This is a genomic window from Saccharothrix sp. NPDC042600 (assembly GCF_040647305.1).
Lineage (GTDB): Bacteria > Actinomycetota > Actinomycetes > Mycobacteriales > Pseudonocardiaceae > Actinosynnema > Actinosynnema mutabilis.
This window is the reverse complement of sequence record NZ_JBEZBW010000010.1, coordinates 1-57671: the sequence shown is the minus strand read 5'-3', so window position 1 is coordinate 57671 and position 57671 is coordinate 1. Positions and strand designations below refer to the sequence as shown.

The window sequence follows — 57671 nt, the reverse complement described above, 5'->3', positions numbered from 1 at the left end:
GAACACGCCGGCGTCGGTGAGCGCCTCGATCACCTCGTCGTGCAGCCTGCGGTTCTTCTCCGCCCACGGGGCGTGCTTGCGCAGCAGCGGGATCAGGTCCGTCGCCTTGCGCACGAGTTCGTCGCGCGTTGGGACCGTGGTGGCCAAGATGTCCTCCAAGCGAAGAAGCGGGCGCACCGGGCCCGCGAACGGCTCGTGCTCAGGCTCGACTCTCCACCGCGGCGGGGTCGGGCCGCATCTCCACTCGTGCCGTTCCCGCCGGACCGCCGCCGGGAGCGGGTTCGAGGGTGATCACCTTGCCGGGGTTGAGGATCCCCGCCGGGTCGAGCGCGGCCTTGACCGCGCGGTGCACGCGCAGGCCCACCGGGCCCAGCTCGCGGGCCAGCCAGTCGCGCTTGAGCACCCCCACGCCGTGCTCGCCGGTGCAGGTGCCGCCCAACGCCAGCCCCAGGGCCATGATCGCGTCGAACACGGCCCGGCCGCGCGCCATGTCGGCCGGGTCGGCCTGGTCCACGACGATCACCGGGTGCAGGTTCCCGTCCCCGGCGTGCCCGACCACGCCCACCAGCACGTCGTGGCGCGCCGCGATGTCCTCGACGCCGACGACCAGGTCCACGATGCGCGACCGCGGCACGGCCACGTCGTCCACCACCAGACCACCGCGCCCGTTCGGGTACCGCGTGACGGCCAGGTGCTCCATCGCGGGATGGGCCAGTCGGCGGGCGGCGGTCAGCGCTTCGGCCTCGGCCGCGTCGGTGGCCACGTACAGCTCGCTCGCGCCCGGCCGGCAGCACTCGGCGATGGCGGCCAGCTCCTCCGCGGCGTGGTCGCCGGTGTCGGTCGCGACGAGCAGCATGGCCGCCGCCCCGGTGTCCAGGCCCATCGGCCGGTACGCCTCGATGGCCCGCAGGTGGGTGCGGTCGAGCAGTTCGAGCATGCTCGGCACGTGCCCCGCCGCGGTCACCGCCGCCACCGCCGCGCCGGCCGCGGCCACCGTCGGGTAGACCGCCACCAGGGTCCGGGCCTCCCGCGCCTCGGGCCGCAGCCGCACGGTGATCTCGGTGATGATCCCCAACGTGCCCTCGGACCCGACGAACAGGCTGGTCAGGTCGTACCCGGCGACGCCCTTGACGGTGCGCCGGCCGCACCGCAGCACCTCGCCGTCGGCCAGCACCACCTCCAGCCCCAGCACGTACTCGCCGGTGACCCCGTACTTGACGCAGCACATCCCGCCGGCGTCGGTGGCGACGTTGCCGCCGATCGTGGCCGACTCCCAGGACCCCGGGTCCGGCGGGTAGGACAGGCCCTCCTTGGCCGCCGCCCGGCGCAGGTCCGCGTTGACCACCCCGGGCTGCACCACGGCGGTCCGCTCGGCCGGGTCGATCGCCACGATCCGGTCGAGCCCGGCCATCGACACGACCACCGCGCCGTCCACGGCGTTCGCCGCGCCCGCCAACCCCGTCCGCGCGCCCTGCGGCACCACCGGGACCCCGTGCGCCGCGGCGACTTTCACCGCGGCGGACACCTCGGCGGTGCTGCGCGGGCGCACCACCACCAACGGCACCCCCGCGTCGCACAGGTCGGCCTTGTCGCGCCGGTGGTACTCCAGCAGGGCCGGGTCGGTCAGCACCCGGTCCGACGGCAGCACCGCGCGCAGGTCCTCGACTACGGAACCCATCCGCTCAGGCCGTTTCGGTGATCAGCCGGGAAAGCCGGCGCACGCCCTCGCGGATCCGGTCCGGTCCGAGGTAGCTGCACGACAGCCGCAACGCGTGGTGGCCGCCGTCCTGGTAGAAGAAGCTCATCGGGGTCCACAACACCCCGTGGCGTTCCGCGGAGACCTGGAGCAGCTTCTCGTCCGCCGGGAACGGCACCTCCACCACCACGAAGAACCCGCCGCTGGGCACGTTCCAGCGCACGCCGTGCCGCTCGCGTTCGGCCGGCGGGAAGTGCTCCTCCAGCGCGGTGAGCAGGGTGCGCAGGTTGTGGCGGTAGAACTCGATCTTGTCCCGGTTCGCCGCCCGCAGGCTGCACCCCGACTCGACCAGCACGCCGCCGATGACGGCCTGCGCGATCGGCGAGGTGTTCACCGTCAGCATGCTCTTGATCGCCGACATCTCCTCGGCGAGCAGCGTCCGCCGGCCGGCGTCGTCCACGACGACCTGGTCGGCCACCAGGAAGCCGACCCGGGCGCCCGGGAAGCACGACTTGGCGAACGAGCCGAGGTAGACCACGGACCCGTTGGCGTCCAGGGACTTCAGCGTCGGGCGCGGGTCGTCGTCCAGGCCGAACAACCCGTACGGGTCGTCCTCGAACACCAGCAGGTCCTGCTCGGCGGCGACCTCCAGCAACCGGCGGCGCGTGGGCACCGGCATCGACACGCCCGACGGGTTGGCGAAGTTCGGCACGACGTAGAGCGCTCGCGGGCGCTTCCCGGCGGCACGCACCCGCCGCGCCACCGCGGCCACGGTCGCCGGGTCGAGCCCGTCCGCGCCCTCGGGCACCGGGACGACCTCGACGCCGAGGATGCGGGCCGCGCCGGTCATGCCGACGTAGCACGGCTCGACCGCCAGCAGGACGTCGTCGGGTCCGGCGCACAGCGCGCGCAGCGCGATGACCATCGCCTCCTGGCACCCGGCGGTGACCATCACCGACTCGGCGGGCACCTGGACGTCGTGGTCCACGTCGAGCATGCGGGCGATCAGCGTGCCGAGCTGGCCGTTGGTGCGCCCGTACTGCAACAGCATCCCGCGCACCTGCTCCTCGGTGCGGCCTTCCGCGCGCAGGTGGTCGAGGTAGATCCGCAGGTACCGCTCGACGTCGTCCACCGAGTAGAACCCGTCGTGGGGTCGGCCCGCGGCCAGGGAGATCGCATCCGGGTACCGGCCCGCGACCTCGTTGAGGAAGTTCATCGACGTGGCGACCGGGTCCCACACGGAGACGTGCAGGTCGGCGCGGGACAGCTCAACCACGGCCCACCGGTCCCGCGGTCGTGGCCAGCGCCTGCTCGGTCAGCTCGACCAGCCGGGTGCCGACGTCGATGACGGGAAGCGCGGACACGGCGGTCACGAACGGCAGGACGGCGGTGAAGTGGGTGCAGGCCAACGCGACGGCCTCCAGGCCGAGCCGGTCGGCCAGGCGCAGCGTGGTCGGCAGGTGGGAGGCATGGAACGCCGCTTCCGGGTCGCCCGCCTCGATCCCCCGCACCAGCGCCGGGTCCGACACGCCGAGCAGGCGGTGGTCCGGGTTGGCCGCCCGGACGGTGCGCTCGACACCGACGAGCGCGTGCGCGTTCCCGGTGACCGCCAACGTGGAGCGCAGCGGGGCCAGTTCACTGTAGACGGTCACCGGCGAGATCACGGGCAGCGCGCCGCCGGAGCCGTCCACGACCGCCGACAGCGAGTTGCAGAACAGCATCGCCAACCGGGTCCCGGACCCGCGCAGCGCGTCGAGCTTCGCGTGGAAGGCGGCCGCGAGTCCGGCGGGGTCCTCGTACTGCAACGCGTCCTGCTCGTCCGGGGTGCTCGCCATGGCGTGCGCGGAGGCGCTGATCCCCCTGGCGCGCAACAACTCCGCGCCGAGGCCGGAATCGTAGGGAGTACCCGCTATGACGGCCACCAGCGGTGTCTCGTCGTCCGCCACCATCACGTCTCCATCCGCGGGGAAGAGGCTCGGTCACCAGCGTCCCACCACCGCCTGGAACGCCTTTTATCCCATCGTGCGGAGTTCGTTTCTCCCGGGTTGCCGAATGCGCCGGGACGTTTCCACGACGCCTTCCTCGCCGATCCCCGCCGGGCTACCTTGTGGCCGTGTCGTGAATTCCTCCGACTCTGACGGGTTTTTCCGGGAGACAGCTATGAGCGAAGGCCGTCCATTCACCTTGGACCCCACGGGTCGGGACATCCACGCCGAAGCGGACCACCTGCGGGCCCAGGGCCCCGCCACCCGGGTGGAACTGCCCGGCGGGGTCGTGGCGTGGTCCGTCACCAGCTACGAGGTCAGCAAGAAGCTGCTCGGCGACCCGAACGTCAGCAAGAGCGCCCGCCTGCACTGGCCGGCCTTCGTCAACGGCGAGGTCCCGCCCGACTGGGAGATGATCAGCTGGGTGGCGATGGACAACATCTCCACCACCTACGGCCAGGACCACCGCAGGCTGCGCCGGCTGACCACCAAGGCGTTCATGGCGCGCAAGCCCGAGGAGGTCCGCCCCAAGGCGCAGGCCATGATCGACACGCTGCTCGACCGCCTGGCCGACGCCGCCGCCGCGGGCGAGGTGGTCGACCTGAAGTCGCAGTTCGCCTACCCGCTGCCGGGCATGCTGGTGGCCGAGCTGATCGGCATGTCCGACGAGGCGCGGGTCGCGGCGGCGAAGATGATCGACCTGATGGTCGCCACGGACGTGACCCCCGAGCAGGCCCAGGACACCCTGCTGGGCTGGCGCACCGCCATCGCCGACCTCATCGCGCAGAAGCGCCGCGAGCCCGGCCCGGACATCACCAGCGACCTCATCGCCGCCCGGGACGAGGACGGCTCGCGGATGTCCGAGCAGGAGATGACCGACACGGTCTTCGCGATCCTCGGCGCGGGCTCGGAGACCACGATCAACTTCATCGACAACGCGGTCACCGCGCTGGTCACCCACCCCGAGCAGCTGGAACTGGTCAAGACCGGCCAGGTGTCGTGGGACGAGGTCATCGAGGAGGTCCTGCGGCTGCACGCGCCGCTGGCGAGCCTGCCGCTGCGCTTCGCGGTCGAGGACGTGGAGCTGGACGGCGTGACCATCCCCAAGGGCGACCCCATCCTGATCAACTACGCGGCGCTCGGGCGGGACCCGGCGCTGCACGGCGAGTCCGCCGCCACGTTCGACATCACCCGCGCGGACAAGGAGCACCTGTCCTTCGGCCACGGCCCGCACTACTGCCTGGGCGCGGGCATCGCCCGCATGCTGGCCAAGGCCGCGCTCTCCGCGCTGTTCGAGCGCTTCCCGGACCTGACGCTGGCCGTGGACGTGCAGGACCTGGTCCCGTACCCGACGTTCATCATGAACGGCCACCGCTCGCTCCCCGTGCGCCTGACCAAGGCGGCCACCGCGGCGGCGTGACGCCCCGCTCGTCCCCCTGCCGCCCCGGGCACTCACCGCCCGGGGCGGCATCCTCGTGTTCCGGGCACATGAGAATGGCCCGCGACGGTGGTCGCGGGCCAGTTCTCGTGTTGTGGCGTCAGGACTTCAGGACCTCCGCCAGGACCTCGTCGATGGCGGCGGCGTCGGTCGGCATCAGGCCGAACATCGCGAAGTGGCCCATCGGGCTGTCGATCACGCGCAGCTCGGCGCCGGGGATCAGCGCCACGTCGGCCGCCACGTCCGCGACCGGCATGAAGAAGTCGTCGCTGAACGCCACCGCGACGACCTTGCCGGTGATCCGGCCCAGCGCGGCGGCCAGGTCCCCGCCGGCGTTCCGGCCCACGTCGCCGGCGCGCCACTTCGCCAGCTGGCGCAGCAGGTTGTTCGGGTCCAGCGCCTGGTAGTAGCCGCGGGTGAAGCCGTGGCCGTAGTCCTCGGCCGAGGCGAAGCCCATGGCGCGCCACACCTCGTCGCGGAAGAACCGCGTGCTGGTGCTGGTCAGGGTGAACGCCATCGCGTGCCGCTTGAGGCCCACGTGGACGTCGGCGGCGTCGGCGTAGAACCCGTCGGCGAAGGCGGGGTCCGAGCGCAGGAGTTCGGCGGCCATGTCGATGAACAGCTTGTTGTGCGCGGGGGTCCGGGCGGTCGCGGCGAAGATCGCCGCCCGGGGCACCGCCTCCGGGTGGCGCACGGCCCACTCGTAGGCCTGCTGGCCGCCCATCGACCAGCCGACCACCGCGTGCAGGGCGGTGATGCCGAAGTGCTCGGTGACCAGCCGGTGCTGGGCGCGCACGTCGTCGGCGATCGACACCACCGGGAACTGGCCGCGGTCGAACGGCGGCGGGGTGTTGCTCGGCGACGACGACAGGCCGTTGCCGAACTGGTCGGGCAGGACGATGAAGTAGCGGGAGGGGTCCAGCGCGCGGCCCTCGCCGATCAGGGCCTCCAGCGAGGAGGAGTTGCCCGAGTACATGTGCGGGAAGAGCACGGCGTTGTCCCTGGCCGCGTTCAGCTCGCCGAACGTCCGGTACGCCAGTCGCGCGCCCGGCAGCGTGTAGCCGCTGTCGAGCGCGAAGGGGCCGAGTTCGAAGTGCTGCGGCGCGGCGGTGTCGTCGCCACTCATCGTGACCTCCAGGGGGACAATGCCGCATCGGTTTTCCGGCGGTGCGATCCGCCGATCATCGTCGTCGCGCGGCGCGCGGCGGCTCAACTCCCGCGTTGCCTTTCTCCACTCGTGCGCTGTTCCGCACCGACCGCACAAGAAAAGAAGGACGACGCTTCGGCGTGGCTAACCTCATGGGCATTGCCGCCTGTTCAAGCGGTCAACACGTACCCGACGGTGGGGAGGTTCATTCCCATGGACAGTGTGGCCGGGGAAATCGACGCAGTGGTGGTCGGAGCCGGCTTCGCCGGTCTCTACGCGCTGCACAAGCTTCGCGCGCAGGGCCTGTCGGTCAAGGTCTTCGAGGCGGCCGAGGACGTCGGCGGGACGTGGTACTGGAACAAGTACCCCGGCGCCCGGTGCGACGTGGAGAGCATGCACTACTCGTACTCGTTCGACCCCGCGCTGGAACAAGAGTGGGAGTGGACCGAGAAGTACGCCTCCCAGCCGGAGATCCTCGCCTACCTCCGGCACGTCGCCGACCGCTACGACCTGCGCCGCGACGTCGTGTTGGAGACCCGGGTGACCCGGGCGGCCTACGACGAGACCGCCGGCCGGTGGCGCGTGAGCACCGACCGCGGCCACGAGCTGTCCGCGCGGTACTGCGTGATGGCCGTCGGGTGCCTTTCGGTGCCGAAGTTCCCCGAGGTGCCGGGCCTGGACGAGTTCACCGGCCCCTGGTACCACACCGCGCGGTGGCCGGAGGGCGGCGTGGACTTCACCGGGCAGCGGGTGGGCGTGATCGGCACCGGGTCGTCGGGCATCCAGGCCATCCCGTTCCTGGCCGAGCAGGCGCGCGAGCTGACGGTGTTCCAGCGCACGCCGAACTACAGCCTCGCGGCGTTCAACCGCCCCCTCGACCCGGCGCGGGTCGCCGAGGTCAAGGCGAACTACCGGGCGGTGCGCGACGCCGACCGCAACTCCATCTTCGGCATCGCGGTCGAGTGGCCAACCCAGTCGGCGCTGGAGGTCAGCGACGACGAGCGGCGCGCCATGTACGAGGAGCGGTGGAACCGCGGGCACCTGAACGGGCTCGTGCAGTCCTACACCGACCTGATCTTCAACGAGGAAGCGAACGAGACGGCCGCCGAGTTCATCCGCGAGCAGGTGCGCAGCAAGGTCGCCGACCCGGAGACCGCGCGCAAGCTGGAGCCGCGCGGGTACCCGTTCTCGACCAAGCGGCCCTGCCTGGACACCGGGTACTACGAGACGTTCAACCGCGAGCACGTGCACCTGGTGGACCTGCGCGAGGAGGACCTGGTCGAGATCACGCCGACGGGCGTGCGGACGACGGCGGGCGAGTACGAGTTCGACAGCCTGGTCCTCGCGACCGGGTTCGACGCGATGACCGGCGCCCTGCTGGCGGTGGACATCAGGGGCCGGGACGGCGTGACGCTGCGGGACAAGTGGCGGGACGGCCCGCAGTCCTACCTCGGGATCGCGGTGTCGGGGTTCCCGAACCTGTTCACCATCACCGGCCCGGGGAGCCCGTCGGTGCTGAGCAACATGGTCGTGTCGATCGAGCAGCACGTGGACTGGATCAGCGACCTGGTCGCGCACATGGACCGCCACGGCAGCGCCGTCGTGGAGGCGACCGAGACCGCGGAGAAGGAGTGGACGGCGCACGTGCGGGAGGTCAGCGAGATGACGCTGTTCCCGAAGGCGGACTCGTACTACCTCGGCGCGAACGTGCCGGGGAAGGCGCGGGTGTTCATGCCGTACGTGGGCGGGGTCGCGCCTTACCGGCAGAAGTGCGACTCGGTGGCGGAGGCCGGGTACACCGGCTTCGACCTGCGCTGAGCCGACGCGTGCCGCGCGGGAGACGGCTCTCGCGCGGCACGCAGCAGGTGCCGGGCTCGCTGCGGATCCTGGGCGCGCGGCCGATGCTCGGCGCGGCCTCCGGCCCCCGACACCATTTTCTCACGCACCACCGACAATTCCGGCCGCAGCGCCCCGCCGGGCCCGCGCCCGACCAAGCCCCGCCACACCGCCGCCGAGCCGCCGAGCCCGCGCCGCCCTGTCCACCCCGCCGAGCCCCCTTCCCGAGCCGCCCCGCCCGCGTCGCCGAGCCCTGGCCGGCACGCGCCCGGCGTGCCCCCCACAGCGAAAGGCCCATCCGGGGGTCCGGATGGGCCTGCCTGCCCCACTGCGGATGGGGTTACTCGAACCGGTCCAGGTGGCGTTGCAGTTCCACCGCCTCGTACAGCGCCTTGATGTTGCCGCTGCCGAACGACTTCGCGCCCAGCCGCTCGATCAGCTCGAAGAAGATCGTGTTGCGCGGGTGGACGGACATCGTGAAGATCTGGTACAGCTGCCCGCCGTGGTCCTCGTCCACCAGGATGTTGCGGCGACGGAGATCGTCGATCGCGTACCTGATCGGCTCCACCCGGCCGGCCAGCATCTGGTAGTAGCTGCCGGGCGCGTCGAGGAACGCGACTCCCCGCGACGCCAGCGAGTCCAAAGTGGACACGATGCTGCCGGTCGCGAACGCCATGTGCTGGACGCCCGCACCGCCGTGGTCGCGCAGGAAGCTGTCGATGTGGCCCGGTTCGCACGTCAGGTCCGGCTCGATCAGCGTCAGGGTCACCGCCCCGGACGTGCTCTCCACCACCCGGGTCGTCATGGCCTGCCGCCCGACGGCGATCCGCTCCTCGAAGATCAGCTCGAAGTCCAGCACGTTGCGGTAGAACTCGATGTACCCGTCCAGCTCGCCGGACTCGACGCAGACGGCGAAGTGGTCCACCTCCCCCAGCTGCACCGTGGCGTCGCCGGTGGGCGTCGCGGTCGGGCGCATGCGGGGCAGGGCGCGCGGCGCGGTTCCGGTGTCGCGCTGGATGAACGTGTGCGCCACGTCGCCGAAGCCGATGATCGACGCCGTGGTCACGCCGTCCACCTTCGCCGGCTGGGACAACGGCCGGGCGCCGCGCCGGACCGCCTCGTCGAACGCCGCCGTCGCGTCGGCGACGCCCAGGCCGATGTTGCCCACGCCGTCGCCGTGCTTCTTGACGTACTCCGCGGCGGGGTGGTCGGCGTCGTCGGCCTCGGTGAGCACGAGGTCCACCTGGCTGTGGCTGAGCACCATCGACCGGGCCGGTGCCTCGTCGTCGGAGGCCGCGCTGATGGCGAACCCGTAGCTGTTGAGCCACCAGGCCGCTTTCGACGCGAGGTCGGTGACGTAGAACTCGACGTGGTCGACGGTCATGTTGCTGAATGGGCCGGTCATCGTGGTGCTCTCTCCTTCTGTTCGTGGGACCGTGCCGACGTGGGACGGCCTACCGGGAGTGGTTCACACCACGTCGCCGTTCTCGGGAGATTTCGGCATCGTCCATCCTGGGAATTTCCGGCGTGAATGGATGTCGTGCACGACCATCCCACCGGGCACCACCGCTGTCTTATCCGCCCGTGCGCACTCCGGCACGTCGCGGGCAAGGGCTGCGGGACCCCGTGTGCAGGCGGTTCGCCCTGGTCAGCCGGGGTTCGACGGGAGCCCGCGAGAACGGTCCCGCAAGCGCGGAGATGCCGCGCGCGGAGACGGCGTGTGAAGGTTCCCGTAGCTCGTGCCCGTCGTGAGCGCCCATTCGGGAATTGCCACAAAGAATACAAGGAGGTGACCGCGGTGAGCGAGGATGCCGGTACGCGCGCGGTGGTGCTGGGCGGCAGCATTGCCGGGCTCTTTGCGGCCAGGGTGCTCGCGGACGCCTACGACCAGGTGCTGATCGTGGACCGCGACAAGCTCGTCGGTGTCAAGGGGGTGCGGCGGTTCTGCCCGCAGAGCCACCAGGCCAACGGGTTGCTCGCCCGCGGGGTGCAGGTCATGGAGGAACTGTTCCCGGGCCTCACCCAGGAGATGATCGACAACGGCGTCCCCACCGGCGACCTGTCCGGCACGTGCCGCTGGTACGCGCGGGGGTTCCGGCTCAAGCAGCAGCACGCCGGGCTGACCACCCTCGGTGTCGTCCGGCCGCTGTTCGAGTACTTCATCCGCGAGCGGGTGCAGAAGATCCCGAACGTGACCTTCCTGGAGGAGCACGACATCCTCGGCCTCACCACGACCGCGGACAAGAGCCGCGTCACCGGTGTGCGGGTGCAGGCCCGCGACGGCGACGAGGACCGGGTGATCGAGGGCGACCTGGTGGTCGACGCCACCGGCCGCGGCTCGCGCACCCCGGTGTGGCTGGAGCAGCTCGGTTACGAGAAGCCCGTCGAGGAGCGCAAGAAGATCGACCTCGGTTACGTCACGCAGCACTTCCGGCTGCGCCCCGGCGCCAACGGGTTCGGCAAGGACGTGGCCATCAACCAGATCGCGCACGCCGGCGCGCCGCGCGGCAACGTCTTCTTCCTCGTCGAGGACGGCAAGGTCGAGCTGACCACCTACGGCATCCTCGGCGACCACCCGCCCACCGACCGCGCGGGCCTGATGGAGTGGCTGAAGTCGTTGCCCGCCAAGGACGTCTACGAGACGCTGCGCTACGCGGACCCGGTGGACAAGGCGATGCCGTTCAAGTTCCCCACGACGCTGCGCCGCCACTACGAGGACCTGCGCCGCTTCCCGGACGGCCTCCTGGTCACCGGTGACGCGATCACCTGCTTCAACCCCGTGTACGCGCAGGGCATGAGCGTGGCCGCGCTGTGCGCGCTGGTCATGCGCCGGCACCTGCACAGCGGTGTCGCGCCGGTGCCGCTGGACTACTTCCGCGACATCGCCGAGGACGCGGTGGACGCCGCGTGGGAGATGACCAACACCATCGACCTGAGCCTGCCGGGCGTCGAGGGCGAGCGCACGTTCAAGGTGCGCATGGCCAACTGGTACCTCAAGCGGGTGCAGATCGCCGCGACCCGCGACGGCGCGATCACCGCCGCGTACTTCCGGACCGCGGGCCTGATCGCGCCGCCGGAGTCGTTGATGCGCCCCGGTTTCGCCCTGCGCGTGCTGTGGAAGTCGATGTTCGGCCCGTCCAAGGAGAGCCGGCAGCCGTACGTGTACGAGGTGCCCTCGGGTGTCGAGCCGGCGTTCCGCGAGACCGCCGAGCTGACCGCGTCGGCATGACCCGGCCACCCGCCCCACCGGCGACCGGTCCCGGCGCGACGCCCGGGGCCGGCGCCCGTGCCGCCGACCCCACCACCGGAGGGCCGATGACCACCGCGCACCGGACGTGCCCCATCTGCGACTCCGTCTGCGGCCTGAAGATCGAGCTGACCGCCGCCGGCCGCGTCACCAGGGTGACCGGGGACGAGCGGGACCCGTTCACCGGCGGCTACATCTGCCCCAAGGGCGCGGGCCTCGGCCAGCTCGACGAGGACCCGGACCGCCTGCGCCACCCGCTGATCCGCGAGGGCGACGGGTTCCGCGAGGCCTCCTGGGAGGAGGCGTTCGAAGCGGTCGAACGCGGCCTGGGCGAGGTCGTCGAGAAGCACGGCCGCGACGCCGTCGCCGTCTTCTTCGGCAACCCGACCTACCACACGATGGCGGGCTTCCTGTACCGCGTGCCGCTGATCCAGGCGTTGGCGTCCAAGAACGTCTACTCCTCGGGCACCATCGACCACATGCCCAAGCACGTCGCGTGCGGGCACCTCTACGGCGACCCGTTCGCCATCGCCGTGCCGGACATCGACCGCACCGACTACCTGTTGGTCATCGGCGCGAACCCGATGGAGTCGCACGGTTCGCTGTTCTGCGCCCCCAACATGCCCGCCCGCCTGCGGGCGCTGCGCAAGCGCGGCGGCAAGCTGGTCGTGGTGGACCCGCGCCGCACCCGCACCGCCGACGCCGCCGACGAGCACTTCTTCGTCCGGCCCGGCACCGACCCGTTCCTGCTGCTGGGCATCGTCCACACGCTGTTCGCCGAGGGGCTGACCGCGGTCACCCACGAGGTGGCCGGGCTGGACGAGCTGCGCGAGCTGGTGGCGGAGTTCCCCCCGGCGGTCGCCGAACGGGTGTGCGGCGTGCCCGCCGACGACGTCGTGCGGCTGGCCCGCGAGCTGGCCGCCGCGCCGACCGCCGCGGTGTACTCGCGCATGGGCGGGTCGGTGGTGGAGTTCGGCACGATCACCCAGTGGCTGGTGGACGTGGTGAACGTCCTGACCGGCAACCTGGACCGGCCGGGCGGGACGATGTTCACCAAGACCGCCGCGCTGGAGGTCTTCCGCACCGGGCAGCCGTTCGAGTGGGGCCGCTGGCGCAGCCGCGTCAAGGGCCTGCCCGAGGTGCTCGGCGAGCTGCCGACCGCCACCCTGGCCGACGAGATCGAGACCCCCGGCGACGGCCAGGTCCGCGCGCTGATCAACATCGGGGCCAACCAGGTCGTCGCCGCGCCCAACGGGCCCCGGCTCGGGCGGGCGTTCGGCGGGCTGGACTTCATGGTCTGCGTCGACCCGTACCTCAACGAGACCACCAGGCACGCCAGCGTGATCCTGCCGCCGCCGCGCATCCTCCAGTCGCCGCACTACGACTTCCTGATGCAGATCGTCATGGTGCGCAACTACACCCGGTACTCTCCGCCCGCCCTGCCGCTGGACGACGACCAGCGGTCCGAGGCGGAGATCCTGGCCCGGCTGACGCTGATCGCGGCGGGCGCGGGCGCGGCGGCCGACCCGTCGGGCGTGGACGAGATGTTCATCGGCCAACTGCTCACCGGGGCCACCCAGATGCCCGGCTCGCCGGTCGAGGGCGCCGACGTCGCCGTGCTGCGCGCCGGCATCGAGGGTGACGACGGCACCGAGCGGGTCCTGGACACGCTGCTCAGGTTCGGCCCCTACGGCCTGTCGCTGGCCCGGTTGAAGCAGGAGCCGCACGGCATCGACCTCGGCCCGCTCGAACCGCGGCTCAAGGAGCTGCTGCGCACGCCGTCCGGGAAGGTGGAGCTGGCCCCCGCGCCGATCGTCGCCGACTTCGACCGGTTGCGGGCCCGGCTCGCCGCCCCGACGCCGGACGTCGTCCTGATCGGCCGGCGGCAGCTGCGGTCCAACAACAGCTGGCTGCACAACGTGGCGTCGCTGGTCGGCGGCAGCAACCGGTGCACGCTGCACGTCAACCCGGCCGACGTCGCCCGGCTCGGGTTGGGCGAGCGGGCGGTGGTGCGGTCGGCGGCGGGCGAGGTCGTCGTCCCGGTCGAGCCGAACGACGCGATCATGCCCGGCGTGGTCAGCCTCCCCCACGGCTGGGGGCACGAGGGCAGCCCGCAGCGGGTCGCGGCCCGCAACCCGGGGGTGAACGCCAACGCGCTCACCGACGACCTGGTGATCGACGTGCCGTCCGGCAACGCGGTGTTCAACGGCGTGCCGGTCACGGTCGGCCCGCACGAGGACTAGCCAACCCGCACCCCAGACCGATGGGAGCACCCACTGCCATGGCCCTTTTCGACGGACCTCCCCAGTACCTCGGGACGGGCTTCCTCCGCGAGGAAGACCCCGCCTACCCGCGCACGACCCCGACGACCAACCTCGCGCCGGGGATCGTGTGGGCCGACGTGCTCGCCGCCATCGCCGCGGACGAGGAGGCCCGCCGGGCCGGGGAGCTGACCGAGGTCGCGTGAGGCGCGACCCCGGGGCGCGTGCGGGAGAGTGGTTCGTCCCGCACGCGCTTCTTCGTTCTTGCTATTCGCAGTGACGGGCCCTACACCACGAACGCCGGTTTGTGGTGACGAATGTCGGGCACTCGCGTCGCGCCTCCGATCAGCCGCCGCGAAAAAGCCGTGGAAGTCGATCGGGAACGCGCAACCGGACCAGGGCGCCGACGCCGGGGCGGGCGGCCATCGGCTCGACGGGTCAAGCCGCCGTGGCCGATCAGCCGCGAGCCGCCGGGCATTCGCGGGATTGGGACCGACAACACCGGAACGGCTCTTGCGGAACGCGCCGGAAAAGGTCCGTCGGCACGATGTCGCCCGGCGGCCGGGACCGGCGTCGAGGGCCTCGCGGAGCAGCGGCGACCGCCCCGACGGGCCGACGGGCGGGCCTGTTCCGCCGCGCCCCCGGCCATGGTTGAACCATTCCATTCTTCCTCTCCGGCCGCGGGCCGGACCAACGCGTCGAGCGCTCGGGGTCCGGGTGGCGGCGGGCGTTCCGGTCGCTCCGGGGTTGCGCCGGGCAACGGGTGACCGCTTCTCCACTCTTGCTGTTTTTCGCCGGGCCGATGGATGCGCCAACCGGGTGGCGCACGGCATTCAAGGCGCTTGTCGGAGGAGTCGCGATCTTGATTTCGGGTCGGCGCGCGGACCGATGTGAACATCCGTGCGCGGCCACCCTTCGGACATTGTGTTGAGCCGGCGGGGTTTTGTGGGCTAGCGTCGAACCGTCCGCACCATGCGCAAGGAGGCAGCTACTGCGAGTAACGACGCGCTACCGCGGGGACTGAAGGTGCGTTCTTCTCGCGCGTCAACGATTCCTGAGCCCCTGGGGGAACCACGTGCTGCGACTCCTCGGCCCCATCACCCTGACCAGCGATGGGCGCGAACACGACCTCGGCGGGCCACGGCAGCGCGTCGTGCTGGCCATGCTCGCGCTCAACGCCAACCGGGTCGTCCCGGTCGAGCGGCTCATCGACGCCGTGTGGAACACCACGCCCCCGACGACGGCGCGAACACAGGTGCAGATCTGCGTCTCCGCCCTGCGCAAGATCTTCCTGGACGCGAAGGTGGCGCTGCGGATCAGGACCCGACGACCCGGCTACCAGCTGGAGGTCGATCCCGACGACCTCGACACCGAGCGGTTCACCTCGCTGGTCGAGACCGCGCGCCGGCACGCCCGCGCCTCCCGCACCTCCGCGGCGGTGGCGACGCTGCGCATGGCGCTCAACCTGTGGCGCGGCAACCGGGCGCTGGCCGACCTGCACAGCGAGCTGCTGCGCCGCTTCGCCGACCAGCTCGAACACACCCGGCTGACCGCGGTCGTCGAACGCGTCCAGCTCGACCTCGCGCTGGGCCGGCACGAGGAGGTGGTCGGCGAGCTGACCGTCCTGGTCGAGGAACACCCCCTGTGGGAGCGGCTCTACGAGTTCCTCATGCTCGCCCTGTACCGCTCCGGGCGGCAGGCCGAGGCGCTCAAGGTGTGCCGGCGGGCCCGCGCGATCCTGGTCGCCGAACTGGGCATCGAGCCCGGGATGCGCCTGCAGCGGCTGGAAGCGTCCATCCTCAACCGCGAGCCGGAATTGGAGCTGCCCACCGCGGGGCTGGAGCGGTTTCCGGTGAGCGCGGGCGGGCCGGCGCCGCAGGAGTGGTGGGTTCCCGGCGTCGGTGCGGCGCCGGTGGTGGACTTGTTGCCGCGCGGCGCGTAGCGAGGAGTTCGGCCGGGCCCCCGCGCGAGTCCCTTGTGGACGGTCGCGCCCCTTTTCGGAGGGCCCGGCGCACGGCAACTGTGGAGATGTTCCGGGGTCATCCGCCGGAGGAGACTGGTGAGCGGGCCGCCTGCCGTGGCGCGGGCGGCGGTGCGCGACTTGTCGCCGGCTGGATCGTCCCAAGTGGAATGAGGTTGCCGTGTCTAATCCGTTCGAGGACGCTGACGCCCTGTACCTGGTCCTGGTGAACGACGAGGGGCAGCACAGCCTGTGGCCCGCGGGCACCGCCGTCCCGGCCGGCTGGACCACGGCGCACGGCGCGGACTCCCGCTCGAACTGCCTGGACTACGTCGAAGCGCACTGGACGGACATGCGGCCCACCAGCCTTGTCCAGGCCGAACGGGCGTGACCGGCATGGAGGACCTCCAGCGGGAGCTGGTCGTCTCGGTGTGGAACGACACGGCGCGCGACGTCCCGGTGACGGTGCTGCCCGAGTTGTTCGCGGCGCAGGCGGCGCGCACGCCGGACGCGGTCGCGGTGGAATCGGGCGGCGTGTCCTGGACCTACGCGGAGCTGGACGAGCGGTCGAACCGGTTGGCGCGGCACCTGGTCGGGCTGGGCATCGGTCCGGAGCGGCTGGTGGCGGTGGCGCTGCCGCGGTCGCTGGAGATGGTGGCCGCGGTCCTCGCGGTGGCCAAGGCCGGCGCGGCGTACCTGCCGATCGACCCCGGCTACCCGGCGGACCGGATCCGGTTCATGCTCACCGACGCCACCCCCAGCCTGCTGATCACCGACCGGGCCACCGCGGCGCGGCTGCCGGAGGCCGCGGGCACGACCCTGCTCGACCTCGACGACGACGCCGTGACCGCGGCCGTGGCGGGCCGGTCCGGTGAGGCGGTCGCCGACGGGGACCGCACCCGGCCGTTGCTGGCCGCGCACCCGGCCTACGTGATCTACACGTCCGGGTCCACCGGGCGGCCCAAGGGCGTGGTGGTCAGCCACCAGGGCCTGGCGAGCCTGTCGGCGTACCTCATCGAGACCTTCGAGATCGGGCCCGCGTCCCGGGTCGCCCAGGTCGCCTCGCTGAGCTTCGACGCGGCCGTCATGGAGCTGCTGATGTCGTTGCCGGCCGGCGCGGCGCTGGTGCTGCCCGAGTCGCGGCAGCTGGCCGGCGAGGTGCTGGCCGAGGCGCTGCACGGGTTGCGCGCCAGCCACGCCCTGGTCGGGCCGGCGTCCCTGGCCGGCGCGTCCCCGGCGCAGCTGCCGCTGCTGGAGTGCCTGATGGTCGGCGGGGAGGCCTGTCCGGGGGAGGTGGCGGCCGAGTGGTCGCCGGGTCGGCGGATGTTCAACGCCTACGGCCCCACCGAGGCGACGGTGGCCGTGACGATGAGCGGGCCGCTGTCCGGAGTGGACGCTCCGCCGATCGGCAAACCCATCCACAACGCCCGGGTCTACGTGCTGAACGAGCGCTTGGAGGCCGTGCCGCCGGGTGTGCCGGGCGAGCTGTACCTGGCCGGCCCCGGGCTGGCGCGCGGGTACCTGAACCAGCCCGGGTTGACCGCGCAGCGGTTCGTGGCCTGCCCCTTCGGCTCCGGCGAGCGGATGTACCGGACCGGCGACCTGGCGCGGTGGCGCGAGGACGGCGAGCTGGAGTACCTGGGCCGGGTGGACCACCAGGTCCAGGTGCGCGGGTTCCGCATCGAGCCCGGCGAGATCGAGGCCGTGCTGGCCGCTGCGCCCGGTGTGGCGCAGGCCGTCGTGGTGGCCCGCGAGGACCGGCCGGGCGACCAGCGCCTGGCGGGCTACGTCGTGCCCGCGCCGGGCAGCCGGGTGGACCCGGCCGAGGTCCGCGCCGCCGCCGCCGAGGTGCTGCCGGTCTACATGGTGCCCGCCGCGATCGTCGTCCTGGACTCGTTGCCGCTGACGGTCAACGGGAAGCTGGACCGCGCGGCGCTGCCCGCGCCCACCTACGCCGCCGGCACCGGGCGGGGCCCGTCCACGCCGGCCGAGGAGATCCTGTGCGAGCTGTTCGCCGAGGTCCTGGGCGTGGAGCGGGTCGGCGTGGACGACGGGTTCTTCGAGCTGGGCGGCCACTCGCTGCTGGTGGCCCGGCTGATCAGCCGGGTGCGGTCGGTGCTGGGCGTGGAGCTGGAGATCCGCACGGTGTTCGACCACCCGACGGTCGAGCTGCTGGCCAAGTCGCTGGACGCGGCCGGGAAGGCGTGGCCGGCGCTGGAGCCGGCCGACCGGCCCGAGCGGCTGCCGCTGTCGTTCGCCCAGCAACGGTTGTGGTTCCTGGACCAGCTCGAAGGGCCGAGCACCACCTACAACGTGCCGTTCGCGTGGCGGCTGCGCGGTTCGGTGAACGCCGACGCGCTCGCCGCGGCGCTGCGTGACGTGGTCGGGCGGCACGAGTCGTTGCGGACGGTGTTCCCCGTCGTGGACGGCCAGCCGTACCAGCGCGTGGTGCCGGCCGACGAGGCGACGCCCGAGTTCACGGTGGTGCGCACCGACGAAGCCGGCCTGCCCGAGCTGACCGAGCGGGCGGCGCGGCACGTGTTCGACCTGGCCGGCGAGCTGCCGGTGCGGGGGTGGCTGTTCGAGCTGGGCGCCGACGAGTCCGTGCTGGTGCTGCTGATGCACCACATCGCCAGCGACGGCTGGTCGCTCGGCGTGCTGCTGCGCGACCTGGGCCAGGCCTACGAGGCGCGGCTGGCGGGCCACTCCCCCGGCTGGGCGGACCTGCCGGTGCAGTACGCGGACTACACGCTCTGGCAGCGCGGGCTGCTCGGCGGCGACCAGGACCACGACAGCGTGCTGGCCCGGCAGGTGGCGTACTGGGAGGCGGCGCTGGCCGACCTGCCCGAGCAGCTGGACCTGCCCTTCGACCGGTCCCGCCCGGCGCTGCCCACCTACCGCGGCGGGCACATCACCGTCGAGGTGGACGCCGAGCTGCACCGCGGGCTGGTGGAGCTGGCGCGCAAGCACCAGGTCACGATGTTCATGGTGCTCCAGGCCGGGCTCGCGGTCCTGCTGTCCCGGTCCGGGGCGGGCACCGACATCCCGATCGGCGTGCCGGTGGCCGGCCGCGGCGGCGACGAGGGGCTGCACCACCTGGTCGGGTTCTTCGTCAACACGCTCGTGCTGCGGGCGGACCTGTCGGGCGACCCGAGCTTCACCGAGCTGCTGCGCCGCGTCCGCGACACCGACCTGGCGGCCTACGCCCACCAGGACGTGCCGTTCGAGCGGCTGGTGGAGGTGCTCAACCCGGTCCGCTCGACCGCGCACCACCCGCTGTTCCAGGTGATGCTGGCCTCCGACGAGGACACCAGCCGCGAGTGGGCGGCCGAGGGGCTGCGGGCCGAGGGCCTGCCGCTGGCCGGGGACTCGGCGAAGTTCGACCTGTCGCTGACCTTCCGGTCGCGGCACGAGCCGGACGGCACGCCCGACGGGATCGGCATCGCCCTGGAGTACGCGGCCGACCTGTTCGACCACGACACCGTCGAGGCGCTCGTGGGGCGGTTCATCGCGCTGCTGGGCCAGTTCACCGCCGACCCCGGTCTGCGGGTCGGCGACGTCGAGCTGCTGACGGCGGCCGAGCGGGACCTGGTCGTGTCGCGGTGGAACGACACGACGCGGGACATCCCCATGACGGTGCTGCCGGACCTGGTCGCCGCGCAGGCGGCGCGCACGCCGGACGCGGTCGCGCTGGAGTCCGACGGCGTGGCGTGGACCTACGCGGAGCTGGACGAGCGGTCCAACCGGCTGGCCCGGCACCTGATCGGGCTGGGCGTCGGGCCGGAGCGGGTGGTCGCGGTGGCGCTGCCGCGCTCGCCGGACCTGATCGCCGCGATCCTCGCGGTGTCCAAGGCCGGCGCCGCCCACCTGCCGATCGACCCGGGCTACCCGGCGGACCGCATCGGGTACATGCTCACCGACGCCAACCCGGTGGCGGTGCTCACGAACCGCGCGGCCAGTGCCAACCTGCCCGAGCGGAGCCCGGTCGTGCTGCTGGACGACCCGGCGGTGACCGCCGCCGTGGCGGAGCGGCCCGGCCACCCGGTCACCGACGACGACCGGACCGCGCCGCTGCTGGCCGCGCACCGCGCGTACGTGATCTACACGTCCGGGTCCACCGGGCGGCCCAAGGGCGTGGTGGTCAGCCACCAGGGCCTGGCCAACCTGGCCGCGTTCATGGTGCACACCCTGGCCATCACGCCGGAGTCCCGGATGGCCCAGCTGTTGTCGCTCAGCTTCGACATGTCCCTGCTGGAGGTGCTGTCGGCGTTGACCTCCGGGGCCACGCTGGTGCTGCCCCCGCCGGGTCAGCTGGCCGGCGAGGAACTGGCCGACACCATGCGGGAGCTGCGGATCACCCACGCGGTGGTGGCCCCGGCCGCCCTCGCCGGCGCGGCGCCCGAACGCCTGCCCGGACTGGAGTGCCTGGTCGTGGGCGGTGAGGCCCTGCCGGCCGAGATGGTCGCCGAGTGGTCGACCGGCCGCCGGATGTTCAACGCCTACGGGCCGACCGAGACGACCGTGTGCACGACGATCAGCGGGCCGCTGACCGCGGGCGGCGCGCCGCCCATCGGGCCGCCGAACTGGAACGTGCGCAGTTACGTGCTGGACAGCCGGTTGACGCCGGTGCCGCCGGGCGTGGCGGGCGAGCTGTACCTGGCCGGGCCGGGCCTCGCCCGCGGGTACCTCAACCAGCCGGGGCTGACCGCGCTGCGGTTCGTGGCCTGCCCCTTCGAGCCGGGGCAGCGGATGTACCGGACCGGGGACCTGGTGCGCTGGCGCGACGACGGCGAGCTGGAGTACCTGGGCCGGGTGGACCAGCAGGTCAAGATCCGCGGGTTCCGCATCGAGCCCGGCGAGGTCGAGGCGGTGCTGGCCGCGCAGCCGGGCGTGGAGCACGCCGTCGTCGTGGTCCGCGAGGACCGGCCGGGCGACCGCCGCCTGGTGGGCTACGTGCAACCCGAGGCGGGGGCCGTGCCGGACCCGGCCGGGCTGCGGGCCGCCGCCGCGCGGGTCCTGCCCGCGCACATGGTGCCCAACGCGGTGATGGTGCTGGACGCGCTCCCGTTGTCCATCAACGGGAAGCTCGACCGCAAGGCCCTGCCCGCGCCGACCTTCGCGACCGGGGCCGGGCGCAAGCCCGCCACGCCCCTGGAGGAACAGCTGTGCGAGCTGTTCGCCGAGGTGCTCGGGGTCGAACGGGTCGGCGTGGACGACAGCTTCTTCGAGCTGGGCGGGCACTCGCTGCTCTCGGCCGTGCTGGTCGCCCGGCTGGAGGAGCAGTTCGGCATCGCGATCAGCCTGCGGGACTTCCTGGGCGACCCGTCCGTCAGCGGCATCACCGGCAGGGAGGCGCAACGATGATGGACCTCGCCGCGAGCGGTGTCACCGTCTACACGACCTGCCGCTCCAGCATCGGGTACAACGAGCAGTCGCACCTGCGCCGGTTGCTGGAGATCGCCCGGTGGGCCGACGAGGCCGGCTACCGCGGCGGCCTGATCTACAGCGACAACACCTCGATCGACTCGTTGATGGCCGCCCAGGCGGCCATCGCCGGGACCGAGGCCTTCGTGCCGCTGGTGGCCATCCAACCGGTCGACCGCAGCCCGTTCACGCTGGCGCGGGCGGTGTCGTCGCTGGCGCACCTGTACGGCCGGCGCGTCGACATCAACTTCGTCAGCGGCGGCTACAGCCGCGACCTGACCGTCCAGGGCGACACCGTGGCGCACGACGCCCGCTACGACCGGCTCACCGAGTACGCGACGATCGTCAAGGAGCTGCTCACCGGCGGCATGGTGAACTTCGCGGGCGAGTACTACAGGTTCCGCCGCGCGCGGCTCACCTCGCCGGTCCCGCCGGAGCTGTTCCCGCTGTCGTACGTGTCCGGCTCGTCGCCGGCGAGCCTGTCGGCGGGTGAGGCGCTGGGGTTGAGCCAGTTGTCGTTCCCGCTGGTGCCCGAGGACTTCGTCAGCCCGGACATCCGCAAGAACAAGTTCGGCTCGGGCATCAGCGTCGGGATCATCGCGCGCGAGGACTCCGCCGAGGCGTGGCGCATCGCGCACAAGCGGTTCCCGGCCACCCAGGAGGGCGCGGAGCGGATGAAGCTGCTGCTGTCCGCCGCCGTGTCGTCCTGGCAGCCCCAGCTCGCCGCCGTGCCCATCCCGGACGAGGCGCCGGGCCAGACGTACTGGCTGGTGCCGTTCCGCTACCACCACACCTTCTGCCCCTACCTGGTCGGCAACTACGACGAGGTGGCCCAGGCGGTCAAGACCTACCTCGACGGGGGCATCCGCACGTTCGTGCTCGACATCCCGGAGGAGCCGGACGACCTGTGGCACGCGCGCACGGCGGTCGAACGCGCCGTCGCGGCCATGGACCGGTAGCAGTGCCAGTTCCGCTGAGCGAAGGATGATTGATGACAGAGACCATTGAGACCGACGTCGTGGTCGTCGGCGGCGGACCGTGCGGTTCGACTGTGGCGACGCTGGTGGCCGGGCAGGGGCACCGCGTCGTCCTGCTGGAGAAGGAGCGGTTCCCCCGCTACCAGATCGGCGAGTCGCTGCTGCCGTCCACCGTGCAGGGCATCTGCCGGCTGCTCGGGGTGTCCGACGAGCTGGAGGCGGCCGGGTTCCCGCTCAAACGGGGCGGGACGTTCCGGTGGGGCGTCAACCCCGAGCCGTGGACGTTCGCCTTCGGCATCTCCCCCAAGTTCGCCGGGACCGCCTCCACCGCCTACCAGGTCGAGCGGATGAAGTTCGACCAGATCCTGCTGGACAACGCCCGGCGCAAGGGCGTGGACGTGCGCGAGGAGCACGCCGTCAACGACGTCCTGGAGGAGGACGGCCGGGTCTGCGGCGTCACGTGCACCGACGCGTCCGGCGTGCGCCGCGAGATCCGCGCCAAGTACGTGGTGGACGCCTCGGGCAACACCAGCCGCATCCACGTCAAGGTCGGCGGCAAGCGGCAGTACTCCGAGTTCTTCCGCAACATCGCCCTGTTCGGCTACTTCCTGGGCGGCAAGCGGATGCCGGAGCCGGTCTCGGGCAACATCCTGGCGGTGGCGTTCGAGCACGGCTGGTTCTGGTACATCCCGCTGTCCGACGAGCTGACCAGCGTGGGCGTGGTGCTGCACCCGGACGCGCTGGAGCGCATCCGCGGCGACCGCGAGCGCGCGCTGATGGAGCTGATCGCCGAGTGCCCGATGATCGCGGACTACCTGTCCGACGCGAAGCGGGTCACCGAGGGCCCGTACGGCGAGATCCGGGTGCGCAAGGACTACTCCTACATCCAGGAGAAGTTCTGGCGGCCGGGCCTGGTGCTCGCCGGCGACGCGGCCTGCTTCATCGACCCGGTGTTCTCCTCCGGCGTGCACCTGGCCACCTACAGCGCCCTGCTCGCCGCCCGCTCGATCAACACCGCGCTGCGCGGCGCGGGCGAGGCGGAGGAGACCGCGCTGTTCGAGGAGTTCGAGCTGCGCTACCGGCAGGAGTACGCCCGGTTCCACGACTTCCTGGTGGCGTTCTACGACAAGCACTCCGACGAGCAGTCGTACTTCTGGAAGGCCAAGAAGGTCACCGGCAGCGCGGCCTCGGAGGTCCAGTCGTTCGTGGACCTGGTCGGCGGCGGCTCGTCGGACGAACGCGCCCTGCTCGACGCCGGCTCCTACCTCGACCGGCGCGACGGCGACATCGACGACATGATCTGGCAGGTCGCCGAGGCCGGCGCCCGCATCCAGGTGCAGGCGGCGACGGGCAGCACGGAGGACGAGCAGATCCCGATCCGCGCCGGCGGCCTGGTGCCCTCGCCCGACGGGCTGCACTGGTCGGTGCCGACGCAGGTCTGAGTGGGGGGAGGGGCCGGTGCCGCCACACGGCGGCGCCGGCCCTTTTCGCACGCGCGGAAGCGCAGCCGGGTGACTGCGGTCAGGCAGCAGGGCCGGGCGGGGCTGCGGCTTGGACGGGCGGGGCGGGCTGCGGCTTGGGCGGGCGGCCGCGGCGGCGAGCACCCATCCCACCGGCGAGAAACCCGCGCACGCGACAACGCCCGTGACCGACACCGGTCACGGGCGCTTCGCCGTCCCGCGGGCTAGCCGCGGTGCCAGGTCTGGTCCGGGTTGTCGGTCATCGCCAGGACCAGGTCGAGCCACTCGGTGCCCCAGCGCTCGACCGTCTCGGCGTCCACCGCGCTGGGCTCGTACTCCACCACGCACCGGAAGTCCTCCCCCGCCAGGAGGAAGGTCCAGATGAACGCGCCCCGCCGGAACGACGCGGGCTCCTCCTCCGGCGCGGTCACCGGTTCGACGCTGGTGGTGAAGCCGGTGTCCTCGTGCTCGGCCGGCGAGCTGATGTAGTTGAACCCCACCGGCAGGGCGCGCGGGTCGCCGGACGGGTGCATCAGCGTCGGGTACATCTCCAGGATCGACTCGGTGGGCAGCTGGTGCTGCTGCGCGTCGGCGCTGGCCTTGCGCGCGCACCGCATCAGGTCCAGGTAGGTGCCGCAGCCGTCGAACTGCAGCCGCACCGGCACCAGGTTGGCGAAGAACCCGATGGTGTCGTAGAACTCCCGCGCCGGCCGGCCGCTGTTCACGGTCAGGATCGTGATGTCGGACTGCCCGGTGACCTTCTCCACCAGCACCATGTACGCGGCCAGGAACACGTGCCACACGCTGCACCGCTGCTGCGCCGCGCCCGCGGTGATCCGCGCCATGGTGTCGGGGTCGATGGTGAAGTTGCGCACCGCGCTGCGCGGCGCCTGCTGCTCCGGGTCGAACGGCCGGTCGGTCGGCATCGAGTGCATCCGCGCGCCGGCCAGCTTGTCCTTCCAGTACCGGCGGGCCGCCGCCGCGCGCTCGCTGCTCAGGAACTCCTGCTCCCAGGACGCGAACTCGCTGTACGGGGCGGGACGCGGCAGCGCGTGCGGCACGCCGGTCACGCGGGCCCGGTAGCAGGCGGCGATCTCGCGGCGCAGCACGCCGACCGACCAGCCGTCGTTGAACAGGTGGTGGCTGAGGATGGTGAGCACGGCGTCGTGGTCGTCGAGCCGGTGCAGGGTGGCCCGCAGCGACGGCGTGTCCAGGTAGGACATGGACTCCTGGTTCAACGCGGCGAGCAGGTCCAGGGCGATCTCGTCGCGCGACCGGCCGGGCGTCTCGGGGATGTCGCGCACCGCCAGCGGGACCGGCAGCGGCGGCAGCACCTCCAGGAAGCCGCGGGTGCCGTCCGCCTCGTCGTAGTTGACCCGGGTGCGCAGCGCCTCCTGCCGTTCCACCACCTCGTCGAGCGCGCCCTTGAGCGCGTCGAGGCGCAGCTCACCCTTGATGCGCAGCGCGAGCGCGACGACGTGCCTGGGCGAGCGAGCCAGGCCGAACGGGTCTTTCTGCCGAGAACTCAGCGGGTACACGTCCACAGTGCAGCTCCATGATCTATCCGGCGAGGTCGGGTGCTAGCCATCCGTCCAGGTCGTACTCGGCGAGGCAGCGGTCGACGAACTCGCGGTACCCGTCGAGCTTCCCGTCGCCCACCTGGCCGCGCAGCAGCTCGGTCCTGGTGTTCTCGTGGTTCCCGGTGTAGTTGCGCTCGTACAGCTCGTGCCGGCCGCCGAACTCGGTGCCGACCGCGTCCCAGAGCAGCTTGAGCACCTTCACCCGCTCGACGGCGTCCACGCCGTGCGAGCCGCGCAGGTAGGTGTCCAGGTACGGCCGGGTGTCGTCGTTGTGGAAGTCCCGCGCGCTGGAGGGCAGGTAGATCAGCCCGCTCGCGACGTCCTGCAGCACGATCTCGCGGACCCGCGCGTAGCCGACCTGGGAGAACCACCGGTAGGCCATCACGTAGTCCGGGTTGGGCAGCACCGCGCCGTCGCGCCAGGCCACCGGGTTGCGCGCGGCGGCGTCGGACAGCCCCCAGAACAGGTTGCGCCAGGCGAGCACCTCGCCCAGCCGGGCCTGCACCCCGCGGAACTCCGCCACGCCGGTGATGTCCAGGGCCTTGGCCAGCAGCCCGGCCAGGAACTCCAGCTTCACCGCGAGCCGGGTGCAGCCGTGGAACATGGCCCGCTCGACGAACCCGGACTGCCCGCTGAACATGCCCACCTTGGCGGCGTCGCCGTAGATGAAGACGTTCTCCCACGGGATGAGCACCTTGTCCAGCACCAGGATCGCGTCGTTCTCGTCCATCCGGGAGGACAGCGGGTAGTCGAACGGGCTGCCGGTCGCCTCCGCCGCCGCGGAGTAGGACTGGCGGCAGATCAGCTTCAGGCCGGGCGCGTTCATCGGCACGGTGGCCACGACGGCGAACCTGCGGTCCTTGATCGGCACGCCGGTGTGGGCGATGAAGTTGTAGTGCGTGAGCGCCGACCCGGTGGCGACGACCTTGGCCCCGCTGAGCACCAGGCCGCTGTCGGTCTCCCGCTCGACGTGCACGAACACGTCGCCGACCCGGTCGGGCGGCAGGTGCCGGTCCACCGGCGGGTTGACGATGGCGTGGTTCCAGTACAGGACCTTCTCCTGCGACTCCCGGTACCAGCGGCGGGCGTTGTCGGCGAACGGGTTGTAGAACTCGGCGTTCGCGCCGAGCGTGCCCAGCAACGAGGCCTTGTAGTCCGGGCTGCGGCCCATCCAGCCGTAGGTCAGCCGGGACCACGCGGCGATGGCCTGTTGGTCGGCGACCAGGTCCTCGGCGCTGCGCGGCGTGGTGAAGAAGCGGTGGGTGTAGCCGCCGGGGCCGCCGGCGTCGGTGGCGGTGGTGAGCACGTCCCGGTGCGCGGGGTCGTGCAGCGCGTCGTAGAGCCGGGCGATCATCCGGGCCGGGTTGCGGAACGCCGGGTGCTCGGTGACGTCGTCCACCCGCTTGCCGTGCAGCTGGACCTCGCGGTCGTCGCGGATGCTCGCGAGGTACTCGGCGCCGGTCAGCGGGCGGGTCGGCCCGGTCATCAGGCCGTCCGGCTCTCGTACGCGGCGCGCTTGGCCTCGATGTGGGCGGCCAGCTCGGCCACGGTCGGGGTGTCGAACAGCGTGTTGACCGAGACGCCGACGCCGATGGTGGCCCCGATCCGGCTGCACAGCCGCATGGCCTGCAACGACTGGCCGCCCAGTTCGAAGAAGCTGTCGTCGATGCCCACCTCGGGCACCTCCAGCAGGGCGCTGAAGAGCGCGCACAGCTCCTTCTGCAACGGGGTCTCCGGCGCGCGGGAGGCCAGGACCTGGTCGAAGTCCGGTTCCGGCATCGCGTCGCGGTCCAGCTTGCCGTTCGCGGTCAGCGGCAGCGCGTCGAGCCGGACGAAGACCTCCGGGGCCATGTACCCGGGCAGCTTCGCCTTGGCGTGGGCGCGCACCGCGGCCAGGCTCAGCTCCTCGGACTCCGGCACGACGTAGCCGACGAGCTGCTTGTTGCCGTCCTCCCGCTCGCGGGCCAGGACGACGACCTGGGCCAGGCCCGGGTGGTCGGCCAGCGCGGCCTCCACCTCGGCCAGGTCCACCAGGAAGCCGAGGATCTTGACCTGGCTGTCCTCGCGGCCGACGAACTCGATGGCGCCGTCGGCGGTGCGGCGGGCCATGTCGCCGGTGCGGTACATGCGCGACCCCGGCCGGCCGAACGGGTCGGCCACGAACCGCTCGGCGGTCAGGCCCGGCTGGCCGAGGTAGCCGCGCGCGACGCCCTCGCCGGCGAGGTGGATCTCGCCGACGGCGTCGACGGGCGCGGGCCGAAGTTCCTCGTCCAGGACGTGGACGGTGATCCCGGTGAACGGCTCGCCGATCGGGACGACCTTGCCCAGCTCCGAGTCGCGGGTCAGCACGTGGTGGGTGGAGAACACGGTGCCCTCGGTGGCGCCGTACAAGGCGCGGATCACCAGGTCGGGGCACGTGTCGAGCACCTTGCGCACCGCCGTGGGCGCGATGACGTCGCCGCCGGTGAGAACTTCGTCCACCCCTTGCAACGTCTCCGGCGCCTCCTCGGCGAGCACGCGGAACAGGCCCGCGGTCAGGTGCAGCCCGGTGATGCGGTGCGTCGTGATCAGCTCGCGCAGGGCCTTCGGCTCCAGCCGTCCGGGCGGCGCGACGACGACCTGGCCGCCGTGCAGCAGCGGCATCCAGATCTCGTACGCGGACACGTCGAACGCGTACGGCGCGACCAGCAGGACCCGCGCGTGCCGCTCCACGGTCCACTGTGGATCGGTGAACAACCTGACGACCTCGCCCTGCGTCACCGCGACACCCTTGGGCTGGCCGGTGGACCCGGACGTGTGGATCACGTACGCGAGCTGGTCGGGGTCGATCGGCACGCGCGGGTCGTCATCGGACTCCGCGGCGATGGCCGGGTCGGTCACGGTCACCACCGGCACGCCGGTCGGGACGCCCGCCGCGCGCATGGCGTCGTCCACCAGCAGCACGGCCGGCCGCGAACGGTCCACGATGGACTGCCGCCGGTCGGCCGGGTCGGCCTCGTGGACCGGCAGGTACGCCCCGCCCGCCTTGAGGATCGCGAGGAGCACGACCACCAGCTCGGCGGAGCGTTCCACGAGCACCGCGACCCGGTCCTCGCGGCCGATCCCGAGCCCGATCAGGTGGTGGGCCAGGCGGTTGGCGCGCCGGTCCAGCTCCCGGTAGGTCAACGACGTGCCGCTCGCGGCGTCTGACACGGCGGTCGCTTCCGGTGTCCGCGCGACTTGCTCAGCAAACCGGGCCGGAATGGAAAAGGCTGTCATGTCATTCTCCGTTTAGCTCGGCACGTGCGTGGTGACATCATGAAAAACCCGCCGGCCGCGGTCATCTCCAAGGTTGCTCGGGCGTGGTCGTCGCCGTGCGGAGGCCTCGCAACCCGGAAGACGCCTCCCGCCGCCCCCGCCGGTCATCATGGGTGGCAGCCACGTCGGCCGCGCGAGGAGGAACCGGTGCTCGTTCATCTGGTGCTGGACGATGAGATCCAGCAGTACGTGCAGGACGTGTCGCTGCGCGAGGACGAGATCGCCCGCGGCTTGCGCGAGGCGACCGCCGCGCAGGTGTTCGAGCACCGGATGGCGGTCTCGCCGGAGCAGGGGCAGCTGCTCGGCTTCCTGGTCGGGCTGATGGCGGCCAAGACCGTGGTCGAGGTCGGCGTGTTCACCGGGTACAGCACGCTGGCGATGGCGCGGGCGCTGCCGCCCGGCGGCCGGATCATCGCCTGCGACTTCAACGAGGAGTGGGCCGAGATCGGGCGGCCGTTCTGGGAGCGGGCCGGTGTCGCCGACCGCATCCAGCTCGAACTGCGCCCCGCGGTCCGCACCCTGGACCGGCTGCTGGCCGACGGCGCGGCCGGCACCGTGGACTTCGCGTTCATCGACGCCGACAAGGAGGGCTACCCCCTCTACTTCGAGCGGTGCCTCGAACTGCTCCGACCGGGCGGGCTGATGGCCATCGACAACGTCCTCCTGACCGGCAACGTCGCGCGACCGGGCGTCAGCGACCCGGAGACGGACTCGATGCGCGCGCTCAACGCCGCGCTGCGCGACGACGACCGGGTCGAGCTGAGCCTGCTCCCGGTGTTCGACGGCGTCACGCTGGCGTACAAGCGCGCCCGCGACTGACCACCCAAGCCGTTGCGCTCTCACGTCAGGAGTCACGCATGACCTACGAGGACAACCGGACGGCGCCCGGCCGACTGTCCGTGGCGGTGCTCGGCGCGGGCCTGATCGGCATCGACCTGATGACCAAGGTGCTGCGCTCGGACCGCCTGGACCTGGGCCTCGTCGCTGGCCGGGACGAGGCCACCTCGGGCCTGCGGCAGGCGGCGCAGCTCGGCGTGCCGGTCGCCACCGGCGGCATCGGGTCCATCGTGGCCGCCGAGCGCCCGTTCGACGTCGTGTTCGACGCCACCAGCGCGTCCGCCCACGCCGAGCACGTGGCGAGGCTCGCGCCGCTGGGCACCATGCTCATCGACCTCACGCCCAGCAAGCAGGGGCGGATGATCTTCCCGACCGTCAACCGCGCCGACATCGCCACGCACCGCGACCTGAGCATGGTCAGCTGCGGCGGGCAGGCGGCGGTGCCGATCCTGCGGGCGATCACGCGGGCGCATCGGATCGACTACATCGAGGTCGTGACCACCGCCGCCACCCTGAGCATCGGCCACGGCACGCGGATGAACCTCGACGAGTACGTGGAGACCACGCAGGACGCGGTCCGCACGTTCACCGGGGTGGAGGACGTCAAGGCGATCCTCAACATCAGCCCGGCCCGGCCGCCCGCGACCTTCCGGGTCGCGATGTCGTTGCTGGGCGAGGACCTCACCACCGAGTCGTTGCGCTCGGTCGTGGCGGGCGCGGCGGCCGAGGTCCGCTCGTTCGCGCGGGGTTTCGAGGTCAAGGCGTGCAGCGCCGACGACGGCAAGGGGTTCGTCGCCGTCGAGGTCACCTCCTCCGGCGACCGCATCCCGCGCTACGCCGGGAACCTCGACATCATCAATTCCGCCGCGCTCCTGGTCGCGGAGAGCTACGCGGCGGACCGGCTCTCGACCGCAGGCGTGGTGAACTCATGACCGAGGCAGCGAACCCGGGCGTCGACGCGGGCAAGCCGATCCAGATCCACGACCCGAGCCTGCGCGACGGCCACCACGCCGTCCGGCACAGCCTCGGCGCGGACCAGCTGCGCGCCTACGCGCGGGCCGCCGACGCCGCCGGCGTGCCGGTGGTCGAGGTCGGCCACGGCAACGGGCTGGGCGCGTCCTCGTTGCAGGTCGGCCGGGCCCGGCTCAGCGACGACGAGATGCTGACCATCACCCGGGAAGCGTTGAGCACCAGCAAGCTCGCCGTGTTCATGCTGCCCGGCTGGGGCACGACCAGGGACCTGGACAACGCCGTCGCGCGCGGCGCGGACCTGGTGCGCATCGGCACCCACTGCACCGAGTCCAGCCTGGCCGAGCGGCACCTGGGCTTCCTGCGCGACCGGGGCGTCGAGGCGCACGCCGTGCTGCTGATGAGCCACATGGCGACCCCCGAGCGGCTGGCCGAGCACTGCGCGCGCCTGGTCGAGTTCGGCGCGACCGGCGTCGGCATCATGGACTCGGCGGGCCACTACCTGCCGGCCGACGTCACCGAGCGCATCACGGCCATGTGCGCCGCGGTGGACGTGCCGGTGATGTTCCACGGGCACAACAACCTCGGCATGGCCGTGGCGAACTCCATCGCGGCGGCCGACGCCGGAGCGTCCATCCTGGACGCCTGCGCCCGCGGTTTCGGCGCGGGGGCGGGCAACACCCAGCTGGAAGTCCTGGTGCCGGTGCTCGAACGCGTCGGCTACCGCACCGGCATCGACCTGTACCGGCTGCTGGACGCGGCCGACATCGCCGAGCGGGAGTTGATGCCCGCGCCGCCCAAGGTGGACTCGCTGTCCATCGTCAGCGGCCTCGCCGGGGTGTTCTCCGGGTTCAAGACCCGCGTGCTGGACATCTCCGCCCGCGAGGGCGTGGACCCGCGCGACGTGTTCTTCGAGCTCGGCCGGCGGCAGGCGGTCGCGGGCCAGGAGGACCTCATCGTGGACGTCGCGCTGGCCCTGCGCGGCGGGGACCGGTCGTGACCGACCGCGCGGTCCTCTGCGGTGTCGGGCACCGGCTGCCCGAGCGCGTGGTGACCAACGCGGAGCTGTGCGCGCGGCTGGGCGTGTCCGAGGACTGGATCGTCAGCCGGACCGGGATCTCCACCCGCCGCTGGGTCGGTCCGGGCGAGGCGACCTCCGACCTCGCGGTCGGGGCCGGCCGGGCCGCGCTGGAGTCGGCGGGCGGCGGGCCGGTCGACGCCGTCGTGCTGGCCACCTCGACGCCGGACTTCCGCAGCCCGGCCACCGCGCCGGACGTGGCCGCGCGGCTGGGCCTGGGCGGTGTCGCCGCGCTGGACGTCTCGGCCGTGTGCACGGGTTTCCTCTACGGCCTGGCGACCGCGGCGGGCTTCATCGCGGCGGGCGTGGCCGAGCGGGTGCTGCTCGTCGCCGCCGAGGCGTTCTCGACCCTGCTCGACCCCGAGGACCCGACGACCCTGCCGATCTTCGGCGACGGGGCGGGCGCGGTGGTGCTGCGGCGCGGCGACGCCGACGAGCCGGGCGCCGTCGGCCCGCTGGTGCTGGGCAGCGACGGCGAACGCGCCGACCTGATCACCGTGCGGGCCGGCGGCGCGCGCATCCCGTTGCGGGACAAGGTGCCCGACGACGGGTCGCAGTACTTCCGGATGCGGGGGCGCGAGGTGTTCCGGCACTCCGTCGAGCGGATGAGCGCCGCCGCGACCGAGGCGCTGCACGGCGCGGGCTGGGAGCTGGGCGACGTGGACCGCGTGGTCACCCACCAGGCCAACGCGCGGGTCAGCGCCGCGCTGGCCACCCGGCTCGGCCTGCGCCGGGACGCGGCGACGCAGAACATCGCCGAGGTCGGCAACACCGCCGCCGCCTCGATCCCGGTCCTGCTCGCCCAGGCCGCGTCGGACGGGACCCTCAAGCCCGGCCACCGGGTGCTGCTCGCCGCGTTCGGCGGCGGCCTCACCTGGGGCGCCACCACGTTGACCTGGCCCGAACTCGAAACCCGCGGCGCCTAGGGCACGCCGGCCGACGCCACACCGGAGGACGCGATGTACGAGCTGCTGAAGTCACTGATGACCGAGGTCCTGCTGCTGGACGTCGACGGCGTGCGGCCGGACGCGAGCCGCGAGGACGCGGGCCTGGACTCCCTCGCCGTCGTGGAGCTGTCCATGGTGCTCAGCCAGCGCCACGGCATCGAGATCACCGACGACGAGCTGCTCGAACTCGACACCGTGGCCGAGATCGTCGCCCTGATGGAACAGCGGACCGCCGGCGTCTGAGCGCGGACCCCGCCGGCGGTCCGCTCGTGGGGACGGACCGCCGGCGGTCTCGTGCACTGGCCGCCGGCGGTCTTGCTCACACCGACCGCCTGCGGTCTCGTGTGCCGACCGCCTGCGGTCCCTTGTCACGACCGCAGGTACGAGGCGCCGTTCAGGTCGAGGATCGTGCCGCTGGCCCACTCGGCCTGCGCGGAGGCCAGGTAGAACACGCCCGCCGCGATCTCGTCGGGCTGGGCGACCCGGCCGAACGGGCTCTGCGCCCGGATCGCGTCGCCGCCCGGCGGCTTGAGCCAGTCCGTGGTCATGTCCGTCTCCACGAACCCCGGCGCCACGGCGGACACCGCGATGCCGTGCGGCGCGAGCGCGATGGCCAGCGACTGGGTCAGCGAGTTCAGCCCCGCCTTGCTCGCCCCGTACGCCGGCACCTCCGGCTCGCCGCGGAACGCCCCGCGCGAGGACACGTTGACGATCCGCCCGCCGCGCTCCTTCATGTGCCGGACCGCGCACCACGTCACGTTGGCCGCGCCGACCAGGTTGATCCCCAGCGTCGTGCGCCAGAGTTCCCGCCAGGTCGCGTAATCGACCTCGGTGACGGGGTGCGCGGTGAAGATGCCGGCGTTGTTGACCACGACGTCCAGCCCGCCCAACCGCGCGACCGCCGAGTCCACCGCCGCGAGCACGGCGTCGCCGTCCATCAGGTCGGCTTCGACGGCGACGTGCCCGCCGCCGTCCAGTCCGGCCACCACGTCCGCGCCCGCCACCCGGTCGAGGATCGCCACCCGGTCGCCCGCCGCGGCGAACCGCCGCGCGATGGCCCGCCCGATGCCCCGCGCCGCGCCGGTGACCAACACCGCGCGCCCACCCACGTGCTCACCCACGGACCAGTCCTCCGATCGCCAGCCTGTCGACAGCTTCCGCCAGCACGTCGTCCGGGAGGGAGAAGCACGCGCGGACGTACGGCCGGTCCGGCGCGTCGAGGTGGAAGGCCTCTCCCGGCACCGTTCCGACGAGGTTGCGCTCCAGCAGCAGCTCGGCCGCCTCCGCCCCGGTCGCCACGCCCATCCGCGAGCAGTCCACGAACAGGTAGTACGCGCCTTCCGGCTGGTTGGGCGACAACCCGGCGGCGGTGAACCCCTCCGCCAGGACGCGGCGCTTGCGGTCGTACATCGCGCGCAGCTCGCGGTAGTAGTCCTCGCCCAGGTTCAACGCCCGCGCGCCGAACTCCTGCAAGGGAGCCGGCGCGCAGACCACCAGCGAGTCGGCCGCGACCCGGATCGCGCCGATCAGGTGCTCCGGGCCGCACGCGTAGCCCAGCCGCCACCCCGGGACGCTGAACGACTTCCCCAGCGACCCCAACGTCACCGTGCGCTCGGCGAGGTTCGCGACCGTCGCCGCGGCCAGGTGCGGGGACGCGTCGAAGTAGATGTCGTCGTAGACCTCGTCGGTGATGACGAGCAGGTCGTGCTCCTCCGCGACGGCCGCGACGACCTCCAGTTCGGCGGCGGTGAGCCGGCGCCCGGTCGGGTTGTTCGGCGTGCAGATGATCATCGCGCGGGTCCGGTCGGTGACCGCCGCCCGCAGCGGTCCCGCGGTGATCGCGAAGTCCGGCCCGGTCAGCCGCACCGGTCGCGGGTGCAGCCCGACCACCTGGAGCGAGGAGAGGTAGTAGCTGTAGAAGGGTTCGAACAGGACGACGCCGTCGCCCTCGTCGAGCAGGGCGGTGAGCGTCGCCATGAGCGCGCCCGTCGCGCCGACCGTGGCCAGCACCTGGGTCGCGGGATCGACGCTGAGCCCGCTGGACCGCTTGAGCTTGTCGGCGACGGCTTCGCGGAACACCGGCAGGCCCTCGGGCTGGGTGTAGGAGTGGCCGACGTCCGCGAAGTCCCGCGCGCCGCCGGCCAGCACGGAGGCGGGCGGCGGGACCTGGCTCAGCCCCTGCGCGAGGTTGACGGCGCCGACCTGCCGGCAGCGCACGGTCATCGCGCCCAGGACGGACTGCTGAAGACCCCGCATCCGGTTGGCGACCGCGACCACCGTCAGGCCCCGGTGCCGCTCAGCTCGTCCAGGAGCTTGTCCAGCTCCGCGACGGTGGGCGCGTCGAACAGCTCGTTCATCGAGATCTCCAGGCCGACCGCCGGGCCGACCCGGCTCGCGATCAGCATGGCGTCGATCGACTCGCCGCCCATGATGAAGAAGTTGTCGTCCAGGCCGCACCGGGTCCGGCCGAGCACGTCGGCGAAGATGGCGCAGAGCAGCTCCTGGCGCGGGGTTCCCGGGGCCCGGTAGGGCGCGTGACCGCGCAGGTCGGGCGCGGGGAGCGCCCCGGTGTCCGCCGGGATGGCGTCCACGACCACGACGGCGGCCGGCACCGCGTCCCCCGGCAACGACTCGCGGGCGTACTTGTGCAGCGCCGACAGGTCGAGGGCGGGGCTCTTGGGCACGACGTAGGCCACCCGGACCTCGCCCGCCGGGTCCTGGGAGTGGGTCAGGACGGCGACGTCGGCGAGTTCGGGGTAGGCGGCCAGCACGTTGCGCACGTCCTGGATCGCAGTAGCAGCCATCAGCCGCTCACCTTCCATTCGGGCTCCGGGAGTCTCCCGGACCACCTTCGCAGTCCCCGGCGCGGCCGCGATCTCCCGCGTTGCTCAGATCCGGTCCGCATTCGCCGAGAAGTGGCGCGGGAAGTCCTCATGCGACCGTGGTCCGCGAGGTGCCGAGGCACCCGTCGCTCACGCACGCGCTGACGAGGGAGCTGGGATGATCCTGTCCGCAGAGCCGATCGCCCCGATGGGCGGTCACCAGGTGCTGGTGTTCACGACCCTGCTCGGCCTGATGCTGGGCAGCGCGCTGCTGCTGGGCAGGCTGGCGCGGCGCCTGGGACTGCCGTCGGTCATCGGGGAGCTGTGCGCGGGTGTCCTCATCGGACCGTCGGCGCTCGGCGCGGTGGCGCCGGGCGTGTTCGGGTGGTTGCGGCTGGACCAGGTGGGGCAGCTGCACCTGGTGGACGCGGTGGGGCACATCGGGGTGCTGCTGCTGGTCGGGATCACCGGGATCGGCATCGACCTGAAGTTGATGCACCGCAACGCCCGCACCACCGCGTGGGTCAGCACGACCGCGCTCGTCCTGCCGCTGGTGGCCGGGGTCGCGCTGGGGCTGGTGCTGCCCGCCGACCTGCTGGGGCCGGGCGGTGACCGGGTCCCGTTCGCCGGGTTCGTCGGCGTGGCGCTGTGCGTGAGCGCGGTGCCGGTGCTGGCGAAGACGTTGCTGGACATGCGGTTGCTGCACCGCGACTTCGGTCAGCTCACCATGAACAGCGCCACGGTCATCGACCTGGTCGGCTGGTTGCTGCTGTCCGTGGTGGCGGCGATGGCGACGGTCGGCGTGCGGGCGGCGAACGTGTTGCTGCCGCTGGGGTTCATCGCCCTGGTCGTGGTGGTGTGCCTGACCGTCGCCCGGCCCGTCGTCGGGCAGGCGCTGCGGCTGGCCGGGCGCAGCGACGACCCGGGCGTCCTGACCGCCACCGTCGTGCTGCTGGTGTTCGCGTTCGCGGCGGGAACCCAGGCGCTGCACCTGGAAGCCGTCCTCGGCGCGATGCTCGGCGGCATGGTGATCGGCTCGTCGAAGTGGCTGGACCGCGAGCGGTTGACGCCGCTGCGGACGTTCGTCATGGCGGTCCCCGCGCCGCTGTTCTTCGCCACCGCCGGGCTGCGCATGGACCTGACCGCGTTGGCCCGCCCGGAGGTCCTGGCCGCGACCGGGCTCGTGCTGGTCGTCGCGGTGGTCGCGAAGTTCGCGGGCGCCTACCTCGGCGCGCGGACCGCGCGGCTGGGCCGGTGGGAGGCGCTGGCCCTGGGCGCGGGCCTGAACGCCCGGGGCGCCATCGAGGTGATCATCGCGATGGTCGGCCTGCAACTGGGCATCTTGTCCACGGCCATGTACACGATCATCGTCCTGGTCGCGATCATCACATCGCTGACGGCACCGCCGATGTTGCGCCTGGCGGCCCGCAACATCGAGGAGACCGACGAGGAACGCGCCCGCGACCGCTGGCTCAACGGCCGGTCGGCGGAGAACGACGACGACGGTCGGACGTTGCGCGCCGCGTGAGCGCAGCCGGTGCACCCCGGAGCCCGGGGTGCACCGGCTGCGTCGTCAGAGCGCGAGCATCGCCGTGGCCACCTCGTCGGCGGCCGAGTCGGGGATCGCGGTCGAAGCCTTGTCCAGCACCAGCAGCTTCGCGCCCGGGATCTCCCGCGCCAGCGACTCGCCGCAGCCCAGCGGGAAGAACGGGTCCTGCCGGCCGTGCACGACCAGCGTCGGCAGCGCCAGCTCGGGCAGGCGCTCCCGCCACCGCGGCCCGCAGTCGATCCGGGCGAACACCATGCCCAGGTGGTTGGCCAGCATGTGCGCGGGGTCCTTGTGCGGCGTGCGGTCCCAGATCCGTTCGGCGGTCGCGCGCGCGGCGGTCGGGTCGTTGCCGAAGACCTCCGCGGCGGCGGCGGCCCACTCGCCCACCGAGGCGCGGTCGGTCCAGTCCGGCTTCGGGAGGGCGAAGCGGCGGCCCATCGCGGACTGGTCGTGGTCGGGCAGGTCGTCGTCGACCGGGCCGGGCACGACCGACCGCGTGCCGACGAGGGTGAGCGCGGAGAACGCGTCCGGGTGGTCGAGCGCGGCGACCTGGGCGACCATGCCGCCCACGCCGATGCCCGCCAGGTGCGCCGGCCGGTCGTCCAGGCCGCGGGCCAGCGCGGCGGCGTCGGCGGCGAGGTCGCGCAGCGTGTAGTCCGGCGCCTCGGGGTCGGCGGTGGTCGACGCGCCGGAGTCGCGCAGGTCGTAGCGCACGACGTGGCGTCCGCCGCGGGCGAGGGCCTCGCACAGCGGGTCGGGCCACGAGAGCATCGTCGTACCGCCCACCAGCAGCACGAGGGGCGCCGCCGCATCACCGAAGTGCTCGACCCCGAGCGTGATGCCTTCGGGTAAGCGGAACGAGTCGACCGTCGAGTGCATTCGTCAACCTCCAGGGCAGTCGCTGTGACCGCCGCTACGCTACCGGCGCGACGGCGTGCTGTCCTGGCCGGGTTCGCCGACGGCCGCAACGGGGAAGATGCCGCCGCGCACCGGTGCTCGCGAAGCTTTCCGCAGGGCCGCGCCGCGGCTGCCCCGTCGTTCACGGGAAGTGCCGAGCGGGAGGACACGCCGATGCAGGCCGTCGTGGGCACCCAACCCCTGTGCAGCAGGCTTTCCACCGGTGACGGCGCGGCCGTCCTGGTCGCCGACTTCCAGCCGCTCACCGCGTCGCCCCGGTTGAGCCGGCTGATCAGCGACATCGCCGCCGGCCACCCGGTCTACCAGGTGGACCCGCGCGGCGCGGTGTCCGGCGACCGGCTCTACGCCGCCCTGCCGGAGCTGGCCGAGGAGACCGCCGCGACCTTCCTGGCCACCGAACCCCCCGAGGCCGCCGGCCGGCCGGTGTTCGTGGTGGGCCACTGCAGCGCCGCCGCGCTGTCCCTGCGGATCGCCGACCGGCTGGCCGGCGAGCGCGAGGTCACCGCGGTCCTGGTGCAGCCGTCCTGGCCCGGCGACGACCACGTCACCGAGCGGTTCGCCGAGTTCCAGGGGAAGTTGGGCGTGGGCGGCGAAGCCTGCCCCGACCTGGACGGCGACCCGTGGGCCACCATCACCGGGATGGAGCAGCTCATGACCGACGGGCTGGCGGCGGTGGCGAAGCGGCTGGGCCTGGGCAAACCCCCGCTGGCCTTCGCCGAACTCCAGGTGTCCTACCGGACCTGGCTGGCGTTCCTGCTGGCCTGCCGCAACGACCGGCCGGTGAAGCTGCCCTCGGACGCGGTCGCCATCGAGGTGCTCAGCGACGACCCCGGCTTCGAGCTGCCCGGCGGCGCCGCGAACCGGTGCCGGGTCACGCCACCGCCGCCCGCGGACCGCCCCGACGCCGTGACGCCGGAACTGGCCAAGCACGTGCTCGACCTGGTCGACAGCCGGTGAACCGGCGCACACGACAAGGGAAACGCGAGGAACGCTCGGTCGAACGCCGGCGCGGTGAGCACCCAGCCGCAGGCCGGCGCGCAGGCCGCTCGGCCGCTGGCCGGCGCGGTGACAGCTCGGCCGCGCGCCGGCGCGGTGATCGCTCGGCCGCTGGCCGGCGTGGTGAGCGCTCGGCCGCTGGCCGGCGCTCAGGCCGCTCGGCCGCCTGGCACGGTGGCCCATCCGCGACGTGCCGGCGGGGTGGCCGCTCGGTAACGATCCGGCCGACGGGCTGACCCCGCCCGCCGACTCGGCGATCCTCGGCCAGGCCGTGTGGTTGTTCCCCGGAGGCCGGCCGGTGCCCGCAGTACTACGCTGCACCGAGCACCGGACCGCTTCACCACATGTCCTGACACCAGAGGAGACGTTTCGGATGCAGTACCTGCTTTCCGTGATCCACGACCAGGCCAGCGTCGACGACCCGGACGAACAGGCTGCGATCGACGTGTTCAACGACCGGCTCCGCGCCGGGGGCCACTGGGTCTTCGCCGGTGGGCTGGCCGGGCCGGACAACGCCACCGTGATCGACCACCGGGGCGGCGAAGCGGTGTTCACCGACGGCCCGTTCCTGGAGTCCAAGGAGTACCTGGCCGGGTTCTGGATCATCGAGGCGCCCGACCTCGACGTCGCGCTCAAGCTCGCGACCGACGGGGCCAAGGCCTGCAACCGCAAGATCGAGGTGCGGCCGTTCGTGGCCGTGTGACCGGGTTCGACGTCCGGGACGCGATCACCCGGGCCCACCACGAGGGGTGGGCCCGGGTCGTCGCCGCACTCACCAGGCGCTTCGGCGACCTGGACATCGCCGAGGAGGCCACCGCCGAGGCGTTCGCGACCGCCGTCGAGCGGTGGCCGGTGGACGGCGTGCCGCCCAACACCGCCGCCTGGCTGACCACCACCGCGAGCCGCAAGGCCATCGACCGCATCCGGCGGGAGAACAAGCGCGACGAGAAGCAGAAGGAAGCGCGCTGGGTGCTCGCCGACAGCCCGCCCGAGCCGCCCGGCGCGATCGACGACGACCGGCTGCGGCTGATCTTCACCTGCTGCCACCCGGCGCTGGCCGTGGAGGCCCGGCTGGCGCTGACGTTGCGCATGGTCGGCGGGCTGACCGTGCCCGAGATCGCCCGCGCGTTCCTGGTCGCCGAGAGCGCGATGGGCCAGCGGATCACCCGCGCGAAGGCCAAGATCAAGGCCGCGCGCATCCCCTACCGCGTGCCGGACACCGAGGACCTCCCGGCCCGGGTCACCGGCGTGCTCGCGGTGCTGTTCCTGGTGTTCAACGAGGGTTACCTGGCCACCGGCCCGGACACCGACCCGGTGCGCCACGACCTGACCGCCGAGGCGATCCGGCTGACCCGGCTGATCCGCGGCCTGCTGCCCGACGACGGCGAGGTGGCCGGGCTGCTGGCGCTGATGCTGCTGATCGAGGCGCGCCGCCCGGCCCGCGTGTCGGCCACCGGCGAGCTGGTGCCGCTGGCCGAGCAGGACCGCGGGGCGTGGGACGCGACGCTGATCGAGGAGGGGCACCGGCTGGTGCGCGAGCGCCTGGCCGCCGCCGCGGCCGGGGTCGCCCCGGGCCGCTACCAGATCCTCGCGGCGATCAACGCGGTGCACACCTCCGCCCGCGACATCCGCGACACCGACTGGTCGCAGGTCGTCGCGCTCTACGACCAGCTCGTCCGGGTGGACCCGTCGCCGATGGTCCGGCTCAACCGGGCGATCGCGGTCGCCGAGATCGACGGCCCGGCGGTGGCGCTGGCGGCGGTGGACCGGCTGGGGCAGGCGCTGGCCGGCTACCACGCCTACCACGCCACCCGCGCCGAGCTGCTGCGCCGGTTGGGCCACACCGGGCCGGCGCGCGCGGCCTACGACCGGGCCATCGAACTGGCCGGCAACACCGCCGAGACGGCGTACCTGACCCGCCGCCGCGACGAGCTGCCCTGACCGGGCCCCGCGTCCCACGAACCGGGCGGTGGTTCCCCGGACGGGCGTCGTTCACCACCGCCCCGCAAGGCCCCTCACCAGCACGAACGCGCCCACGGGGCACTCCGCCGCGACCCGGTCGCAAAAAATCTTGAACGCGCTGTCGGATCGGGCGCGGGGCGTTCGTAGTAAGGGGTGAGAGGTCGCCCAAGAGGGGTGCCCCCGACGCGAACCGAGAAGGACGTTCCTCATGACTAGCACGACCGAGCCGGGCGCGGTCACGACCCGCCGGATGTGGTCGATCCTGGGGCTGGTGCTGCTCGCCGACGCCATCGACGTGATCGACGGGACCGTCACCAACATCGCCGCCCCCACCATCGCCCGTGAGCTCAACGGCGGTGAGAGCCTGATCAAGTGGGTGGGACCGGCGTACATGCTCGCCATGGGCGTCCTCCTCCTGATCGGCGGGCGGCTGGGCGACAAGTACGGCCAGCGCAAGCTGTTCCTCATCGGCATGGCCGGGTTCACCCTGGCCTCGGCGGTCATCGGGTTCTCCCCCGACCCGGCGCTGCTCATCGCCGCCCGCGTCGCCCAGGGCGCGTTCGGCGCGCTGCTCATCCCGCAGGGCATGGCGATCATGACCAAGGCGTTCACGCCCGACATGCTGGCCAAGGCGTTCGGTCTGTTCGGCCCGGTGCTCGGCATCTCCGCGGTCGGCGGCCCGGTCCTGGCCGGTTTCATCATCAACGCCGACCTGTTCGGCCTGTCCTGGCGCCCGATCTTCCTCGCCAACATCATCCTGGGCGTCATCGGCATCATCGTGGCCATCCGGATCCTGCCGCGCGACGGTGACGGCGACCGGGACACGGTGGTCGACGGCTGGGGCTCCGGCCTGCTCGCGGTGGCCATGCTCGGCGTGCTGTACGGCCTGATCGAGGGCTCCTCCAACGGCTGGTCGGCCGTCCCGGTGGCCGCGCTCGCCGTCGGCGTGCTGTTCTTCGTCCTGTTCGGCTACCGCCAGCGCACGGCGGCCAACCCGCTGATCGTGCCCTCGCTGCTGAAGAACAAGGGCTTCACCTCCGGCATGATCGTCGGCCTGATCGCCTTCGCCGCCAGCACCGGTCTGTTCTTCGTGCTGTCGCTGTTCCTGCAGGAGGGCCTGGACGCCAACCCGCGCGACGCGTCGCTGGGCCTGGTGCCGCTGACCCTGGGCCTGATCGCCGCGAGCTTCGCCGCCATGGGCGGCCTGGTCACCAAGCTGGGCCGCAAGCTCGTGTTCATCGGCCTGGGCGTCTCGCTGGTCGGCTGCGCCGGCGTCCTGGCGCTGGTCTACGCCTACGGCACGGACGTCAGCATCTGGGCGCTGGTCCCGGCGTTCATCATCGTCGGTATCGGCACCGGTCTGTGCTTCACCACCATCCCCACGGTCGCCCTGGGCGACGCGAAGCCCGAGGAGGCGGGCAGCGCCAGCGGCTCGCTGACCTCGATCCAGCAGCTGTCGTCGGCGATCGGTTCGGCCGCGGTCACGTCGGTCTTCTTCATGGCCGCCGACTCCGGTTTCGCGGAGGCGATGAAGGTGACCCTCATCGTCGTGCTCGCCGCGACCGCCCTGAGCCTGCCGTTCGTCACCCTGATGCCCCGCAAGGCGCCCGCCGAGCAGCCGCCCGGCGAGTGATCGACCAGGACCGGCGACGGCCGGTCGACGGGGTGTCCCCCACCCCGTCGGCCGGCCGTCGTCGCGTCCGGCGGGCAACCACGGAGATGCTCGCCGACCGGCCGCCCGGAAAGGTGGAGGTGAAGCCAAGGACGAGCCCGAAGACCAGGAGTTGTCGCGATGACACTGCCCAAAGTCGTGTCCCGAGAAGAGTGGTGGGCGGCGCGTACTCCCCTCCTCGCCAAGGAGAAGGAGCACAGCAAGGCGCGCGACGCGCTGCACGCCCAGCGCCGCGAACTGCCGATGTTCCCCGTCGAGAACTACGTCTTCGACACGGCCGACGGCAAACGCAGCCTGGTCGAGCTGTTCGAGGGCCGCCGACAGCTCATCGTGTACCACTTCATGAAGCCGTCGGACTCCGGCAACCAGTTCTGCGTGGGCTGCTCGTTCTGGATCGACAACATGCCCTACCACATGGAGCACCTGCACGCCCGGGACACGACGCTGATGGTGGACTGCCCGGTCCCGCTGGCCGACTTCCTCGCGCACCGGGAGCGGATGGGCTGGAAGGTCAAGGCGGTCTCCTCCGCGGGCACCAGCTTCTACGACGACTTCAACTTCGACCTGGTCCCCGGGGCGACCACGATCCCCGGCATCACGGTGTTCATCCGCGACGACGACGACAACGTGTACTGCTCGTACTCGACCGCCTTCCGCGGCACCGACCTGGTCAACAACACCTACAACTACCTCGACCTGACCGCGTTGGGCCGGCAGGAAGAGGGGCTGCCCTTCAAGTGGGCCTGGTTGAAGTACCACGACGAGTACGACAACTGACCCCGGATCCGGGGCGGGTCGTTCGTCCGGCGCGAGACCCCTCGGCGTGGCCGATTGTCCTTCCAGGGCAACGGCCACGCCGTTTCGCGTGTCCGGGGACCGGACGCGGGGAGCACTTCGGGAGATGTGCCCCGCCACGGCGGTGGGGAACGATTCCCCGCAGCGCACACCTCGCCGAGAAAGCGGGTCCCCACCATGACTTCCAGCCTTGTCGCGCCCGGAACGGACGGCCGCCGATGACCATCGAACACCAGCTCCCGAGGACCGGCGACACCGGAGCCACCCGCCCGCTGTCGGCCAACGAGGAATTCCTGTGCGCCTTCGACCGGGGCGACGAACTGGGCGTGTTCGGCCCGCGCGGGATCGTCCTGGCCGGCTGGCGGGTGCGGGGCCGGCTGGACCTGCCGACCGTGCAGCTCGCGCTGGACGACGTCGTCGCGCGGCACGAGGTCCTGCGCACCTCCCTGGTGCGGGACAAGGACGCGCCCTACGCGCGCGTCTTCCCGCCGAGCCCGGTCGACCTCGCGGTGGTGGACCTCCCGCCCGCCGACCCGGCCGACCGCGAGCAGCAGGCGCACGAGTTCCTCAACGACGTCGACCAGGCGGGCCGGCTCGCCGCCAAGGAGATGCCGTTGCTGCAGGCCACCCTCGGGCGGTTCGACGACGAGGACGCCGTGCTCGTGCTGGTCACCAACCACCTGGTCAGCGACGGCTGGTCGATGCACGTGATCATGCGCGACTTCGCCGTCCGCTACGCCAAGCGGCGCGGCGCGCCCGCGCCCGAACTGCCGGAGACGCGCCAGTTCGGCGAGTTCGTCCAGTGGCAGCGGGAGGCGCGCACCAGCGAGTCCGCCGCGATCGCCCGCGAGTACTGGCGGGCCAAGCTGGCCGGCGGGACCATGGTCACCACGCCGACCGACCGGCCCCGGCGGTTCGACGTGCCGCCGGTGTACGCGGTGCACCGGTTCCTGTTCGACCGGGACCTGGTCGGCGCGACCACCGCGCTGGCCGAGTCGCTCAACAGCTCGTCGTTCATGGTCTTCTTCGCGTGCTGGAACCTGTTCCTGCACCGCCGGACCGGCGTCAGCGACATCGCCACGCCGATCATCACCGCCGGCCGCACCGAACCCGCGTTCGAGGACACGGTGGGCCCGCTGTTCAACTTCCTGCCGATCCGGACCGACCTGTCCGGCTGCGCGAGCTTCGCCGACCTGGTGCACCGGACGCGGTCCGTGCTGCTGGAGGCGTACTCGCACTACCTGCCGTTCAACGACATCATCGCCCAGTCCGCGCCGGAGCTGATGCGCAGCACGACCATCAACGTCAACAGCGTGGTCACCGCGTTCCAGATCTCGCAGTTCCCGCCGGACGCGGAGGCCGAGGGCATCGGCGACATCCGCTACACGGCGCTGCGCCGGCGGTTGATCTCGTCGGTGGACACCTCGGAGATCCCGGACGGCAACCTGTGGGACTTCGACCTGGACCCGTCGGGCGACCTGGTGGGCGTGGTGAAGTTCAACAGCCTCGACTTCGACGAGTCCACGATCGTCGAGATGGTCGACGAGTACCGGGAGTTGCTGCGCGCGTCGCTGAAGGCCCCGGACGCGCCGCTGCCGAAGTAGCAGGCGTGGACGAGAACCCCGCCGGCGACCGCGGGGTTCTCGTCCGCCGGCCTCAGCGCCGTGCCGCGCCGACGAACGCGACCGAGCCCAGCACGACCGCGCAGCCCACCAGTTGCAGCCAGCCGGGCCGTTCGGACAGCAGCACGACGCCCAGCAGGACGGCCGCCACCGGCTGGACCAGCATCAGCGTCGCCCCCTTCGAACTGGACATCCGCGGCAGCGCGGTGGAGATCAGCATCCAGCCCACGACCTGGCCGACCACCGCCAGCGCCACCAGCCAGCCCAGCGCGGGCCAGCCCGGGGTCGGGTCCAGGCGGCCGGTCGGCAGGCCCATCACCGCGGCCACCACGCCCGCCGACACCGTGGCCAGCAGCAACGTGTGCTCCCGGGCCCCCGGGCCGGTGCTGTGCCGGATGAGCAGCAGGTAGGCGGCGTAGCCGACGCCGGCGCCCAGGGCCAGCACCGCGCCCAGGACCGGGTCCCGCCCGAACGCCGGGGTGCCGGCCAGGCCGCCCGCCAGCACGATCCCGCCCAGCAGCACCGGCACGGCGACCAGGAACCGGCCCGACGGCCGCTCCCCGTGGACCAGGAACGCCACCGCGGGCACGATCACCACCTGCACCGACAGGATGACCGTCGCCACGCCCGCGCCGACCAGCGCGATCGCGTCGCCCCACAGCACGAAGTCCACGCCGAGCCCGACGCCCGCGAGCAGCGGCAGGACGATCCGCCGCCGGGCCGTGCCACGCCTGCGTTCGAACCACACCAGCACCGCCAGCACCGGCAGGGAGATCAGGCAGCGCCAGAACGCGCTGGTGCTGCCGGTGGTCCCGGACACCTTGATGAACACCGACGACAGGGCGATGCAGACGCTGCCCAGGGCCGCGAGCAGGGCCGGGCTCACCCGCGCCGGCGTGGCGCGCGCGACGGTGGGGCGGGCTTCGGTGGTGGTCACGGCACCCAGCCTCGCCCGCGCGACTGTCAAGGACAAGCGACTGTTCCTGAGCGGAACCCGGTAGCATCGCTACCGTGTTGAGTCTGGAGCGGATGCGTGCGCTGCACGCCGTGGCCACCCACGGCACGGTCGCGGCGGCGGCCGTGGCGCTGCACGTGACGCCGTCCGGGGTGTCGCAGCAACTGGCGAAGCTGGAGCGCGAGGCCGGGCAGCGGCTGCTCGAACCGCACGGCCGCACGGTCCGGCTCACCACCGCCGGGCACGTGCTGGCCAGGCACGCCGAGCGGATCCTGGCCCAGGTCGAGCAGGCGCGCACGGAGCTGGAGCTGCTGCGCGACGACGTCACCGGCACGGTCCGGGTCGGCGCGATCCCCACGACCGTGCACGCCCTCCTGCCGCCCGCGCTGGGGGCGCTGCGCGACCGGCACCCCGGCCTGGAGGTGACGCTGGAGGAGGGCGAGGCCGAGGAGACGCTGCCGCGCGTGGTCGAGGGCGCGTTGGACGTGGCCGTGCTGGAGAGCTGGGAGCACCGGCCGCTGGCGCTGCCCGCGACCACGACGAGCACCACCCTGCTGCACGACGTGGCGGACCTGGTGCTGCCCGCGTCGCACCGGCTGGCGCACCGCAAGAGCGTGGACCTGGCCGAGGTGGACGACATCCCGTGGATCGGCTGGAGCGCCGGGTCGGGCTGCTACGACTGGTTGGCGCACGTGCTGCGCCGGCACGGCGTGACCTCCCGGATCAGCTGCACCATCGGCAACTACCCCACCCAGCTGGCGCTGGTCGCGGGCAACGTGGGCGCGGCCGTCGTGCCGCGGCTGGGCCGGGACTCGGTGCCCGACGGCGTGCGCGTCCTGGCCACCCGCCCGGCGCTCAACCGGACGATCTACGCGGTGACCCGGTCCGAGGACGACGAGCGCGGCGCGATCCGGGCGTGCGTGGACGCGTTGACCGTCGCGTCGGAACGGTTCCAGCACCTGACCTGAGAGACGGAAGTCGTTGCGCCGTACGGGTCAACGGCCGTGCGGCCGGCGGAAACTTCCGGTACGTTCCGCGTCCGGCCCGCCGGTGCGATCAATACGATGAGCGCGTGAGCGACTCCCCCCGGCCGCCGGGAAGACCCGCCGTCGTCGTCCTGTTCGCCGTCGCCGCCGCCGCGCTGCTGGGCGCGTCCGCGTTGACGGCCGTGGCCATCGCCGACGGCGGACCCGCCGGTGGCGACCCGGTCGCGGTGGGCGACCGCCCGTCCCCCACGCCGCGCACGCCGACCTCCCGCGCCGCCGGGCTGCCGATGTGCATCGTCGGCACGTGGCGGACGGTCGAGGACAGCCTGATGCTCAAGTTCTACACCGACGCCGACCGCATCCCGTTCAGCGGAGCGGGCCGCCGCTACGAGTTCCGGCCCGACGGCACCGCGACGGAGTTCCAGGAGAACTGGACCCTGACCGGCAGCTACCAGGGCAACGAGCTGCGGCTGGTCGGCAACGGCAGCACCGAGTTCACCTGGACGGCGACCGATCGGCAGGTCACCTACCTGGCGCGCACCAAGACGTCGGTGGTGTACGAGTCCTACGACCAGCGCGGCCACATCGGGACCACGCCGCAGGAGGTCAAGGCGGACCTGAACGAGGTGGACGAGTACACCTGCCAGGGCAACCAGTTCGTCGAGCAGAACGCGGCCAACGGCTACCGCTCGGTGTGGGTGCGCGTCGAGGGAACGGGGCTGTACGGGTGATCCGCCGAACCGCGACCCTGCTGGCAGTGGGCCTCACCCTCACCGCACCGGCCCTCGCCACCACACCGGCCCTCGCCACCACACCGGCCCTCGCCGCACCCGCCACCACACCCGCCGCCGCCACACCCGCCGCCGCACCCGCCGCCGCCGCCGCGCCCGCTCCCGCCCTTGCCGCGCTTCCCGCCCGTTCGGCGGCTCCCTCCAGTCCGGAGGAGCGGGCGGCGGCGTTGGCCCGGCCCGGCGTCGTGTTCGTCTCCGTCACCTGGCACGGCTGGGTGCGGGACAAGCGCACCGGCGAGGTCTTCGGCGGCACCGAGGGCTTCGAGGTCAAGACCTCCTGCAGCGGCGCGATCGTCACGCCCGACGGGCACGTCGCCACCGCCAGCCACTGCGTCCACACCGGACCGCACGGTGGCGGCGGGGCGCTGTTCGCGGCGGCGGTCGCGGAGTTGGCCAAGGTCGGTCGGGTGCGCGACGAGGCCAAGGCGCGCCGGGACTTCGCCGAGCACGGCCAGGCCGAGGGCGCGGCCCCGGACAGCCCGATCGACCGCTCCATCCAGGTGGAGCGCATGGAGGCCAAGGGGTCCGAGCAGGTCCGCGACATCGCGCCGGCCACCGTCGTGGACCTGGTCGCGCCCGAGGACGGTGACGTCGCCGTGCTCAAGATCCCGCGCGAACACCTGCCCGCCATGGAGGTCCGCGACGAGCAGACCGCCGTCGGCACGCCGATCCTGGCGATCGGCTACCCCGGTTCGGCGAGCGCGGCCGTGGACCCGAGCCTGGAGCCCAGCAGCAAGAACGGCCAGATCTCCGCGCGGCGCACCCAGCAGGGCCGGCCGTTCTACGAGTTCAGCGCCGCCGCCACGCACGGCATGAGCGGCGGGCCGGTGGTGGACATGGACGGCGGGATCGTCGGCCTGGTCAGCCAGGGATCGCCCGGCGAGACGCAGTCGTTCAACTTCGCCGCGTCCTCGCAGACGCTGACGGACGTGTTGAAGGGCAAGGAGATCAAGGCCGCGGTCGGCGACCACGACCGCGACTACCGGACCGGGCTGGACAAGTACTTCGAGGGCGACTACGACGCGGCGGTCGAGTACTTCGACGCCGTGCTCGCCGGGTCGCCGGGGCACCAGCAGGCCGGCGAGTACCGGAAACTGGCGGCGGACAAGGGCGGCAAGCCGGGCGGCGCGCCGACGTTGCTGATCGTGTTCGCGGTCCTGTGCGCGGGCATCGCGATCGCGACGGCGACGGCGGGCACGGCGGTCCTGGTGACCCGCCGCAAGCGCCTCGCGGCGGCCGGTGCGGTGGTCGGCGCGCCGGTCCCGGCGACACCGGGTGCCGGGTTCCCCGCCACCCCGGGCGGCGGCTTCGCGCCCAACCCGCCGACCCCGAGCGGTGGATTCGCCTCCGGACCGGGGCTGTCCGCCCACCCCGGCACCCCCGGCGGTGGTCTGCCGGCTCAGCCCGGCACGCCCGGCGGTGGTCTGCCGGCTCAGCCCGGCACGCCGGGAGGCGGGTTCGCGGCCCAGCCGGTGCCGAGCGGCGTCCCCGCCTCCGAAGCCACCACGGACAAGGTGACCGCCCGCGACCTACCAGTTGTTCTCGGCGGTCAGCCACAGCACCACGGCCAGCCCGATGCCCAGGAAGCTGAACGGCGACACGGCCCCCTCCGCCAGGACCAGCCCGACCAGCAGGCCGATCCCGGCGGCGGCCAGGTACAGCCGGGGACCCCACTTGCGGGTCAGCCAGGCCCCGACCAGGCCCACGACGGCGACCAGGCTCGTCAGCGAGGCGAACACCAGGGCCCGTAACGAGCCGTCGTCCCAGTCCGCGCCGTGGTCGGCCTCGTCCACCCAGCCCACGAGGCCGACCACGAGCACGAACAGGTTCGACAGCGTCAACAGCACCAGCAGCGCCACGGTGGCGCCGGACTTCCGCACCCGCACCGGTTGCGACATGACAGTCCTCCCTCGACAGTGGAACCTCGGTTCCCCTGTCAGAGCGGGACTACCAGCCGGCCGTTCCCGGCGCCGGGGGTGGAAGTTTCCGGTTCCGGGCGGCGCGTTCGACCTCCGCCAGGTCCGCCGCGGTCACCAGGCGGGTCTCCGCCGCGCGCCGCGCCACCGCGAAGCGGATGTTCTGCAACCGGCCCACGTGCGGCGCCAGGTACGGGTCGTCGGCCACCCCGAACGCGACCGCCGAGATGGCCCGGATGGCGTCGTCCACGCGCTGCGGCCGGTGCAGGTTCCACGCGTAGCCGTGCCAGTGCAGGACCCGCTCGTAGATCTCCTTGTTCGACGGCGGGCGCGGGTAGTCGTCCTTGCCCGCGAGCCACGGCTCGCACAGCGCCAGCGCCACGTACCAGTCCCGGCCGCCGCGCGGCAGGCTCGGGCCCTTGCCGGTCGCCTCGCCCTCCGGCGGGTCCACCGGTGGCGCGCCCTCCGACGCCGAGACGTCGATGTTCACCACCAGGTCGGTGAAGCCGAGCGGGCCCTGGCGGCCCAGCAGCAGCACCAGCTGGTTCTCGCCGCGGTCCAGCAGCGCCGACATCGACCGCGCCAGGATCACCCGCCGCGCGCCGCCGGGCGCGTCGAACAGGCTCGACAGCTGGGCCTCGCCCGCGCCGAGCCAGTGCAGCGCCACCGTGTCGGTCCCGACGACCAGCTCGCCGACCAGCCGGGACACGTGCGGCGCGCAGTCGGGCAGGGTCAGCGCGACCCGGCCGGGCACCCGCTCGCCGACGTGCGGCGCGCGGCCGAACACCAGCGACTCGCCGGGCCGCAGCACGACCGCGCCCACGCCGGAGGCGCGCACCACGACGGTCGGCATGGCGACCCCCTCCACCCCCACCGGCACTCCGGTCACTCCGGGCACGTCGGCGCACTCCCCCGGTCCGGGCCGAGCGCGTTCCACTCCTCGGCCAGCGTGTCGCGGTCCAGCACCCCGCACAACACCCGGGTGGCGTGCGCGGGGTCGAGGTGCCACAGCCGCGCCACGCCGTCCGCGCCGACGCTGAGCACGCGTTCCCCCTTGCTGTCGAACTCCAGGTCGTTCAACTGGTCCTCGTGCCGGTCCAGCCGCACCAGGAACCGCCGGTCCTCCACGTTCCACAGCCGCACCACGGTGTCCTGGCTCGCGGTGGCCAGGGCCTTGCCGTCGGGGCTGAACGCGACCCGCCGGATGGTCGAGTCGCTGCCGGTCAGCTCGCCGACGAGCTGCCCGTCGCGCACCCGCCACAGCTTGACGATCCGGTCCGAGCCGCCGGTGGCGAGCAGGGTCCCGTCGGGGCTGAAGTCGGCGTCGATGGCGATGCCGTCGTGGCCGGGCAGGATGGTCAGCTCCGCGCCGGGGTCCACCAGGTTCCACAGGCCGACCTTGCCCGCGGACAGCGGCACGGCGAGCGTCCGGCCGTCCGGGCTGAACGCGATGCCGGTGGGGTGGTTGCCGACCGGGGACTTGGGGTCGTCGTTGCGCGGCTCGCCGCGGGTCGGGCGGCGCAGCGGCGACAGGGACAGGTCGCCCGCGCGCAGCAGGAGGATCTCGTCGCGGTCGACGTCCTGGCCGGTGGCCGTGGCGGGGGCGCGGCCGGCGATGGCGAGCTGCTTGCCGTCGGGGCTGTAGCGCATGCTGGCCATGACGGTGCCGGGCCGGCTGAACCGCCGTCGCTCGGCGACGTCGGACACCCGCCACACGACCACCGCGCCGTCCTCGCCGGAGGTCGCGAGCTCCTCGCCGTCGGGGGCGAAGTCCACGTCGTAGGCCGCGCCCTCGTGCGCCTTGACCCGCTTGACCAGGTCGCCGGTGGTGGTGTCCCACACCTCCAGGAACCCGGCCCCGTCGACGGTGGCCATGAGCTTGTCGTCGGGGTGGAACGCCACGGCGATGGCCGACCCGTGCCGGTCGCCCATGACGGTCTGCCCGAGCTGCCACACGGTGATCTCGCCGGCCGAGTCGCCGCCGATCATGGTGTGCCCGTCGGCGGTCACGGTGATGCCGAACGTGGTCACCGACCGGGTCGCCAGGCGCGCCACCAGCACCAGGCTGGTCGGGTCCCACGAGTACACGCTGGTGCCGTTGCCGCTGGCGACGATCGCGTTGCCCGTCGCGCTGAACCCGACCGAGGTCAGGCTGCCCTCGGGCGACTCCAGGGTGGCGCGGGTGGTCCAGGTGCCGGTGTCCCACAGCCGCACGGTGCCGTCGGTGGACGCGGTGGCCAGGGTGGGGCCGGCCGGGTCGAACGCGATCGACTGGACCGCGGCGGTGTGGCCGACCAGGTTCGCCACCGTCGCGCCGTCGGCGATGCGCCGGACCTGCACGTTGTTGCCGTCGGTGAGGGCCAGGAGGTTCTTGTCCGGGCTCATCGCCATGAAGATCGACGGCGAGGTCACCGGCACCACGGCGCGTTCGGCGAAGGTCTCGGTGTTCCAGACGACCAGGCCGCGTTCGGTGAACGACACGACCTCGGTGCCGTCGCGGGACAGGACGGTGTCGATGCCGGTGCCGGGCAGGTCCCGGATCTTCTCCCGCTTCTCCACGTCCCACAGCGCCACGGTCTTCTTGTCCGGGTTCGCGGTGGCGAGCAGCTTGCCGTCCTGGCTGATGGAGACCGTGCGGTACCAGCCGTCGCCGTCGTCCAGCACGGTGATCAGCTTGCGGGTGGGGACGTCCCACAGCCGCAGGGAGCCGTCGTTTCCGCCGCTGGCGAGCACCTTGCCGTCGCCGGACACGGCGACCGAGGAGATCACGCCGTCGTGGCGGTCGGTCATCCGGCCCCGGTAGCCGTCCACGGCGTTGGCCAGCAGGGCGCTGCGGCTCTCCACGGTCTGGCCCGCCTGCCACGCGCCCAGCGCGTTGAGCACGCTGCGCCGCGGGTCCACGCCGCGCGCGAGGGAGGACTCGGCGGCCAGTTGGCGGGAGAGGTTCAGGAACCCGGAGGCCTCGGCCCGGTCGCGCTGGTTCTTGGCGTCCTGTTGGAGGTTGGTGGCCACGACGATCGCGCCGGCGGCGACCAGCAGCAGCACGCTCAGCGCGGCGACCAGGGTCCGCAGCCGCCGGGTGCGGCGGCGCTGCGCGAGCTGCCCGGCCTGTTCGGCGGCGGTCGAGCGGGCCAGGAACTCCTGCTCGGCCGGTTGCAGCCGGACCCGGTCGCGGGCGGAGTCCAGCCAGGCGGTCAGCGACGCCAGCCGCACGCCCCGGTACAGGTCGTCGGCGTGCTGCCCGGACTCCAGCCACACCCGCACCGCGTCGGTGAACCGGCGGTGCTGGATGAGGCCGGCGCGGTCCTCGTCGATCCAGCCGCGCAGCCGGGGCCACGCGGACAGCAGCGCCTCGTGGCTCAGCCGGGCGCCGGTGCCGTCCACGGTGACCAGGCGGGCGCTGATCAGCTGGTCGAGGATGATCGGGGCGGGCAGTTCGCGCGGGTCCACGCGGCGGCGCACGGCGGTGCCGTCGTCGAACACCGTCACCATCCGCAGCAACGTGGTGCGCAGCAGGTTCCGGCCCAGCGGGTCGAGCCGGTCGTGGATCTCGTCGGCGGTGCGGGCGACCGCGCCGTCGATGCCGCCCGCCCGGCGGTAGGCGGCGAGGGTGAGCATGTTGCCCTCGCGGTGGTTCCACGTCTCGCGCAGGGCGTGCGCGAGCCGGGGCAGCGCGCCGGGGTCGTAGCCGATCTCGCCGCGCACGCCCAGGTCGGCGATGAGCCGTTCGGGCAGGCCGGTCTCCACCTCCAGGCCCGCGTCCCGGGCCGGCACGACGATGGCCTGCCGCAGCTCGGTGGCGTCCATCGGGCCGAGCACGACCGGGGCCTGCAGGGCGGGTCTCAACGGCGCCAACTCGATGCACCGGTCGACCAGGTCGGCCCGGACGGCGAGCACGACGATGGCCGGGCTCGCGGAGGTCAGCGCGGTGGCGTAGGCGATCCGGTCGGCCTCGGGCGCGCCGTAGGTGAACAGCTCCTCGAACTGGTCGACCAGGATCACCGGCCGGGTCGCGGTCTCGCCGACCGACCGGGCGCACGTCTCGCCGAACTTCGCGGGCGTCTGCCGGATGACCCGCGCCCACTCGTCCGCGTCCAGCGCGGAGTGGGCGGCCATCGCGGTGGCCAGGCCGCGGACCGGGTCCGGGCCGGGGGTGAGCACGATCTGCGGCCAGTCCGCGAGGTCGGGCCCGTCGCCGCCGGCCAGCGCGGGCAGCAGGCCCGCGCGCAGCACCGACGACTTGCCCGAGCCGGACGCGCCGACCACCACCACGGGCTCGCCGCCGTCGAGCTGCTCGGCCAGGCGCACCAACAGGTCGGTGACGACGTGGTCGCGCCCGTGGAACAGCGCCGCGTCCGAGCGGTCGAACCCGGACAGGCCGGGGTAGGGGCAGACGGGCTTGCTGCTGTAGGGCATCCGGCGGGTGCCGGGCTTGCGCTCCTGGGCGCGCATGATCGCCCGGACCAGGCGGCCCTGGTCGCGTTCCTTGGACGGCCCGGGCAGGGTCGGCTGGGCCGAGCGGACGGTGCCGCCGGAGTAGGAGGCCGCCTCGGCGGCGGTGATCAGGGCGGTGGCCGACTCGAACCGCCGGGCGGGGTCCTTGGCGAGGCCGCGCAGGACGACCCGGTCCAGCGCGGGGGTGATGGTCGGGATGAACACCGACGGCGCGGGCGGCGGCTGGAGCAGGTGGCCCGCGACCTTGGCGGCCATGTCGGCGGCCGGGTAGGGCAGGCGGCCGGTCAGGCACTCGAACAGCACGCAGGCCAGGGAGTACTGGTCGGAGCGGCCGTCGACGTCGCTGCGGGAGAGCCGTTCCGGGGCCATGTAGTCCCACGAGCCGATCAGGTCGCCGGACTGGGTCAGCACGGTGGCGTCCGGCGAGGTCTCGCGGGCGATGCCGAAGTCGGCGAGGTAGGCGCGGCCGGCCCCGTCGACCAGGATGTTGGAGGGCTTGACGTCCCGGTGCACCAGGCCGGCCTCGTGGGCGGCGTCCAGCGCGCGGGCGACCTGGCGCAGCACGGCCAGCGCCCGGTCCTGGTCCACCTGGCCCTGCCCCATCATGCGCCGCAGGTCGGTGCCGTCGACCAGTTGCATGTCGAGGAACAGCTGGCCGTCGATCTCGCCGAAGTCGTGCACCGGCACGATGTTCGGGTGGCTCAGCGAGGCCGCCAGCCGCGCCTCGCGCTGGAACCGGGCCCGGAACTCGGGGTCGGCCACCGAGGTGGGCAGCTTCTTCAGCGCCACGACCCGGTCGTGCGCCGTGTCGTGCGCCCGGTACACCACACCCATACCGCCCTGGCCGAGCATGCCGAGGATCCGGTAGGGCCCGAAATCGGCCTCGTCGGTCACCGCCACTCCCCCATCTCGCGATCGGTCCACCCTACTGAGATCCCCCGACACCCCCGCGGGTTCCCACGCCATCCGGCCGCCGCCACCCGCGCGTCAGGAGCGATCTTCCCCCGCGCGGTCGCCGTGCGAAGATCCGGCCCATGTTCTCCGGCGACTTCGAGGTCCACCTGACCGGTTCCGAGTGGGAGGTGGAGGGGTTGGCGGCGTTCGCCGCCCGGCGTGGCGCGAAGTTCAGCCACATCGAGCTGCACCGGGGCGCGACGCCGTCCCAGCCCATGATCACGTTGACCGGTCGGGGGACGTTGGAGCAGGTGCGCGCGACGGCTTCGCGGTGGCGGGCCGACATCGAGGACGCGGGGCTGCGGGTGCTGCGGGTCAAGGTCGAGGCGGCGCCGTGGAACGAGGGCGTCCCGCGGACCGACGACCAGGCCCGCCCCGACCTGTACTTCGAGCACCACGTCAAGCTGCGGCTGCCGCGCGACGACTGGAAGGCGCTGTCGGCGGTCCTCGACGTGGCGAAGGCGCACAACGCCCACCTGTCGCGCAACGCCCGCAGGCGGACCGAGGGCCGCAAGGAGGAGCGGTTCGTCACGCAGCGCTGCCACGGCGTCGGCCGCGCGACCGCCCGCGCCCGCCTCGACGCGCTGCTGGAAGCGTTGCGGCGCTGGAAGGTGCTGGAGGTCGAGGAGGAGTACGTCGTCCACGACGACGCCCTGGAGGTCGATCGCGGCTGGATCGACGCCGAGGACGACTGGCGGACGTGGGTGGGCCACCGGGACGAGCGCGACCGGTCCGCGCCCGCCGGCCTCGACGGCTACCCCGCCACCTACCGGCCGCTGGTGGTCGGGCCGCGTCGGGACGTCCGGCAGCGGGCCGCGTTCGACCCGGCGCTCAAGCAGTTCGTCCACGCCTTCCGGGCGGGCGAGCCGGTGTTCGGCGACCCGGCCGAGGGCGAGCGGTGGACCGCGGCGCGCCGGGCGGCGATGGCGCACGTGCTCGCCGTGGTGGCCGGGTCGCGGTGGGCGGGGAACCTGGTGCTGCGCGGCAGCGTCGTGCTGCGGGCGTGGTTCGGGGAGGCCGCGCGCGAGCCGGGCGACCTGGACTTCGTCGTGGTGCCCCGGGAGTTCGCCGCCGACGGCGCGGAGGCGTCGGCCATGCCGGCCGACCTGGTGGCGGCGCTGGCCGCGGACCCCGGCCCCGGGCTGCGCGCGGAGGGCGTGACCTCGGACTGGATCTGGACCTACGAGCGGGTGCCGGGCCGGCGGCTCGTGGTGCCCTTCGACGTGCCGGGCCTGCCCGGCGGGTCGGTGCAGCTGGACTTCGTGTTCAACGAGCACCTGCCCGAGCCGCCGGTCACCGTCACGGTGGGCGTCCCGGTGCTCGCGGCGAGCCCGGGGCTGTCGCTGGCGTGGAAGCTGCAGTGGCTGATGACCGACTCCTACCCGCAGGGCAAGGACCTCTACGACGCGGTGCTGCTGGCCGAGCACACCACCACGTCGCTCGCGCTGGTGCGGGAGCTGATCCGGCCCGAGCTGGGCGCGCTCGCCGACGGGTTCACCCCGGAGTCCGTGCTGTCGCTGGAGGTCGACTGGGACAACTTCCGCAGCGACCGCCCCGACCTGACCGGTGACGCGCGGGACTGGCTGCACCGGCTCGCCACCGCCCTTCAGTCCTCTGTGGACTGACCTCGGCGCGGCGTAGCATCGGTGCCATGAGGGGATTTCCGGCTCTGCGGCGGGTCGATCTCGGCGAGGTGCCCTACGCGGACGCGGCGGTGGCGATGGAGCGGTGGGCGCAGGAGTGCCGCGAGGGGCGCGCGGGCGACCGGTTGTTCCTGCTCTCCCACCCGCCCGTCGTCACCCACGGTCCCCGCACGCCCGCCGAGCACCTGCCCACCGTCACCGCCGGGCTGCCGACCGTCCTGGTGGACCGGGGCGGGCAGGCGACCTACCACGGGCCGGGGCAGTTGGTCGGCTACCTGGTGGCGCACGTCCGGGAGCGCGGGCCGGCGGACGTGGTGCGGTGGATGGAGAACGGGCTCGTCGCCGCGTTGCGCGCGCTCGGCTTCCCGGCCGTCCGCCGCGACACCCCGCCCGGCGGGGCGAGCCTGGTCGGCGTGTGGACGCCGGAGCACCGCAAGGTCGCCTCGATCGGCATGCGCATCCGCGGCGGCGTGAGCACGCACGGGTTCTCGCTCAACATCGACCCGGATCTCACCGTCTACGACCGGTTCCCGGCCTGCGGCCTGGACGACCCCACCACCTCGCTGCGCGAGTGGGGCGGCACCGCGCCGGACGAGCGCGCGGTGCGGGACGCCGTCGCCGAGGCGCTCGACGCTGCCGCATAGTTTCGAAACGTTTCGAATGCGCTGACCTCCCTACACCTCAGGTCAGCAGTCCGAAGCGCGTCTCAGTACGGCCTTGCCGGCACTATCTGTTTCGGTCAATACTGCTAAAAGTTTCAGGCCTGGAACACGACGACGTCCCCAGTGCTCCCCAGAAGGTGCCAAAACATGAAGCTGACATCGAGGTCAGTGTCGCGCGCCGCGCTCGTGTCATCGGTGCTCGCCACCGTGACCCTGAGCGCCGGCCTGCTCGTGGCGACCTCCGCGAACGCCGCGACCACGCTCGGCGCGTCGGCGGCCCAGTCGGGCCGCTACTTCGGCACGGCCGTGGCCGCGAACAAGTTGAGCGACTCGACGTACGTGGGCATCCTCAACCGCGAGTTCGACATGGTCACCGCCGAGAACGAGATGAAGATCGACGCGACCGAGCCGAACCAGAACCAGTTCACCTTCGGCAACGCCGACCGCATCGTCAACCACGCGCGGGCGCAGGGCATGCGCGTGCGCGGCCACACGCTGGCGTGGCACTCCCAGCAGCCGGGCTGGATGCAGAACATGGAGGGCACGGCGCTGCGTTCGGCGATGCTCAACCACGTCACGAAGGTCGCCCAGTACTACGCGGGCAAGATCTACGCCTGGGACGTGGTCAACGAAGCGTTCGAGGACGGCAGCTCCGGCGCGCGGCGCAACTCCAACCTCCAACGCACCGGCAACGACTGGATCGAAGCCGCCTTCCGCGCCGCCCGCGCCGCCGACCCCGCCGCCAAACTCTGCTACAACGACTACAACACCGACGACTGGACCCACGCCAAGACCCAAGCCGTCTACCGCATGGTCCAGGACTTCAAAACCCGC

General features: G+C 72.7%; 44 protein-coding genes (1 of these 44 running past the window's edge). 28 read left to right on the top strand and 16 right to left on the bottom strand.

The genetic code is table 11. The annotated features are described in order from the left end of the window. The 4 genes in view from AB0A74_RS10015 to AB0A74_RS10000 are tightly spaced (at most 49 nt apart) and all read right to left on the bottom strand, a layout consistent with a single transcriptional unit that may run on beyond the window. Positions 1 to 150: the 5' end (the start) of an acyl-CoA dehydrogenase family protein gene (locus AB0A74_RS10015; RefSeq protein ID WP_343936641.1), read on the bottom strand. The gene continues 1032 nt to the left of window position 1, outside the view; 150 of the gene's 1182 nt are visible here — the first part of the coding sequence; it begins with the start codon at positions 148 to 150; the stop codon falls past the left edge of the window. Between the two features lie 49 nt (positions 151 to 199). After that, positions 200 to 1678, bottom strand: a complete 1479-nt coding sequence (locus AB0A74_RS10010; RefSeq protein ID WP_358248468.1) for an FAD-linked oxidase C-terminal domain-containing protein — start codon at positions 1676 to 1678, stop codon at positions 200 to 202. A 4-nt stretch (positions 1679 to 1682) separates the two neighbouring features. Next, positions 1683 to 2972 (bottom strand): PLP-dependent aminotransferase family protein, encoded by a 1290-nt coding sequence (locus AB0A74_RS10005; protein WP_358248467.1) that lies wholly within the window; start codon positions 2970 to 2972, stop codon positions 1683 to 1685. Beyond that, complete coding sequence (locus tag AB0A74_RS10000) at positions 2965 to 3645, bottom strand: glutamate racemase (RefSeq protein WP_358248466.1); 681 nt, start codon at positions 3643 to 3645, stop codon at positions 2965 to 2967. The genes AB0A74_RS10005 and AB0A74_RS10000 overlap by 8 nt, the downstream gene beginning before the upstream one ends. 211 nt (positions 3646 to 3856) lie before the next feature. On the opposite strand from AB0A74_RS10000, the gene AB0A74_RS09995 reads away from it, so the two are divergent. Further along, positions 3857 to 5101, top strand: a complete 1245-nt coding sequence (locus tag AB0A74_RS09995) for a cytochrome P450 (RefSeq protein WP_358248465.1) — start codon at positions 3857 to 3859, stop codon at positions 5099 to 5101. Positions 5102 to 5219: 118 nt separating this feature from the next. Here AB0A74_RS09995 and AB0A74_RS09990 read toward each other — a convergent pair whose 3' ends face one another. Beyond that, positions 5220 to 6245, bottom strand: coding sequence for an alpha/beta fold hydrolase (locus tag AB0A74_RS09990; protein ID WP_358248464.1), 1026 nt, complete (start codon positions 6243 to 6245; stop codon positions 5220 to 5222). Positions 6246 to 6479: 234 nt separating this feature from the next. Here AB0A74_RS09990 and AB0A74_RS09985 point away from each other — a divergent pair, with 234 nt between their 5' ends. Beyond that, positions 6480 to 8084 (top strand): NAD(P)/FAD-dependent oxidoreductase, encoded by a 1605-nt coding sequence (locus AB0A74_RS09985; RefSeq protein ID WP_358248463.1) that lies wholly within the window; start codon positions 6480 to 6482, stop codon positions 8082 to 8084. A 358-nt stretch (positions 8085 to 8442) separates the two neighbouring features. Here AB0A74_RS09985 and hppD read toward each other — a convergent pair whose 3' ends face one another. Continuing rightward, positions 8443 to 9507: a 4-hydroxyphenylpyruvate dioxygenase gene (gene hppD / locus AB0A74_RS09980; RefSeq protein ID WP_358248462.1), complete on the bottom strand. Its 1065-nt coding sequence runs from the start codon at positions 9505 to 9507 to the stop codon at positions 8443 to 8445. A 393-nt stretch (positions 9508 to 9900) separates the two neighbouring features. Between hppD and AB0A74_RS09975 the strand changes: the two genes are divergently transcribed. The 8 genes from AB0A74_RS09975 (at position 9901) to AB0A74_RS09940 (ending at position 23413) form a co-directional block, all read left to right on the top strand. Continuing rightward, the gene (locus tag AB0A74_RS09975) at positions 9901 to 11331 is read left to right on the top strand and encodes an FAD-dependent monooxygenase (protein ID WP_358248461.1); all 1431 of its coding nucleotides are present in this window, start codon (positions 9901 to 9903) and stop codon (positions 11329 to 11331) included. Positions 11332 to 11417: 86 nt separating this feature from the next. After that, positions 11418 to 13592 carry a molybdopterin-dependent oxidoreductase gene (locus AB0A74_RS09970; RefSeq protein WP_358248460.1) on the top strand — a complete coding sequence of 725 codons (2175 nt, stop codon included), beginning with the start codon at positions 11418 to 11420 and terminating at the stop codon, positions 13590 to 13592. A 38-nt stretch (positions 13593 to 13630) separates the two neighbouring features. Continuing rightward, positions 13631 to 13816 carry a DUF6222 family protein gene (locus AB0A74_RS09965; RefSeq protein WP_343936506.1) on the top strand — a complete coding sequence of 62 codons (186 nt, stop codon included), beginning with the start codon at positions 13631 to 13633 and terminating at the stop codon, positions 13814 to 13816. Positions 13817 to 14685: 869 nt separating this feature from the next. Continuing rightward, positions 14686 to 15552, top strand: coding sequence for an AfsR/SARP family transcriptional regulator (locus tag AB0A74_RS09960; protein ID WP_358248459.1), 867 nt, complete (start codon positions 14686 to 14688; stop codon positions 15550 to 15552). Positions 15553 to 15751: 199 nt separating this feature from the next. Beyond that, the gene (locus AB0A74_RS09955; protein WP_343936504.1) at positions 15752 to 15961 is read left to right on the top strand and encodes an MbtH family protein; all 210 of its coding nucleotides are present in this window, start codon (positions 15752 to 15754) and stop codon (positions 15959 to 15961) included. 5 nt (positions 15962 to 15966) lie between these two features. After that, positions 15967 to 20934 carry an amino acid adenylation domain-containing protein gene (locus AB0A74_RS09950; protein ID WP_358248534.1) on the top strand — a complete coding sequence of 1656 codons (4968 nt, stop codon included), beginning with the start codon at positions 15967 to 15969 and terminating at the stop codon, positions 20932 to 20934. Then, positions 20931 to 21953 (top strand): LLM class flavin-dependent oxidoreductase, encoded by a 1023-nt coding sequence (locus AB0A74_RS09945; RefSeq protein WP_358248458.1) that lies wholly within the window; start codon positions 20931 to 20933, stop codon positions 21951 to 21953. Before AB0A74_RS09950 ends, AB0A74_RS09945 begins: the two co-directional genes overlap by 4 nt. 32 nt (positions 21954 to 21985) lie before the next feature. Further along, positions 21986 to 23413 carry a tryptophan 7-halogenase gene (locus AB0A74_RS09940; RefSeq protein ID WP_358248457.1) on the top strand — a complete coding sequence of 476 codons (1428 nt, stop codon included), beginning with the start codon at positions 21986 to 21988 and terminating at the stop codon, positions 23411 to 23413. Between the two features lie 242 nt (positions 23414 to 23655). Here AB0A74_RS09940 and AB0A74_RS09935 read toward each other — a convergent pair whose 3' ends face one another. Genes AB0A74_RS09935 through AB0A74_RS09925 form a run of 3 tightly spaced genes read right to left on the bottom strand, consistent with a single transcriptional unit; the run spans position 23656 to position 28269 of the window. After that, entirely contained in the window at positions 23656 to 24975 is a 1320-nt protein-coding gene (locus AB0A74_RS09935) for a condensation domain-containing protein (protein WP_358248456.1), read from the bottom strand. Between the two features lie 16 nt (positions 24976 to 24991). Further along, entirely contained in the window at positions 24992 to 26497 is a 1506-nt protein-coding gene (locus AB0A74_RS09930; RefSeq protein WP_358248455.1) for a 4-hydroxyphenylacetate 3-hydroxylase N-terminal domain-containing protein, read from the bottom strand. Next, the gene (locus AB0A74_RS09925; RefSeq protein ID WP_358248454.1) at positions 26497 to 28269 is read right to left on the bottom strand and encodes a non-ribosomal peptide synthetase; all 1773 of its coding nucleotides are present in this window, start codon (positions 28267 to 28269) and stop codon (positions 26497 to 26499) included. The genes AB0A74_RS09930 and AB0A74_RS09925 overlap by 1 nt, the downstream gene beginning before the upstream one ends. A gap of 186 nt (positions 28270 to 28455) precedes the next feature. Between AB0A74_RS09925 and AB0A74_RS09920 the strand changes: the two genes are divergently transcribed. The 5 genes from AB0A74_RS09920 to AB0A74_RS09900 are packed head-to-tail and all read left to right on the top strand — an operon-like array spanning position 28456 to position 32382. Next, positions 28456 to 29127: a class I SAM-dependent methyltransferase gene (locus AB0A74_RS09920; protein WP_358248453.1), complete on the top strand. Its 672-nt coding sequence runs from the start codon at positions 28456 to 28458 to the stop codon at positions 29125 to 29127. Positions 29128 to 29165: 38 nt separating this feature from the next. Then, positions 29166 to 30077 carry a hypothetical protein gene (locus AB0A74_RS09915; protein ID WP_358248452.1) on the top strand — a complete coding sequence of 304 codons (912 nt, stop codon included), beginning with the start codon at positions 29166 to 29168 and terminating at the stop codon, positions 30075 to 30077. Then, positions 30074 to 31114 carry a 4-hydroxy-2-oxovalerate aldolase gene (dmpG, locus tag AB0A74_RS09910; protein WP_358248451.1) on the top strand — a complete coding sequence of 347 codons (1041 nt, stop codon included), beginning with the start codon at positions 30074 to 30076 and terminating at the stop codon, positions 31112 to 31114. The genes AB0A74_RS09915 and dmpG overlap by 4 nt, the downstream gene beginning before the upstream one ends. Next, entirely contained in the window at positions 31111 to 32118 is a 1008-nt protein-coding gene (locus tag AB0A74_RS09905) for a beta-ketoacyl-ACP synthase III (RefSeq protein ID WP_358248450.1), read from the top strand. The genes dmpG and AB0A74_RS09905 overlap by 4 nt, the downstream gene beginning before the upstream one ends. A 33-nt stretch (positions 32119 to 32151) precedes the next feature. Continuing rightward, complete coding sequence (locus tag AB0A74_RS09900; RefSeq protein ID WP_343936494.1) at positions 32152 to 32382, top strand: acyl carrier protein; 231 nt, start codon at positions 32152 to 32154, stop codon at positions 32380 to 32382. Between the two features lie 125 nt (positions 32383 to 32507). Here AB0A74_RS09900 and AB0A74_RS09895 read toward each other — a convergent pair whose 3' ends face one another. The 3 genes from AB0A74_RS09895 to AB0A74_RS09885 are packed head-to-tail and all read right to left on the bottom strand — an operon-like array spanning position 32508 to position 34943. Beyond that, a complete protein-coding gene (locus AB0A74_RS09895) occupies positions 32508 to 33260 on the bottom strand; it encodes an SDR family oxidoreductase (protein WP_358248449.1) in 753 nt (250 codons plus the stop codon). Beyond that, positions 33253 to 34395, bottom strand: a complete 1143-nt coding sequence (locus AB0A74_RS09890; protein ID WP_358248448.1) for a pyridoxal phosphate-dependent aminotransferase — start codon at positions 34393 to 34395, stop codon at positions 33253 to 33255. Before AB0A74_RS09890 ends, AB0A74_RS09895 begins: the two co-directional genes overlap by 8 nt. A 23-nt stretch (positions 34396 to 34418) precedes the next feature. Beyond that, positions 34419 to 34943: a phosphopantetheine-binding protein gene (locus AB0A74_RS09885; protein WP_358248447.1), complete on the bottom strand. Its 525-nt coding sequence runs from the start codon at positions 34941 to 34943 to the stop codon at positions 34419 to 34421. A gap of 196 nt (positions 34944 to 35139) precedes the next feature. Between AB0A74_RS09885 and AB0A74_RS09880 the strand changes: the two genes are divergently transcribed. Continuing rightward, a complete protein-coding gene (locus AB0A74_RS09880) occupies positions 35140 to 36489 on the top strand; it encodes a cation:proton antiporter (protein ID WP_358248446.1) in 1350 nt (449 codons plus the stop codon). Between the two features lie 45 nt (positions 36490 to 36534). Here AB0A74_RS09880 and AB0A74_RS09875 read toward each other — a convergent pair whose 3' ends face one another. Further along, positions 36535 to 37389 carry an alpha/beta hydrolase gene (locus tag AB0A74_RS09875; protein ID WP_358248445.1) on the bottom strand — a complete coding sequence of 285 codons (855 nt, stop codon included), beginning with the start codon at positions 37387 to 37389 and terminating at the stop codon, positions 36535 to 36537. Between the two features lie 192 nt (positions 37390 to 37581). On the opposite strand from AB0A74_RS09875, the gene AB0A74_RS09870 reads away from it, so the two are divergent. From AB0A74_RS09870 to AB0A74_RS09845, 6 genes are all read left to right on the top strand, one after another. Beyond that, the gene (locus AB0A74_RS09870) at positions 37582 to 38385 is read left to right on the top strand and encodes a hypothetical protein (protein ID WP_358248444.1); all 804 of its coding nucleotides are present in this window, start codon (positions 37582 to 37584) and stop codon (positions 38383 to 38385) included. Positions 38386 to 38797: 412 nt separating this feature from the next. Beyond that, positions 38798 to 39127 carry a YciI family protein gene (locus AB0A74_RS09865; RefSeq protein ID WP_358248443.1) on the top strand — a complete coding sequence of 110 codons (330 nt, stop codon included), beginning with the start codon at positions 38798 to 38800 and terminating at the stop codon, positions 39125 to 39127. After that, on the top strand, positions 39124 to 40365 hold the full coding sequence (locus AB0A74_RS09860) for a DUF6596 domain-containing protein (protein WP_358248442.1): 1242 nt from the start codon (positions 39124 to 39126) through the stop codon (positions 40363 to 40365). The genes AB0A74_RS09865 and AB0A74_RS09860 overlap by 4 nt, the downstream gene beginning before the upstream one ends. Before the next feature lie 229 nt (positions 40366 to 40594). Further along, on the top strand, positions 40595 to 42019 hold the full coding sequence (locus tag AB0A74_RS09855; protein WP_358248441.1) for an MFS transporter: 1425 nt from the start codon (positions 40595 to 40597) through the stop codon (positions 42017 to 42019). Between the two features lie 159 nt (positions 42020 to 42178). Next, positions 42179 to 42835, top strand: a complete 657-nt coding sequence (locus AB0A74_RS09850; protein ID WP_358248440.1) for a DUF899 family protein — start codon at positions 42179 to 42181, stop codon at positions 42833 to 42835. 236 nt (positions 42836 to 43071) lie between these two features. Beyond that, positions 43072 to 44457 carry a condensation domain-containing protein gene (locus tag AB0A74_RS09845; protein WP_358248439.1) on the top strand — a complete coding sequence of 462 codons (1386 nt, stop codon included), beginning with the start codon at positions 43072 to 43074 and terminating at the stop codon, positions 44455 to 44457. Positions 44458 to 44509: 52 nt separating this feature from the next. On the opposite strand, the gene AB0A74_RS09840 is transcribed toward AB0A74_RS09845, so the two are convergent. Continuing rightward, a complete protein-coding gene (locus tag AB0A74_RS09840; protein ID WP_358248438.1) occupies positions 44510 to 45412 on the bottom strand; it encodes a DMT family transporter in 903 nt (300 codons plus the stop codon). Between the two features lie 74 nt (positions 45413 to 45486). Here AB0A74_RS09840 and AB0A74_RS09835 point away from each other — a divergent pair, with 74 nt between their 5' ends. The 3 genes from AB0A74_RS09835 (at position 45487) to AB0A74_RS09825 (ending at position 48958) form a co-directional block, all read left to right on the top strand. Beyond that, entirely contained in the window at positions 45487 to 46398 is a 912-nt protein-coding gene (locus AB0A74_RS09835) for a LysR family transcriptional regulator (protein WP_358248437.1), read from the top strand. A gap of 104 nt (positions 46399 to 46502) precedes the next feature. Continuing rightward, the gene (locus AB0A74_RS09830) at positions 46503 to 47147 is read left to right on the top strand and encodes a hypothetical protein (RefSeq protein WP_358248436.1); all 645 of its coding nucleotides are present in this window, start codon (positions 46503 to 46505) and stop codon (positions 47145 to 47147) included. Beyond that, a complete protein-coding gene (locus tag AB0A74_RS09825; protein WP_358248435.1) occupies positions 47144 to 48958 on the top strand; it encodes a trypsin-like peptidase domain-containing protein in 1815 nt (604 codons plus the stop codon). Before AB0A74_RS09830 ends, AB0A74_RS09825 begins: the two co-directional genes overlap by 4 nt. Positions 48959 to 49154: 196 nt before the next feature. Here AB0A74_RS09825 and AB0A74_RS09820 read toward each other — a convergent pair whose 3' ends face one another. Together AB0A74_RS09820 and AB0A74_RS09815 are read right to left on the bottom strand one after the other, a co-directional pair. Continuing rightward, positions 49155 to 50012 (bottom strand): hypothetical protein, encoded by an 858-nt coding sequence (locus AB0A74_RS09820; protein WP_358248434.1) that lies wholly within the window; start codon positions 50010 to 50012, stop codon positions 49155 to 49157. Continuing rightward, entirely contained in the window at positions 50009 to 54472 is a 4464-nt protein-coding gene (locus AB0A74_RS09815; RefSeq protein ID WP_358248433.1) for a protein kinase, read from the bottom strand. Before AB0A74_RS09815 ends, AB0A74_RS09820 begins: the two co-directional genes overlap by 4 nt. 140 nt (positions 54473 to 54612) lie before the next feature. Here AB0A74_RS09815 and AB0A74_RS09810 point away from each other — a divergent pair, with 140 nt between their 5' ends. The 3 genes from AB0A74_RS09810 to AB0A74_RS09800 form a co-directional block, all read left to right on the top strand. Beyond that, positions 54613 to 56157: a nucleotidyl transferase AbiEii/AbiGii toxin family protein gene (locus AB0A74_RS09810; RefSeq protein ID WP_358248432.1), complete on the top strand. Its 1545-nt coding sequence runs from the start codon at positions 54613 to 54615 to the stop codon at positions 56155 to 56157. Between the two features lie 26 nt (positions 56158 to 56183). Next, positions 56184 to 56819 carry a lipoyl(octanoyl) transferase LipB gene (lipB, locus tag AB0A74_RS09805; RefSeq protein ID WP_358248431.1) on the top strand — a complete coding sequence of 212 codons (636 nt, stop codon included), beginning with the start codon at positions 56184 to 56186 and terminating at the stop codon, positions 56817 to 56819. 165 nt (positions 56820 to 56984) lie between these two features. Continuing rightward, positions 56985 to 57671: endo-1,4-beta-xylanase (locus AB0A74_RS09800; protein WP_358248430.1), on the top strand; the 687-nt coding region annotated here is incomplete at its 3' end.

Excerpts from the sequence above, each read along its gene's own strand:
- AB0A74_RS09925 (WP_358248454.1), bottom strand. The coding sequence starts at position 28,269 with ATGACAGCCTTTTCCATTCCGGCCCGGTTTGCTGAGCAAGTCGCGCGG.
- AB0A74_RS09995 (WP_358248465.1), top strand. The coding sequence starts at position 3,857 with ATGAGCGAAGGCCGTCCATTCACCTTGGACCCCACGGGTCGGGACATC.
- AB0A74_RS09930 (WP_358248455.1), bottom strand. The coding sequence starts at position 26,497 with ATGACCGGGCCGACCCGCCCGCTGACCGGCGCCGAGTACCTCGCGAGC.
- AB0A74_RS09940 (WP_358248457.1), top strand. The coding sequence starts at position 21,986 with ATGACAGAGACCATTGAGACCGACGTCGTGGTCGTCGGCGGCGGACCG.
- AB0A74_RS09965 (WP_343936506.1), top strand. The coding sequence starts at position 13,631 with ATGGCCCTTTTCGACGGACCTCCCCAGTACCTCGGGACGGGCTTCCTC.
- dmpG (WP_358248451.1), top strand. The coding sequence starts at position 30,074 with ATGACCGAGGCAGCGAACCCGGGCGTCGACGCGGGCAAGCCGATCCAG.
- lipB (WP_358248431.1), top strand. The coding sequence starts at position 56,184 with ATGAGGGGATTTCCGGCTCTGCGGCGGGTCGATCTCGGCGAGGTGCCC.
- AB0A74_RS09890 (WP_358248448.1), bottom strand. The coding sequence starts at position 34,395 with ATGCGGGGTCTTCAGCAGTCCGTCCTGGGCGCGATGACCGTGCGCTGC.
- AB0A74_RS09950 (WP_358248534.1), top strand. The coding sequence starts at position 15,967 with ATGGAGGACCTCCAGCGGGAGCTGGTCGTCTCGGTGTGGAACGACACG.
- AB0A74_RS09990 (WP_358248464.1), bottom strand. The coding sequence starts at position 6,245 with ATGAGTGGCGACGACACCGCCGCGCCGCAGCACTTCGAACTCGGCCCC.
- AB0A74_RS09845 (WP_358248439.1), top strand. The coding sequence starts at position 43,072 with ATGACCATCGAACACCAGCTCCCGAGGACCGGCGACACCGGAGCCACC.
- AB0A74_RS09880 (WP_358248446.1), top strand. The coding sequence starts at position 35,140 with ATGATCCTGTCCGCAGAGCCGATCGCCCCGATGGGCGGTCACCAGGTG.
- AB0A74_RS09945 (WP_358248458.1), top strand. The coding sequence starts at position 20,931 with ATGATGGACCTCGCCGCGAGCGGTGTCACCGTCTACACGACCTGCCGC.
- AB0A74_RS09865 (WP_358248443.1), top strand. The coding sequence starts at position 38,798 with ATGCAGTACCTGCTTTCCGTGATCCACGACCAGGCCAGCGTCGACGAC.
- AB0A74_RS09850 (WP_358248440.1), top strand. The coding sequence starts at position 42,179 with ATGACACTGCCCAAAGTCGTGTCCCGAGAAGAGTGGTGGGCGGCGCGT.
- hppD (WP_358248462.1), bottom strand. The coding sequence starts at position 9,507 with ATGACCGGCCCATTCAGCAACATGACCGTCGACCACGTCGAGTTCTAC.
- AB0A74_RS10010 (WP_358248468.1), bottom strand. The coding sequence starts at position 1,678 with ATGGGTTCCGTAGTCGAGGACCTGCGCGCGGTGCTGCCGTCGGACCGG.
- AB0A74_RS09875 (WP_358248445.1), bottom strand. The coding sequence starts at position 37,389 with ATGCACTCGACGGTCGACTCGTTCCGCTTACCCGAAGGCATCACGCTC.
- AB0A74_RS09810 (WP_358248432.1), top strand. The coding sequence starts at position 54,613 with ATGTTCTCCGGCGACTTCGAGGTCCACCTGACCGGTTCCGAGTGGGAG.
- AB0A74_RS09870 (WP_358248444.1), top strand. The coding sequence starts at position 37,582 with ATGCAGGCCGTCGTGGGCACCCAACCCCTGTGCAGCAGGCTTTCCACC.
- AB0A74_RS09915 (WP_358248452.1), top strand. The coding sequence starts at position 29,166 with ATGACCTACGAGGACAACCGGACGGCGCCCGGCCGACTGTCCGTGGCG.
- AB0A74_RS09855 (WP_358248441.1), top strand. The coding sequence starts at position 40,595 with ATGACTAGCACGACCGAGCCGGGCGCGGTCACGACCCGCCGGATGTGG.
- AB0A74_RS09970 (WP_358248460.1), top strand. The coding sequence starts at position 11,418 with ATGACCACCGCGCACCGGACGTGCCCCATCTGCGACTCCGTCTGCGGC.
- AB0A74_RS09900 (WP_343936494.1), top strand. The coding sequence starts at position 32,152 with ATGTACGAGCTGCTGAAGTCACTGATGACCGAGGTCCTGCTGCTGGAC.
- AB0A74_RS09985 (WP_358248463.1), top strand. The coding sequence starts at position 6,480 with ATGGACAGTGTGGCCGGGGAAATCGACGCAGTGGTGGTCGGAGCCGGC.
- AB0A74_RS09885 (WP_358248447.1), bottom strand. The coding sequence starts at position 34,943 with ATGGCTGCTACTGCGATCCAGGACGTGCGCAACGTGCTGGCCGCCTAC.
- AB0A74_RS10000 (WP_358248466.1), bottom strand. The coding sequence starts at position 3,645 with ATGGTGGCGGACGACGAGACACCGCTGGTGGCCGTCATAGCGGGTACT.